The 57,671-nt window shown below is 42.0% G+C and carries 49 protein-coding genes (1 of these 49 running past the window's edge); 5 read left to right on the top strand and 44 right to left on the bottom strand.

Annotated features, from left to right (window positions below; all coding sequences use genetic code 11):
- Positions 1-330: 330 nt before the first annotated feature.
- From OCV60_RS11190 to OCV60_RS11135, 12 genes are all read right to left on the bottom strand, one after another.
- Positions 331-1,656 (bottom strand): phenylacetate--CoA ligase family protein, encoded by a 1,326-nt coding sequence (locus OCV60_RS11190; protein ID WP_262530177.1) that lies wholly within the window; start codon positions 1,654-1,656, stop codon positions 331-333.
- Positions 1,657-1,872: 216 nt separating this feature from the next.
- Positions 1,873-2,565, bottom strand: a complete 693-nt coding sequence (gene rplA, locus OCV60_RS11185) for a 50S ribosomal protein L1 (protein WP_021943593.1) — start codon at positions 2,563-2,565, stop codon at positions 1,873-1,875.
- Positions 2,566-2,625: 60 nt separating this feature from the next.
- On the bottom strand, positions 2,626-3,051 hold the full coding sequence (gene rplK / locus OCV60_RS11180; RefSeq protein ID WP_021943592.1) for a 50S ribosomal protein L11: 426 nt from the start codon (positions 3,049-3,051) through the stop codon (positions 2,626-2,628).
- A 57-nt stretch (positions 3,052-3,108) separates the two neighbouring features.
- Positions 3,109-3,633, bottom strand: coding sequence for a transcription termination/antitermination protein NusG (nusG, locus tag OCV60_RS11175; RefSeq protein ID WP_021943591.1), 525 nt, complete (start codon positions 3,631-3,633; stop codon positions 3,109-3,111).
- A gap of 22 nt (positions 3,634-3,655) precedes the next feature.
- Positions 3,656-3,859 carry a preprotein translocase subunit SecE gene (secE, locus tag OCV60_RS11170; protein ID WP_008401094.1) on the bottom strand — a complete coding sequence of 68 codons (204 nt, stop codon included), beginning with the start codon at positions 3,857-3,859 and terminating at the stop codon, positions 3,656-3,658.
- A 29-nt stretch (positions 3,860-3,888) separates the two neighbouring features.
- Entirely contained in the window at positions 3,889-4,038 is a 150-nt protein-coding gene (gene rpmG, locus OCV60_RS11165; protein ID WP_008401093.1) for a 50S ribosomal protein L33, read from the bottom strand.
- A 175-nt stretch (positions 4,039-4,213) separates the two neighbouring features.
- Complete coding sequence (locus OCV60_RS11160; RefSeq protein ID WP_021943590.1) at positions 4,214-4,444, bottom strand: hypothetical protein; 231 nt, start codon at positions 4,442-4,444, stop codon at positions 4,214-4,216.
- Positions 4,445-4,533: 89 nt separating this feature from the next.
- Entirely contained in the window at positions 4,534-5,010 is a 477-nt protein-coding gene (locus OCV60_RS11155; protein WP_021943589.1) for a COG2426 family protein, read from the bottom strand.
- Complete coding sequence (locus OCV60_RS11150; RefSeq protein ID WP_262530176.1) at positions 5,003-5,818, bottom strand: enhanced serine sensitivity protein SseB; 816 nt, start codon at positions 5,816-5,818, stop codon at positions 5,003-5,005. The genes OCV60_RS11155 and OCV60_RS11150 overlap by 8 nt, the downstream gene beginning before the upstream one ends.
- A gap of 2 nt (positions 5,819-5,820) precedes the next feature.
- Positions 5,821-6,642, bottom strand: coding sequence for a zinc ribbon domain-containing protein (locus OCV60_RS11145; protein WP_021943587.1), 822 nt, complete (start codon positions 6,640-6,642; stop codon positions 5,821-5,823).
- Between the two features lie 96 nt (positions 6,643-6,738).
- A complete protein-coding gene (locus OCV60_RS11140; protein WP_021943586.1) occupies positions 6,739-8,022 on the bottom strand; it encodes an O-acetylhomoserine aminocarboxypropyltransferase/cysteine synthase family protein in 1,284 nt (427 codons plus the stop codon).
- Positions 8,023-8,223: 201 nt separating this feature from the next.
- Positions 8,224-8,688: an HD domain-containing protein gene (locus OCV60_RS11135; RefSeq protein WP_117785384.1), complete on the bottom strand. Its 465-nt coding sequence runs from the start codon at positions 8,686-8,688 to the stop codon at positions 8,224-8,226.
- Positions 8,689-9,080: 392 nt separating this feature from the next.
- On the opposite strand from OCV60_RS11135, the gene murI reads away from it, so the two are divergent.
- Positions 9,081-9,860, top strand: a complete 780-nt coding sequence (gene murI, locus OCV60_RS11130) for a glutamate racemase (RefSeq protein WP_262530175.1) — start codon at positions 9,081-9,083, stop codon at positions 9,858-9,860.
- A gap of 281 nt (positions 9,861-10,141) precedes the next feature.
- Here murI and OCV60_RS11125 read toward each other — a convergent pair whose 3' ends face one another.
- The 11 genes from OCV60_RS11125 to OCV60_RS11075 all read right to left on the bottom strand — a co-directional run bounded on the left by OCV60_RS11125 (position 10,142) and on the right by OCV60_RS11075 (position 24,292).
- Positions 10,142-11,308, bottom strand: coding sequence for a DUF3810 domain-containing protein (locus tag OCV60_RS11125; RefSeq protein ID WP_262530174.1), 1,167 nt, complete (start codon positions 11,306-11,308; stop codon positions 10,142-10,144).
- 249 nt (positions 11,309-11,557) lie between these two features.
- Positions 11,558-11,779, bottom strand: coding sequence for a phosphopantetheine-binding protein (locus OCV60_RS11120; protein WP_008401081.1), 222 nt, complete (start codon positions 11,777-11,779; stop codon positions 11,558-11,560).
- Between the two features lie 4 nt (positions 11,780-11,783).
- A complete protein-coding gene (locus tag OCV60_RS11115) occupies positions 11,784-13,259 on the bottom strand; it encodes a class I adenylate-forming enzyme family protein (protein ID WP_118616020.1) in 1,476 nt (491 codons plus the stop codon).
- 10 nt (positions 13,260-13,269) lie between these two features.
- On the bottom strand, positions 13,270-14,376 hold the full coding sequence (locus tag OCV60_RS11110) for a hypothetical protein (protein ID WP_262530173.1): 1,107 nt from the start codon (positions 14,374-14,376) through the stop codon (positions 13,270-13,272).
- Positions 14,377-14,393: 17 nt separating this feature from the next.
- Complete coding sequence (locus tag OCV60_RS11105) at positions 14,394-15,983, bottom strand: MBOAT family O-acyltransferase (RefSeq protein WP_173789129.1); 1,590 nt, start codon at positions 15,981-15,983, stop codon at positions 14,394-14,396.
- Positions 15,984-16,037: 54 nt separating this feature from the next.
- The gene (locus tag OCV60_RS11100) at positions 16,038-17,459 is read right to left on the bottom strand and encodes an SLC13 family permease (RefSeq protein WP_021943579.1); all 1,422 of its coding nucleotides are present in this window, start codon (positions 17,457-17,459) and stop codon (positions 16,038-16,040) included.
- A gap of 126 nt (positions 17,460-17,585) precedes the next feature.
- Positions 17,586-18,974 (bottom strand): sensor histidine kinase, encoded by a 1,389-nt coding sequence (locus tag OCV60_RS11095; protein WP_262530172.1) that lies wholly within the window; start codon positions 18,972-18,974, stop codon positions 17,586-17,588.
- Positions 18,968-19,636 carry a response regulator transcription factor gene (locus OCV60_RS11090; RefSeq protein WP_117785291.1) on the bottom strand — a complete coding sequence of 223 codons (669 nt, stop codon included), beginning with the start codon at positions 19,634-19,636 and terminating at the stop codon, positions 18,968-18,970. The genes OCV60_RS11095 and OCV60_RS11090 overlap by 7 nt, the downstream gene beginning before the upstream one ends.
- A 148-nt stretch (positions 19,637-19,784) precedes the next feature.
- A complete protein-coding gene (gene clpB, locus OCV60_RS11085; RefSeq protein ID WP_021943576.1) occupies positions 19,785-22,361 on the bottom strand; it encodes an ATP-dependent chaperone ClpB in 2,577 nt (858 codons plus the stop codon).
- A 147-nt stretch (positions 22,362-22,508) separates the two neighbouring features.
- Complete coding sequence (locus tag OCV60_RS11080) at positions 22,509-23,657, bottom strand: HAMP domain-containing sensor histidine kinase (RefSeq protein WP_262530171.1); 1,149 nt, start codon at positions 23,655-23,657, stop codon at positions 22,509-22,511.
- Positions 23,654-24,292, bottom strand: a complete 639-nt coding sequence (locus OCV60_RS11075; protein ID WP_243863414.1) for a response regulator transcription factor — start codon at positions 24,290-24,292, stop codon at positions 23,654-23,656. The genes OCV60_RS11080 and OCV60_RS11075 overlap by 4 nt, the downstream gene beginning before the upstream one ends.
- Positions 24,293-24,432: 140 nt before the next feature.
- Here OCV60_RS11075 and OCV60_RS11070 point away from each other — a divergent pair, with 140 nt between their 5' ends.
- Genes OCV60_RS11070 through OCV60_RS11060 form a run of 3 tightly spaced genes read left to right on the top strand, consistent with a single transcriptional unit; the run spans position 24,433 to position 26,426 of the window.
- The gene (locus OCV60_RS11070) at positions 24,433-24,576 is read left to right on the top strand and encodes a CD1871A family CXXC motif-containing protein (RefSeq protein WP_117785383.1); all 144 of its coding nucleotides are present in this window, start codon (positions 24,433-24,435) and stop codon (positions 24,574-24,576) included.
- Complete coding sequence (locus OCV60_RS11065) at positions 24,569-25,474, top strand: 4Fe-4S binding protein (protein ID WP_262530170.1); 906 nt, start codon at positions 24,569-24,571, stop codon at positions 25,472-25,474. The genes OCV60_RS11070 and OCV60_RS11065 overlap by 8 nt, the downstream gene beginning before the upstream one ends.
- Before the next feature lie 52 nt (positions 25,475-25,526).
- Complete coding sequence (locus OCV60_RS11060) at positions 25,527-26,426, top strand: TlpA disulfide reductase family protein (RefSeq protein WP_262530169.1); 900 nt, start codon at positions 25,527-25,529, stop codon at positions 26,424-26,426.
- A gap of 90 nt (positions 26,427-26,516) precedes the next feature.
- On the opposite strand, the gene OCV60_RS11055 is transcribed toward OCV60_RS11060, so the two are convergent.
- The 10 genes from OCV60_RS11055 to OCV60_RS11010 all read right to left on the bottom strand — a co-directional run bounded on the left by OCV60_RS11055 (position 26,517) and on the right by OCV60_RS11010 (position 42,664).
- Positions 26,517-32,423, bottom strand: a complete 5,907-nt coding sequence (locus OCV60_RS11055; RefSeq protein WP_262530168.1) for a leucine-rich repeat protein — start codon at positions 32,421-32,423, stop codon at positions 26,517-26,519.
- Positions 32,424-32,482: 59 nt separating this feature from the next.
- Complete coding sequence (locus tag OCV60_RS11050; RefSeq protein WP_243000412.1) at positions 32,483-33,133, bottom strand: TetR/AcrR family transcriptional regulator; 651 nt, start codon at positions 33,131-33,133, stop codon at positions 32,483-32,485.
- Positions 33,134-33,319: 186 nt separating this feature from the next.
- Positions 33,320-33,802, bottom strand: a complete 483-nt coding sequence (locus OCV60_RS11045; protein WP_262530167.1) for a flavodoxin — start codon at positions 33,800-33,802, stop codon at positions 33,320-33,322.
- 138 nt (positions 33,803-33,940) lie between these two features.
- Entirely contained in the window at positions 33,941-36,358 is a 2,418-nt protein-coding gene (locus tag OCV60_RS11040; RefSeq protein WP_262530166.1) for an HAD-IC family P-type ATPase, read from the bottom strand.
- Positions 36,359-36,500: 142 nt separating this feature from the next.
- Complete coding sequence (locus OCV60_RS11035; protein WP_117785382.1) at positions 36,501-37,028, bottom strand: phosphatase PAP2 family protein; 528 nt, start codon at positions 37,026-37,028, stop codon at positions 36,501-36,503.
- A gap of 109 nt (positions 37,029-37,137) precedes the next feature.
- Positions 37,138-38,121 carry a hypothetical protein gene (locus OCV60_RS11030; protein WP_173789137.1) on the bottom strand — a complete coding sequence of 328 codons (984 nt, stop codon included), beginning with the start codon at positions 38,119-38,121 and terminating at the stop codon, positions 37,138-37,140.
- A gap of 218 nt (positions 38,122-38,339) precedes the next feature.
- Positions 38,340-38,465 (bottom strand): hypothetical protein, encoded by a 126-nt coding sequence (locus OCV60_RS11025; protein WP_021943566.1) that lies wholly within the window; start codon positions 38,463-38,465, stop codon positions 38,340-38,342.
- 83 nt (positions 38,466-38,548) lie between these two features.
- Positions 38,549-39,013, bottom strand: coding sequence for an Hsp20/alpha crystallin family protein (locus OCV60_RS11020; protein ID WP_021943565.1), 465 nt, complete (start codon positions 39,011-39,013; stop codon positions 38,549-38,551).
- Positions 39,014-39,360: 347 nt separating this feature from the next.
- Positions 39,361-41,154: an ammonium transporter gene (locus OCV60_RS11015; RefSeq protein ID WP_181985727.1), complete on the bottom strand. Its 1,794-nt coding sequence runs from the start codon at positions 41,152-41,154 to the stop codon at positions 39,361-39,363.
- Positions 41,155-41,491: 337 nt separating this feature from the next.
- A complete protein-coding gene (locus tag OCV60_RS11010; protein WP_262530165.1) occupies positions 41,492-42,664 on the bottom strand; it encodes a sugar transporter in 1,173 nt (390 codons plus the stop codon).
- Between the two features lie 441 nt (positions 42,665-43,105).
- Here OCV60_RS11010 and OCV60_RS11005 point away from each other — a divergent pair, with 441 nt between their 5' ends.
- On the top strand, positions 43,106-44,527 hold the full coding sequence (locus tag OCV60_RS11005; protein ID WP_262530164.1) for an alanine/glycine:cation symporter family protein: 1,422 nt from the start codon (positions 43,106-43,108) through the stop codon (positions 44,525-44,527).
- A 463-nt stretch (positions 44,528-44,990) separates the two neighbouring features.
- On the opposite strand, the gene OCV60_RS11000 is transcribed toward OCV60_RS11005, so the two are convergent.
- From OCV60_RS11000 to OCV60_RS10950, 11 genes are all read right to left on the bottom strand, one after another.
- Positions 44,991-45,929: a D-2-hydroxyacid dehydrogenase gene (locus OCV60_RS11000; protein WP_262530163.1), complete on the bottom strand. Its 939-nt coding sequence runs from the start codon at positions 45,927-45,929 to the stop codon at positions 44,991-44,993.
- A gap of 209 nt (positions 45,930-46,138) precedes the next feature.
- Positions 46,139-46,300, bottom strand: coding sequence for a hypothetical protein (locus OCV60_RS10995; protein WP_262530162.1), 162 nt, complete (start codon positions 46,298-46,300; stop codon positions 46,139-46,141).
- Between the two features lie 10 nt (positions 46,301-46,310).
- Positions 46,311-47,726, bottom strand: coding sequence for a glycerophosphodiester phosphodiesterase family protein (locus tag OCV60_RS10990; RefSeq protein ID WP_262530161.1), 1,416 nt, complete (start codon positions 47,724-47,726; stop codon positions 46,311-46,313).
- A gap of 17 nt (positions 47,727-47,743) precedes the next feature.
- A complete protein-coding gene (gene tagD, locus OCV60_RS10985; protein WP_021943559.1) occupies positions 47,744-48,133 on the bottom strand; it encodes a glycerol-3-phosphate cytidylyltransferase in 390 nt (129 codons plus the stop codon).
- Position 48,134: 1 nt separating this feature from the next.
- Positions 48,135-50,177 (bottom strand): CDP-glycerol glycerophosphotransferase family protein, encoded by a 2,043-nt coding sequence (locus tag OCV60_RS10980; RefSeq protein ID WP_262530160.1) that lies wholly within the window; start codon positions 50,175-50,177, stop codon positions 48,135-48,137.
- A gap of 120 nt (positions 50,178-50,297) precedes the next feature.
- Positions 50,298-52,538: a polyphosphate kinase 1 gene (ppk1, locus tag OCV60_RS10975; protein ID WP_243100739.1), complete on the bottom strand. Its 2,241-nt coding sequence runs from the start codon at positions 52,536-52,538 to the stop codon at positions 50,298-50,300.
- Positions 52,539-52,608: 70 nt separating this feature from the next.
- Entirely contained in the window at positions 52,609-53,268 is a 660-nt protein-coding gene (locus OCV60_RS10970; protein WP_117785277.1) for an HD domain-containing protein, read from the bottom strand.
- Positions 53,269-53,696: 428 nt separating this feature from the next.
- Positions 53,697-55,037, bottom strand: coding sequence for a citrate/2-methylcitrate synthase (locus OCV60_RS10965; protein ID WP_021943555.1), 1,341 nt, complete (start codon positions 55,035-55,037; stop codon positions 53,697-53,699).
- Positions 55,012-55,533, bottom strand: coding sequence for a MarR family winged helix-turn-helix transcriptional regulator (locus tag OCV60_RS10960; protein WP_117785276.1), 522 nt, complete (start codon positions 55,531-55,533; stop codon positions 55,012-55,014). Before OCV60_RS10960 ends, OCV60_RS10965 begins: the two co-directional genes overlap by 26 nt.
- Positions 55,534-56,454: 921 nt before the next feature.
- On the bottom strand, positions 56,455-57,393 hold the full coding sequence (locus OCV60_RS10955) for a transketolase family protein (RefSeq protein WP_117785275.1): 939 nt from the start codon (positions 57,391-57,393) through the stop codon (positions 56,455-56,457).
- Positions 57,381-57,671: the end of a transketolase gene (locus OCV60_RS10950; protein ID WP_173789145.1), read on the bottom strand. The gene runs 546 nt beyond the window's last position; 291 of the gene's 837 nt are visible here — the last part of the coding sequence; its start codon lies off the right edge, out of view; it ends in the stop codon at positions 57,381-57,383. The genes OCV60_RS10955 and OCV60_RS10950 overlap by 13 nt, the downstream gene beginning before the upstream one ends.

Here is a 57,671-nt window from a genome sequence, read left to right as displayed (position 1 = left end):
CCGAACACATCCGGCTTCTGACGATATATAAAAACCGGGGAAATGTTCTACACAATTAATCGTACTTACCGTAACGCACTATACAAAAAGGCACCCACAATAAATTTTAATATCTCAGGATATTATTTGCGCTATAACATGACATTCGCAAGGATTTCGTTATGAGTTGCACATTGTCAGTAAATACGGGTGCCTGTCTGAGCCAAAGGCGAGTTGGCACAGGAGTATTTACGAATCCGACATGTGCAGCGAATAGAAATCCCCGCGAGTCATTTATAGTGTAAATAATATTCAAGATATAAAATTTATCGTGGATGCCGCCACATTCGTTTAGAAGCCGGTGTTTCGGTTATCGGTAATACGCTTTGCCTTGCCCTCGGAACGAGCAATAGACTTCGGCGGAAGCATTTCTACCTTGGCACTGATCAGTAGAGTCTGCTTGATCTGTGTCTTGATATATGCAGCCAGCTTCTCAAGCTTATCCGCATCGTTTATATCAACATCATCCTTTAATTCCACCTGAACAGTAAGCTTATCCTGTGAATTCACACGATCAACTACCAGCATATAATGTGCAGATGCTTCTTTCACACCCATCAGTACAGCTTCAATCTGACTTGGGAATACATTGACGCCACGAACAACAAGCATATCATCGGTACGTCCTGTGATACGGCTCATCTTAACTGTTGTTCTTCCACAAGCACATGTTCCGTGATGTAAAGTACAGATATCATGTGTTCTGTAACGGATCATAGGCGCACCTGTCTTGGTCAGTGTAGTAAATACCAGTTCACCCGGTGTATCATCCGGAAGCGGTTCTTCTGTTACCGGATCGATGATCTCTGCAAGCACATGATCTTCATTGATATGCATACCATGCTTTTCCATGCATTCAAATGCAACACCGGGACCACCAATCTCCGTAAGTCCATAGATATCGAGTGCATCAAAATCAAGCAGATCTTCCAGATGCTGTCTCATTTCCTCTGTCCATGGCTCTGCACCAAAACAACCGGATTTCAGTTTTAATTCTTCCGGCTTGATTCCCATTTCATGGATGGTTTCTGCCAGATATGTTGCATAAGATGGTGTACAGCAGAGCATCGTAGCACCAAGCTCTTTCATCATTATAATCTGTCTCTGTGTATTACCGGATGACATTGGAATTACTGTAGCCCCAATCTCTGTTGCACCCTGATGTGCCCCCAGTCCGCCAGTAAATAAACCATAACCATAAGCAATCTGAATGATATCATCCTTTGTACCGCCTGCAGCAGTCAGTGCTCTGGCAACCATCTCTGTCCATACCTTAATATCATTTTCCGTATATCCTGATACGATCGGCTTTCCGGTTGTTCCTGAAGAACCCTGAATACGTACAATATCTTTAAGATCTGCAGCAAATAGTCCATATGGGAAATTATCTCTCAAATCGGTTTTCTGCGTAAATGGAAGCTTTACGATATCTTCAATTCCATTAATATCTTCCGGTTTTACTCCGGCTTCATCCATTCTCTTTCTGTAAGCCGGAACATTATTATATTCCAACTCTACGGTAGCTCTCAGTCTCTCTCCCTGAAGCTTTTTTCTTTCATCAAAATCCATACATTCCATTGCATCGTTATAGATGTAATGAATCTTCTTCTGTCTCATATGTGACTATCCTCCATGTCTGATCTTGGCTTTACTTTTTCGCTTTTATGTTTTTCCACACTAAAGCGTTTACCCATAAAAATTTTAGCTGAGCAGCCTGTATATGTCAAGGAAGTTTTTACCTTCCCTTAAAGATTTTCCATATAGTACAAAACGACCACCACACAGGCGCGTCCTGCATGATGGTCGTTCTGTCAATATATTGGTATATAAGATTTACGCAAATCTTGTTGTGTTAATCTTTACACCAGGACCCATTGTTGAAGCAATTACAACGCTCTTAAGGTACTGTCCCTTAGCAGCTGATGGCTTTGCTTTTACAATAGCATCCATTAAGGTCTGGAAGTTTTCGTCTAACTGTTCCTCTGTAAAGGAAGCTTTTCCCACTGGCACATGGATAATATTGGCTTTATCAAGTCTGTACTCTATCTTACCAGCTTTGATATCATTAACTGCTTTTGTTACGTCCATTGTAACTGTACCAGCCTTAGGGTTTGGCATTAAGCCCTTAGGTCCAAGTACACGACCAAGACGTCCAACAACACCCATCATATCAGGTGTAGCTACAACAACATCGAAATCTAACCATCCGTCTTTCTGGATCTTTGGAACTAATTCCTCACCACCTGCGTAATCAGCACCGGCAGCAAGAGCTTCGTCTACCTTATCTCCCTTAGCGAATACGAGAACCTTAACTGTCTTACCTGTTCCATGAGGTAATACAACTGCACCACGTACCTGCTGATCTGCATGACGTCCATCAACGCCCAGTCTTAAGTGAGCTTCGATTGTCTCGTCAAATTTAGCTGTAGCCATTTTCTTTACCAAAGCAACTGCCTCTTCAAATTCGTAAACGGCTGTTTTGTCATAGAGCTTGCTTGCATCTATATATTTCTTACTCTTCTTCATTATAAACCTCCTGTGGTCTTATCGGGAGCGACCCTCCCACCAAAATGTTTTTATTCTTAATTACTCTTCAACTGTAACGCCCATTGAACGAGCTGTTCCAGCGATCATGCTCATAGCAGATTCAAGGCTTGCAGCATTTAAATCTTTCATCTTAAGTTCGGCAATTTCCTGAACCTTAGCCTTTGAGATAGTTGCAACCTTTGTCTTCTTTGAGTTAGCTGAACCGGATTTGATATTACAAGCCTTCTTGATCAGAAGTGCTGCAGGAGGAGTCTTAGTGATAAAGCTAAAGCTCTTATCCTGGTAAACTGTAATAACAACAGGGATGATCATATCTCCCTCGTTAGCAGTTCTAGCATTGAATTCCTTTGTAAATGCAACGATATTAACACCATGCTGACCAAGAGCCGGTCCAACAGGTGGTGCAGGTGTTGCCTTTCCTGCAGGGATCTGTAATTTGATATATCCTTCTACTTTCTTCGCCATCTTAGCGCACCTCCAAAAATATTGTGGTAATAACGGGGGATACCCTTCCACTCACTCTTACAATTTCTTGATATCAGCGAATGCAATCTCTACAGATGTTGCACGGCCAAATATTTCTACATCGATGGTAATGGTCTGTTTACTTGGGTTAATTGCCTTAATACTACCCACGGTACCTTCCCAGGCACCTGCTGTAACCTCAACCATATCGCCTACTTCCGCATCGATCACGATTGTCTCCTTGTTGATTCCAAGGTACTTCATCTCATCATCTGATAACGGAACCGGTTTTGATCCCGGTCCTACGAATCCTGTAACACCTCTTGTATTACGAACTACATACCATGTAGCATCGTTCATAATCATATTGAGCAGGACATAGCCGGGAAACAGTTTTCTGGTAACAGCTTTCTGTACACCGTTCTTAACCTCAATGGATTCTTCTACGGGTACAGATACTTCTAATATCTGGTCCTGTAATTTTCTGTTTTCAATTGTTTTCTCAATATCAGCTTTAACCTTATTTTCATAACCTGAGTAGGTATGGACTACATACCATCTTGCGCTTTCTGCATCTGCCATATAATTCACCAACCTTTACTCATTATATTATGAAATTCAAGCCTATTTGTATAAGCCAGTCAACGACTGCAATAATAGCTCCGAGGATTACCGTTGAAACGATTACTACGGCTGACTGCTTAAACAGGGTTGTTCTGTCAAGCCATGTGATTTTCTTGAATTCACCCTTTAGTTCCTGGGTCCAGCTTTTCTTGAGAGCTGTTGATTTTTCTTCACTTTTTGCCATTAAACCAATCCTCCTTCACTGGTCCGGAACTATTTTGTTTCCTTGTGTACTGTATGCTTCTTGCAGAATCTGCAGTACTTCTTTGTTTCCATTCTGTCTGGATGCGTTTTCTTATCCTTTGTCATATTGTAATTACGCTGTTTACAATCCTGACATGCCAATGTTATTTTAACGCGCACTTCCATCTACCTCCATTACTTATTTTAAGGCATAAAAAAAAGACCTCTTTCATCGCACGTTTAACAATAACACAAGTATACAGTGCAAGTCAAGAAATCTTTTTCTGTTTTTAGACATATTCTCTATTTTTTAATTTTATAAAGAAATATGCCGCATTTATTGGATTGTCTGTATTTACCCCTTCAGATCCTTTAAGGTATGGAATAATTCCATATCCGATTCTGTCAGTTTTACATTTGTACAGATCTGTTTTCCCTCCGGATCCGTGATCTTTACTTCTATAATATAGTCTTCTTTGATCCCGCTTGCCATCGCAGCCTGTAAAAACATCGGAAACTTCGGATGATTGGATGCAAATTTCTCCCATGCGGATTTTATCTTAAAAATTGATGCCGGATTTACCATATCTATCTCCTTATACGCCTGCAAGTTTTGCAGCTTCTCTCGTCCTGCAGACATATCTCTTATTAAAATATTATTCCATATTTATGATATCAGAATAATGCTGCAATCGCGCCAAGCAGTCCGTAGCTTACAACTCCCACGATCAGTCCTGCAAGTACAACACCACCTATAACGGCAAGTGCACTCTTCTTCCAGTCAAGATCTAAGAAGCTGGCTGCCAGAGTACCCGTCCAGGCTCCTGTACCCGGAAGTGGGACCCCGACAAACAACATCAGTGCGATATAGACTCCGCCGCCTGTTTTCTCAAGCAGCTTCTGTCCGCCTTTTTCGCCCTTCTGAATACACCATGTAAAAAATTTCCCTATATATTTCTTATCTTTTCCCCACATCAGAACCCGTCTGGCGAACCAGTAGATCACCGGAACCGGAAGCATGTTGCCGATCATACAGATGATCAGTGCACGAAATGTCGGTATTCCGAATACCGCTGCATATGGAATCGCACCTCGCAGTTCCACGATCGGAACCATAGATATCAGAAACATGATCAGATATTTTTTAAACATTATTATCTCCTACAATTTCTTTTTTATAGAATGGCTCTGTATTCTCTGTAACCTTTTTTCCAAGTCCGTTATCTGTTCCTGTAAGTGCGATTGGAATACCAAACGCAAGCGGTTTTATCTTTGGGAGAAGGGAATCAAATAAATCTTCTTCATCACCTTCAAAATCAATTGTGATCAGATACTCTTCATCTGAATTTTCTTTTTCCATCATCTGGATATAAGCTGCCTTTACATTTGGACGTTCAGCCAGGAATTTCTTTGCTTCATCCAACATATCAACCGGCATATATTTCGGACTTCTTAAACGGATCTTTGTATTTGCCGGAATTGTATGCTTCTTGATATTCGTATTCTTATGCTCATCAAGCACACTCTTTCTGCTCTCATCCACTGTCTTTATAAGTGCATCCGGGACCTGCATACCAACTGTGTAGGGATCGATCACGATTCCCTGGATCTGACCATTGGAATTCAGAACCAGTGGGGCAACCTCTTTATAAGTAAGTGCCATCTTCTCAACTTCTACTTCCTTGATCGCATGCTCGAATTCTTCGTCATTTGTAAAACATGGGAAGAAGTTCTTTCCTGTATTATCTGTGATAACACGGAAATTTACTCTGAATTTTCCATCTCCCATGATCCTTCCCTGATCATCTTTTACCGGTTTTGGATCCAGTGTTGCAGGCAGGATAAATCTCGCCTGTAACAGCTTCTCGATAAAATTCTTTAGATTCTGCTGATTATTTTCGGCCTTAAAAACCTCAATTGCCTCCAACAATGCTTCATTCTTTATCTTGCCGCTTTCCATACTTAATTTTCACCTTTCTCTTTTATACTGTCCTTATAGGCTCTGTATTCAACTTCTGCCTTCTTGCCTTCTTCGCTTCTCTTGGATGCCACCATCTCAGGCATAATATCCACCATCGGCTCGTTAATATATTCTGTCAGCTTCTGAAGGAATTCCTTTCCACCTTTATAAGTAGCTACCGGAATGGTCACGACACCCTGATTGGTCATCATAACATACCCTCTTACCACATGGTAAAACGGCTTATGCAGCTTTGCCTGTTCCTTTATATCAGAAATATCATAACATTTCCATCTTCCGGGGATCTTACTGTAATACAGATGTTCTTTATCAAGCTTCGCAGCTGACCCTACGATACATCTGCACATCATACCGATCAAAAATCCAAGCGCCAGTGCCGCAAGAATCAGGATCCGTCCGGTTCCTTTAAATACACTGTCAAATCCCAGAAGTGCTACAACGATAAATAATACGATTGCTGTACCAACAATAAATGCCAGATACCCAACTGTAGTGTATGCCTGATACTGTCCATTCTTATTTTTTTTGCATTTCGAATAATAACTGAACGGTGAATCAATAAGACCAAGGTCAGCTCCGCACAACGGACAGTATTTCTGATTCAGTGTCGCATTTGCAGGAATTGACTTTCCACAGTGCGGGCAACGGAAAAATAACTGATTGATAATACCCGATAATAACAGCATGATAACAAACAGTCCCCATCCGTATATGATCTTTCCAACAAATGTAAATATAAACAGTCCCAGAGTACCGATCACGGGCATAATTACAATACAACCCTTGGCAATTCTTAACTTCATTTCTTCCTCCATCCACAGCAGGATATTTCCTTTGCTATTTTCTATAACAGTTCTGCTGTGGCTATCTTCTTTCTATATTTCAGACCGGTTCAGATCTTAGATCTGCGCAAATGCCTGTTCCAGATCTGCGATCAGATCTTCAGCATCTTCCAGTCCACATGAATAACGGACAAGATCAGGATATACACCGCATGCTGTCAATTCTTCATCATTCATCTGCCTGTGTGTTGCACTTGCCGGATGCAGACAACAGGTTCTCGCATCCGCTACATGTGTCTCAATCGAACCGAGTTTTAAGTGCTTCATGAATTCTTCCGCTGCTTTTCTTCCGCCCTTTACACCGAAGCTTACAACGCCACAGGAGCCGTTTGGCAGATATTTTTCTGCAAGTGCATGATATTTGTCATTTTCCAGCCCGCAGTAATTCACATAAGTAACCTTATCATTCTGTTCCAGATATTTTGCAACTGCGAGTGCATTCTCGCAGTGACGTTTTACTCTGACATGCAGACTTTCCAGTCCAAGATTCAGGATAAATGCACTCTGTGGAGACTGTACAGAACCAAAATCACGCATCAGCTGTGCAGTTGCCTTTGTGATAAATGCGCCTTCTTTTCCGAACTTCTCTGCATATGTAATTCCATGATAGCTGTCATCCGGTGTGGTAAGTCCCGGGAATTTGTCTGCATATTTCATCCAGTCAAACTTTCCGGCATCTACGATGCATCCACCGATAGCTGCTCCATGTCCGTCCATGTATTTGGTTGTGGAATGGGTTACGATATCTGCTCCCCATTCGATCGGACGACAGTTGATCGGAGTCGGGAATGTATTATCTACAATAAGCGGTACTCCCTGCTCATGCGCTACCTTTGCAAACTTCTCAATATCTAATACGGTCAGAGCCGGATTTGCAATGATCTCACCAAATAATGCCTTGGTATTCGGACGGAACGCTGCACGGATCTCATCTTCAGATGCGTCCGGATCAACAAATGTGAAATCGATTCCCATCTTCTTCATCGTTACCGCAAATAAGTTATAGGTTCCACCATAGATGGAATTTGATGCTACAACATGGTCACCACAATTTGCAATATTAAATACTGCATAGAAGTTTGCTGACTGACCGGAACCGGTAAGCATCGCCGCTGCACCGCCCTCTAACTGACAGATCTTCTTTGCAACCAGATCATTTGTCGGATTCTGAAGTCTGGAATAAAAATATCCATCTGCCTCCAGATCGAATAATTTACCCATATCTTCACTTGTTGCATATTTGAATGTTGTACTCTGATAGATCGGAACCTGACGTGGTTCTCCGTTTCCCGGTTCATAACCTCCCTGTACACATGTTGTATTAATCTTGTATTTACTCATTACATCCTCCTGATAACTATATCTTCTGTGTTTTATGATCTATTCCAAGTTTCTGTATTCATATCCATTATTATTTCCAGTATAAATACCTGTCTTTTCATGTACCATTTAGCACATCAATTCATTATATAAAATTTATCCCGTTCCTGCAAGCACATGTACTCCTACAAAAATTAAAAATCCGTTAAGATTTCCTTATTTTTACGAAAGTGCAAAAATCTCCTTACATAGCTTTCTTCCCGACTGTGTCCGGAAGATCTTCTCATAAGCAGACCGGACTGCTTTGATATGCTCTTTATCCTCATACAGGTTCACAAGGAAATCTGCCTCTACCAGTATCTGATAATCCATTCCGTCAATATTGGAATAGGTATGGTGATGTCCGACCAGATAACACACCCGCTCAATAAAGGCGGCATCATCTGTCAATGGAATAAGCAGTTTTTCTGCTTCCGGCGGGCCTTCCTTTTCCTGTGTCTTTCCTGTATTATATCCATATTTCTTTTCTGAGTTCTTTATGCCTATATCATGCACAAGTGCAGCGACTTCCAGAATCTCCAGTTCTTCTCCTGTGACTCCTTCCATCTCCCCGATCAGCTTGGCAAAAGAATGAACCTTCAGAAAATGATGGATCCGTCTGGCATCTCCCGCATAATATTCGATCATCTTCTCTTTTACCCGAGATTTCAGCTCCCGGCTTGCAGGAATCGTATCTTCTACATTCTGCTGCAATCTCTCACTCTGCTCTGCTTCTGTACTCTGTTTCTGCTCGGTTTCCATTTCTTTCCTCCTGACTGTCTGCCGACCGTTTTAGTATATTTATTTAACCTGATCTATTTCTGTCTTATTTTCTTTTGTTTTTATCTGTACTCACATCCCCGATTATATATGGTTGCTACAGAATACGCAACTTTTTTTCCTGTACGCCCTGTTTATCCAATATTTATGTCTTATCGTCTTCTGCAGATTGTTTTGTATTGTTTTCACTTATAGGTTGTCTTTTCTTTTCATATAGTAGTATAATTTTCAAGTGCAGGTTTTTTTAGGAGGTTTTACAAATGAAAGATAATTCCCGTCCAATCGGCGTATTTGATTCCGGCATTGGCGGTATCAGTGTTTTGAAAGAAATCGTTTCACTGATGCCGGAGGAAAATTATATATATTATGGTGATTCTGCGAATGCTCCATATGGCACACGCCAGGTCACTGACATTCAGCATCTAAGCCGGAACTGTGTGGAATTCCTGCTTGAACATGGCGCGAAAGCAATCGTGATCGCATGCAATACTGCAACCAGTGCTGCTGCTGCCATGCTTCGTGCAGACTATCCGGACATCCCTGTGATCGGCATTGAGCCGGCATTAAAACCAGCCGTTCTCTGGAAGGAACATGACCGGATCGCGGTTATGGCTACCCCTATGACTTTAAAACAGGATAAGTTTCTATCGCTTATGCATACATACGAAGACCGATCCGTAATCTACCGTGTACCATGTCCAAAGCTGGTTGGCTTTGTGGAAAACGGAGATCTGGACAGTCCGGAGCTTCATGATTATCTGCAAGAGGTTCTCTCGCCTTATCTGGAAAAGGGAATCGATGCGATCGTGCTTGGCTGTACGCACTATCCGTTTGTGGAAAAAATGATCCGAACCGTTGTCGGTCCGGATATCAAGATTTTTGTCGGGAGTCACGGAACTGCCGTAGAACTGCGTCGCCGCCTGATCACCGCAGGCCTAAAGTCAGAATCTGCTGGACAGGGTACAGTCGAGATCTATAACAGTTGTACGACCGATGGGAACGCACATGTTGCCCTCTGCAGGAAGCTGCTGGCATTATAATGTACCGTACGGAAGAAGCTGGAGGCTATCATTCATTTCGCAAATCACTCTCGTTCTATTTCGCAAAAAGATTAACAGGTATCCGGTCTTATATACCCTTTATTTCACAGAACGCTCGCGCTCTATTTTTCACGTAACGGTACTAACCTCACTGCCTTTAGCAGTTCGCTAAGGACCGACGTGAAAAAAGGTCTGTTACATAAAGGTATATAAAACCGGATACCTGTTAATCTTTTTCTATGATCCTGTTAGAGATTGCCGAATTCTTATGAACATACCATTTAATACAACTCTTCATCGTAGTATCGTAATAACAGTCCGGTCACGCGGTCATAGGCTGCGAAACCGTCTGAGACACCGTTCAGGTTCAGGCTTGTTTCAGTGAAGGTATTGGATGCCTGATTGACGGTATCCGTCGATAGAATGGCCTTATCCTCTACCTTTTCCCAAGTCTCCGGGAGCAGAAAGATATCGTCGGAAAGCACCTGTTCGGAAATCCTCTCATTTGCCAGATACTGTTCTGCATCCTCCCCGATAGCCTCATAATAGGCATTATCTACATAGGACAATACACTCAGATACCCGGAATAAATAAAGAATGGATCTTCGCTGCCGATACAGGCAAGATAAGATATAAAGTTTGCCTCATCCTCATAGATATACCCATGCAGATGCGCCAGCTCATGGCAATAGGTTGCCGGATAATTTGTGATATACATATTTGCATTACAGTTTGCTTCCATCGAAAACGGGAAATAATATCCCGCCATATAGCTCTGGCTCATCAGCCCGGAAAACATCATATGCTTGACATCCGGATAGTAGCCGGACAACCGTGGATACCGGCCGGACAGTTTCCGAAGAGCATTTCGCGCCTGTTCCTGCATATCTCCATCATATGTTATGTATCCGTTTTCATCCCGCTCTACTTTAGTGCTGTATTCGTTACACTGCTTTACAATATAATTGCGAAGTGCCTGCAATTCTTCTACCTTATACTGCCGTTCCTCTGTTTCCTCATTTACAGGAAGCGAGGAACAGTGATAATAGATCGTACAGTTTCCGGTCATAATAAGACAGATCGCAACCGTTATATATGCAATAACAAGGTCATAGATCCTGCAAAATCTCCGATATCCCTTATGCTTTCTTAAAAAGATCAACAGAATATTCAGGATCAGAAATGCAAGGATCAGCAGGATTGCCGTAACGATCATAAGTTCCCCGATTGAAAAGGAAAACAGATTGCCAAATCTTGCAAATACTGCAACGATAACCGGATTCACATGTTCCGCATACCAGTCGCACCAGTTTTCCCATCCCATCTTTCCACTGATCCATGGAGCAGCCCACGCTGCTGCATTTATCACTATGACCAGAATTATCCCTGTAAAAAGAAGGGGTCTGTGAATATGCCTTTTTTTCTTGTTCTTTTCTACCTTATTCATAATCTTATTCTTTCTGCCAGATAATATATTTTCTGATATGCATCCTGTCAGATTCTCATACATACAACATCCTTTTCTACCTGTTCAGTATATCATCCTGCTCTGCTTTTTACGACACACTTCACAGATTTATAACAAAAACGCCCTCAAAGTTTGACATCTTCTCTGTCTGACGGCAGACCTGTCATTCTTTGAGGGCATTCTATTTCCTGTTATACTTTTTACTATTGGCACATATTTACGATAAAATTATTTCAGGTCTTCTACCAGTTCGTACAAAGCTTCTGCGGAATTGAAATTATCAGATGTGATCTCATCACTTGGAATGATAACATCGTATTTGTCTGCAATCTCTGCAATGATCGTTATGATATCCAGAGATTCCAGTATTCCATCATCTACCAGTGCATCTTCATTTTCAAAATCAACATTCGGTTTGATCTTCTTTAACATTGCAATAAAATCATTCATAGTTTTATTCTCCTTTATTCTTTAATTCTGCTATCTTTTTTATTTCTTTTCGAAGAAGCGAGCCTTTAAATGTCTTCGGAACTTTCTCGATATAGAATATCTTCTGCGGTAACTTATAGCTTTCAACCTGTTGCTGCATATAGCTCTGGAATGCAGTTTCGTCAAATCCATCCTCTTGCACGATCAGCATAACCGGCAATTCTCCGGTGATCGGATCCTGAACGGAACTGTAAGCACAATCTGCCACACCCGGATACCGGATCGCAACAGTCTCTACCTCTGCCGGCGAGATCTTGCTTCCACCATAGTTGATAACATCATCTGCCCGTCCAACCAGAATAATACTGCCATCTTCATCCATATAGCCAAGATCATTTGTCATAACATATCCATCCACTACCGTTTTCGCAGTAAGCTCCGGATCATTGTAATAGCCCTCCATAACAATCGGACCACCCCAGGCCAGTAAAGCAGGCTGTTTCTCAGATCCATTCTCTATAATATTCCCTTCTTCATCTATAAACCGCACTAGAGAATTGACGGTCGGATATCCGATACAACCATTCTTATTCTGACGGCTGAATTCCAGAATACAGGAGCAGCCAGCTTCCGACGATCCATAAAAATTATAAAGTCTTGTACGTGGAAGATACCGGAGCAGCTTTTCCTTGTCCGTTTCCGGAAGCGGGGCTGATCCCACCTGTATATAATCGATCTGATCGGCATATCCTGCAATCCTGTCATCTGACAAATGAAAGATCATTCCAAGTGTTGCAGGAGAAATTGCCATCGATGTTGCATGGTACTGCTCAAGCATCTTCCAGAGATTGCCTATCATAGCCATACCATTCATCAGACAGACAGTTCCGCCACTTATCATATCCGACTGATACCGTCTTATACCAAAGGAATGATTGAGTGGCATCGGTATGATCTCCACATTTCCTGGTTTCATCTGTGTTCCCTTCATAACATTCCCAGCAATTGCCACATCATTCTTATGATGCATGACAACACCCTTTGAGCTGCCGGTCGTACCCGTTGTGAACAACAGCATCGAACGTGAATCTGCATTTGGAAGCGGAACATCCAGTTCTTCTGTATTCTCCATCTGTTCCATCAGCTTCTTCGGGGATAACCAGCGCAGTCCATCTGACTCTTTGTTTGAGATCAGCCATTCTGCATCCACCTTATCCCTGATTTCCTGCATGCGCTCAGGTGAAGTAGATCGCTCAACAGGAATCACAAGCGCCTGCATATACTGCAAGGCTGAAAACAAAACCATATATTCAATGTTCTGTGTGCATCGTAAAATAACATGTGCATTCTTTTTTATACCATTCTGAAGCAGGACATTTGCCATCTTTCTGATTGCCGTCCAATACTCCGCATATGTCAGATGTTTTTTTAACTCACAGACAGCCAGCGTATCCGGTTGTGTCTCTGCATATTTTTTTATATAATGAAGCACGGTTTCCATATCGATCCTGTTATTTCTCCTTTTTCTTTGTAATCTTTTTTACATTTTTCTTCCATTTTTTCATAAATTTCCGGTCTTCCTCATCCCATACCTTACAGGCATCTTCCCAGCTTACCTTCTGATCCTCAGTCAGAGTTTCCTGCAACTGATACTTTTCCTTCAGATATGCTCCAAGAAAGCTTGTCACCTTTTTTGCTCCTGCTATATTCGTATGCTTTGGATTATAGAAATTCGTTTTAAAATCAATATCCATCTCATCAACATACTGATTTAGATCCAGACAGTCATAGCCCTGTTTCTCACAATAGGCATCCACAGCCAGATGCTCCCGGATCTGACTCTCATCCGGTACATACGGTGTCGCTATAAACAGCACCTTTTTTCCCAGTTCATTTGCCTTTTTCTCGATTGCATCCAGAGTATCCTTAGATGCCTGTGACAGTTCAAGACTCTGATCCGTTGTATAATCCGGTTTCTTGTTTTTGAGATTCGTGATCGTTGATTTTGGTCTTGCAAATTTATCATCACTGGACGGATTGTTCAGACGATTGATCATAAATTCCCGGTCAAATTCCATCAGGTTATTATGATATTTTAATATCTGAAACATCATTTCTGCTTTCTTCACAAAGCTTCCACCATGTATAGACTGAATTGCCTGCAACCTTGTTATGGATGGATTCATGCCGGATATAAGCAATTCAAACCAATAGTCCCGTTCTTCCTGGCTGTGATCATCATTTGTATTTCTGGCGATCATGGTTCTGACCTCGATAACAAACACGTCCACGTTCTGACTTTTTACCGCTTCTTCCATAATATATGGTGCCATATTCAGATCCTGGATCGAGCTAGCCAGCATAGCCGAGGTAAAATCCTGTTCCTCATATGCCTGTGGCGGATTCCAATAACGGAATATCGCACTGGATCCGATCATCAATGCATTGACCGTATCCTTTTCTTCCGCGTAATACTCTGCCCATGCCTCTGCGTCACTCTCATCCGGTCTGGCAAACTGTCCGACCTTCGATATAGAATATAACAATATGACAAAAAACAGTAGGATTGAAATTACTTTTTTTATTATTGCCAAAACCTTTTTCTTTCCTGTTTTCATGTTTTGTTCTCCTACCCTTAAAACTGTTCATAGATGAATGCGATATGACTGCCGGAACCATATACACCAAACGTCAATACACATAAAATTCCAACGATCAGAACCAGCCAGCGCAGCCAGAGATTCTGACGTAGCAGCCAGCTTCTGATATCCTCTTTGATCCCCATCTGTTCCCGGATCTCCTGTGCAACTGATACACATAACAGGATCAGACAACCAATCAGGATCAGCCCCCATTCCCGCTGGGACAAAGCAAATGTATTTATAATGTCATAAAATGTACCACGGTCAACCACACAGGAAGCTATCATATGGAAGGACGCACGGATTCCACTTCCCATAAAAATGATACGTCCGATCACGCATAATAAAAATGTCCGAAGCATCCGGAATATATTCCAGCTTATACAGTTTGTCCGTATATTCAGTTTCTCTGTTAATTTAGCGACCGGCTGCTCAAATAATGTCGATAAGCAGATCAGGATTCCGTGAAACAGTCCCCAGCCGATATAATTCCACTTTGCCCCATGCCAGAGTCCGGTCAGGATCCATACGCACAGGATCGGTACACAAGAGGCAAATCCGGTTCCTATGGCATTTCCCAGATATTTCCGCACCTTGGTATTCCATTTCAACAGGATCTTTGAAGTCGATACCGGATAGAATACATATTCTCTGAAGAACGCTCCGAGTGAAATATGCCATCTTCTCCAGAACTCCGGCAACGTCTGGGAAAAATATGGCCGCCTGAAATTTTCTCCAAGCGTAATGCCAAAGCACTCCGACGCACCACGTACGATATCCATGCATCCGGAGAAATCACAGTAAATCTGGATGGAATACATAACCGCCGCCAGAAAGAAGATCATACCTTCATACTGATCAGAATGTTTAAATACTTCTGTTACAAATGGACTGATACGGTCTGCCATCACCATTTTCTTAAGTGCTCCCCACAGAATCAACCATGTACCTTTTATCACCGTATCATAATCAAACTTATGCTTTTCCCATAGTTGATGCGCAACCAGTTCATATCGCGCAATCGGTCCCTGCGTAATATGTGGAAAATATAATACATACGACAGATATTTCAGAAAATTCTTCTGTGCATGGATCCTTCCGTTATAGACATCAACCAGATAAGAGATCATCATAAAGGAATAAAAAGAAACTCCAAGCGGTGCAGGGAAATGCCAGTCCGGAATCCGCTGTATCGCTTCGTATGGAAGAAAACGTTTGATGTTCTCGATGGCAAATCCTGTCACCTTGAATACAATAAGCGCACCTATTACGATCAGCAATGCCAGCACCAGATATTTCTTTCGTTTCTTTTTCTGTGCTGTTTTTATCTTTCTTGCAGCTCTCTTATCTGCATCCAGGAGCAGCCGGTCCTGTTCCTCCAGATTTTTCTCCATCAACATTGTCAACGGATATACCAGAAATGCAGTTCCAACTACAATCAGCAGATCATCAATCCCACTATAAGCATAGAAGACCGCACTTGCGGCAAGGAGCACCCACCACTGGATTTTCTTTGGTACTATATAATATATCAAAACTGTAACTGCAAAGAATACTATAAATATGTATGATACGACAGACATGCCTTCTCTCCATTTCTTTCTCTTCGTTTCACGCCCGTTTCTGTATGGTTTTTTTTACACCGTACTGAATGTGCTCCAGTATTTTAACAGCAATGTGCATATGATCGACATTACAAGAATAATGATAAGGGAAATCTTCCAGCCTTCCCGGAACATATACTTTGGTTCCAGTCCATATCCCACCGGAATCGCACGGATCGACGTTGGCAGCATATAAGACAGGTTCACACCAATGGATGCTACATATATATACGGAATCGGATTCAGCCCACATCCCTGTGTGATTGAGATCACAAGTGGAATCGCAACCGCTGCCGTAGCTGTATTTGAGGTCACATCCGACAACAGTAGTGTTGCAGTCAAAATGATCAGGATCGTTACAAAACCACCCTTCATATCAAGGGAAGAAATCACTTCTCCAAGTGCTTTTGCAACACCTGTTGCATTGATCAGGCTTCCAAGTGCCAGACCTCCGGCAAATATATACATCAGATCCCAGACGATCTTTCCCTGCACCTGTTTCCAGACCATGATCCGTTTTCCCTCTTTATTTGTAAAAAGAAAGGCGATGATCGCACAGATGATAAATACATATGCAGGCTTTAATCCCGGCAATATATCCTGATAAAGCTGTCTGGTAAATGCCAGACCTGTTGCCACTACAAACAGCACAAGTGCGGATTTTTCTTCAAAGCTCATCTTTGGAAGCTTCCGGTACTGTTCCGCAAAATATTCACTGGAACCACCTAACAGATCTGTCTTCTTTACATCACGAAGAATAAATACTACATTGATCAGCATTAGGATCAGCATAACCGGAAGGAACCGGATAACCCAAGAGGAATACATATATTCTTTTCCGGTCAACTGCTGGATATATTCCACCGTTACCAGATTCATAGCACCACCAAGTGGAGATGCCAGACCACCAAGTCCTGTCGCATAGGCGATCGTCAGCAGGATCTTCGATGCCGTCTTGCTGTTTTTCACGTCATCCATTCCAATATATTTCAGCATAGAAACTGCGATCGGCGTGATCGTTGCGCATACTACTGCATTCGGAAGCACCGCAGATAATACCATTGACAACGCAAACCAGAACACAAGCTGCATTCTAAGACTGTTTCCGATCAGACGCAGAAACGTGATTGCAATTCGTTTGTCCAGTCCTGTATTTTCCCATAATACTGTTATGATCGAAGCTCCAAGCAGCAGCAGAATCGTTTCGTCCGCATAATTCGATATTATGACCTTCATCTCCGCCATAGGAACTACTGCATTGATCGCAATCGGCAAAAACGCCGTTACTGCATAATCTACCGGACCTGTTACCCACCAGTATGCCATCCAGAATACCGTTCCAACTGCTGCCCGTTCTGCAAATGTCGGCAAAACTGCATGCGGTAAAAGAAAGCATGCCAACAGGAATAGAACCGGTCCAAGTAACAAATGAATCAATCGTTTATAATTTCTCATATAATCCTCCAAGCAAGTCCTACTCGATATATTGTTCTTTCTACATAAAAAAAAGAACCCTAATATCGGATTATAAAAATCCAATATTAAAGCTCTATTAAAAATTCGACATTCTTCTATTTATTTTTAAGGTTTTGGAATAAAAAATGTGAAAATACTTCCTTTATTCTTTGTACTTTCAACATAAATCCCTCCCCCATATAACTCAGCAATCTTCATTGCCTGTGAAAGTCCCAGACCAAAGCCTTCCGCATTACGATCTTTTTTTTCTCGATAAAAGCTTTCAAATATTTTGGATATATTTTCTTTCTCTATTCCACAGCCTTCATCCTGAATACGAATATACGACTTTCCGTCTTTCTCTCCACAGGACACATAGATTTTAGCTCCTTCATTGCTATACTTTACAGCATTTGAAAGCAGGTTATTTATAACAATATAGATAAGATTCATATTTGCCTGTATGATAGTCGGCTGAAGGGAATATTCAAATGTAATGTGTTTCGTATCAATATATGCTATATCATCACATGCAGATTCAATTACATCCCGAACATCAATATCTTCTATACTGAATGTTGTCCCCTTTCTATCTATTGCAGTCATCTGAAGCAAATGATCAACCAGATTCTTCATACGGTTTGTCTGTCGCTCAAATACCTCTATACTTTTTATTGCTTCTTTATCCTGCTTCTTTTCTGCCACCTCTCTCGACACCTGGCATTGTGCATGCATAACAGCAATAGGCGTACGAAGTTCATGGAATACATTCGCATTAAATTCTTCCTGACGTTCCAACTCCTGCTGCACTCTCTGGTACAAATGATTATTTGCATCTGTTAACATCTGAAGTTCTTTAAAACATCCTTTATATTCCAGACTATCCGTAAAATCCAGATTCTCTCCGCTCTTTTTTATCGATTCATTCAACTGTCTCATTGGTACAGCGATCAGATATCTTAATAAAAGGGCAAACAAAATAAAAAATGCGCCAACAACTCCTATCACCAAATATGACTGATGCCACAGTCCGCGATAATTGTCTTTCACCGCCTGTTCCGATATCATAGCACATACCAGATAAAAACTGTCATCCTCCGTTCCATTCTTCATTTTTCCACGTCTGGTTGCTACGTAATAACGCTCTCCCTGAAAGGTTACTTTTGTAAGACTCTGTAATCCGATATCAAGCCCGGTTCTGAAATCATCCGGCATTCTGCCATCAAGAAAACTTCCGTCTCTTGACTGTAAAAACACATATACATTTTCGTTATAAGTATCTTTCTCTTCCAGATCGTAAAAATCGCTTTTTATATACGGATTCTCATTCTCATCAAATCCTATATTTTTTTTTGCACGTTTCACTTCCTGCGCCAGTTCTGTATAAGCCAGATATTTAGTATCCTCTTTGATCAGATTCTTCTGCATCAATAAAAGACATATCGTTCCTGCTGCAATGATAAGTCCACAAACAATAACAGTAAAATTAATAAATGAAATTTTCCTTTTTAACATTCCAGTCTATAACCTACTCCCCGGATCGTATGTATCAGTTTTTCTTCAAAAGGATCATCGATTTTTCTGCGAAGATATCGAATATATACATCAACTACATTTGAATTGATATCATCATCAATGCTCCATATATTTGCACGGATCTGCTCTCTTGTGACAACAATGTTCCTGTTACGCACCAGATATTCCAGGATTGCATATTCCCGGACTGTAAGATCGACAGTCACACCATCCCGGACAACCCGGTGATTATTTGTATCAATCTGTAATGACCCATAATTCAAAATGCTGTCATTACTTATATGTACAGTACGAAGCATTACCCTTAACCTTGCGAGCAATTCCGAAAACTCAAACGGTTTTGTCATATAGTCACTGGCTCCTGCATCCAGTCCCCTGACAATATCCTGCGTTTCGGACTTTGCAGTCAAAAAAAGCACCGGAACCTGTATTCCTTCTGCCCGGATTGTTTTTAAAACCGACATACCATCTTTCTTCGGAATCATAATATCCATTATAACTCCATCGTAACTTGCCGTCTCCAGATAATCAAGTGCTGCCTGCCCGTCAAAACAGGCATCTACATTGTATCCTTCTTTTGTCAGTTTATTACATATTATATGATTTAGATCCAATTCATCTTCAACAACCAAAATGCGCATGGACACAACCTCCCTATCTTAATATACAATGGCATACCATCATTAAAATAAGATTAAAGGGACTGACACCGAAAAATATTTTCAATGCCAATCCCTTTTATCATGCTTATTTTAGTTGTCACCAGGCATTTACTACCTGTTTATATTACTACTTCTCATTTCCGGCTGTCAATTTCTGACCGTCATAGTCAATGATGATCGCTGACTGGGTGGATACTTCACCTGCAAGGATCATACGGGCAACCAGTGTCTCAACATTCTTCTGAATAAAACGCTTCAATGGTCTTGCACCATAGACCGGATCATAGCCCTGATCGATGATCGCACTCTTAGCCTCATCCGTAAGCTTGATCGTGATCTCCTGTCCAGCCAGACGTTTGTTCAGATCCTTGACCATAAGATCAACGATACTGCCAATGTTCTCTTTGCTTAATGACTTGAAGATGATGGTCTCATCGATACGGTTCAGGAACTCCGGACGGAAGTGCTGTTTCAGTTTGTTCATAACTGTCTCCCGTATCTCATCCGTGATCTCGCCACCGCCTTCTGCGATATCCACACCACCGATATTCGATGTCATGATGATGATCGTATTCTTAAAGTCTACCGTTCTGCCCTGTGAGTCCGTGATACGTCCATCATCTAATACCTGTAATAATACATTGAATACATCCGGGTGTGCCTTCTCTACTTCGTCGAACAAGACAACCGAATATGGTTTCCTACGGACTGCCTCGGTAAGCTGTCCGCCTTCATCGTAGCCTACATATCCAGGAGGCGCTCCGATCAGTCTGGATACACTGTATTTCTCCATATATTCACTCATATCGATACGAACCATGTTCTGTTCATTATCAAATAAAGCTTCTGCCAGTGTCTTTGCAAGCTCTGTCTTACCTACACCGGTTGGTCCAAGGAACAGGAATGAGCCGATCGGCTTGCTTGGATCCTTGATTCCTGCTTTGGAACGGATGATCGCATCGCTGACATATTCAACAGCTTCATCCTGACCGACAACCCTCTTATGAAGTTCATCTGCAAGATTCAGTGTCTTACTCTTTTCACTCGCCGTCAGTTTGGCTACCGGAATACCGGTCCACTTGGATACAATCTCCGAAATTTCTTCTTCTGATACGACCTCATGTACCAGCTTTCGTTCTTTCTCCGATGCAGACTGCTCTGCCAGTTCCAGCTCTTTCTGAGCTGCCGGGAGTTTGCCATACTGCAATTCGGCTGCTTTGTTCAGATCGTAATTTCTCTGGGCAACCTGAATATCATTCTTGATCTTCTCGATCTCCTCTTTCAGGTTACGAATCTTCTCAACGCCTGCCTTTTCATTCTCCCATTTGGCTTTCAGATTATTTGCTTTATCCTTTAACTCTGCAAGCTCTGACTGTATATCCGCCAGTCTCTGCTTGCTCAGGTGGTCTTCCTCTTTCTTCAGTGCGGCTTCCTCGATCTCAAGCTGCATGATCTTTCTTGTGATCTCATCAACTTCGGCCGGCATGGAATCCAACTCCGTCTTGATCATCGCACAGGCTTCATCGACAAGGTCGATCGCTTTATCCGGAAGGAAACGATCTGTAATGTACCGGTTGGAAAGTACCGCTGCACTTACCAATGCACCATCCGAGATCTTAACTCCATGGAACACCTCATATCTTTCCTTGATACCACGAAGAATGGAGATCGTATCTTCTACCGTCGGCTCATCAATCTGTACCGGTTGGAAACGACGTTCCAGAGCGGCATCCTTTTCAATGTACTGTCTGTATTCGTCAAGTGTCGTTGCACCGATACAATGCAGTTCGCCACGGGCAAGCATAGGCTTTAACATATTGCCTGCATCCATTGCGCCATCTGTCTTACCGGCTCCAACGATCGTATGCAGCTCATCAATAAAGAGGATTATCTCGCCTTCTGATTTCTTTACTTCATCCAGAACTGTCTTCAGACGTTCCTCAAATTCACCACGATACTTGGCACCGGCAACCAGCGCACCCATATCCAGTGCGAATATCTTCTTATTCTTCAAGCCTTCCGGCACATCACCTCTGACAATACGCTGTGCCAGACCTTCTGCAACCGCTGTCTTACCTACACCAGGTTCACCGATCAGAACCGGGTTATTCTTGGTCTTACGGGAAAGGATCCGGATCACGTTTCGTATCTCAGCATCTCGTCCGATAACCGGATCGATCTTCTGCTCTCTTGCCCGTTCCACCAGATCGTATCCGAACTTCTCCATTGCTTCATAGGAATCTTCCGGATTCTCACTGTCTACCTTTTTATTTCCTCTGATATCTGCCAGAGCCTTTAAAAATGTGTTTCGATCGATCGCCCATGTTTTAAGCAATGGCTTCACATCGGAATCGGCTTTTTCGATCAGTCCAAGGAACAGATGCTCAACCGATACAAAGCTGTCTCCCATCTGCTTTGCTTCCTTTTCAGCCTGAATGAGCGCCTTTGAAAAATTATTTCCGGCATACAGATTTCCGCCACTTACTTTTGGCAGTGATGCAAGCTTATCTTCCACCCTATTTACCGCTGCTGTTACATCTATATCGAGTTTTTCAAAAATCTTCGAAATAAGGCTTTCGTCTATCTCAAGCAATCCTGCAAGTAAATGAATCTGTGCAAGCTCCTGATTATCATATTCCAGGGCTTTATCTTTCGCTTTTTCTATTACTTCAAGCGACTTTCTTGTGTATTTGTCCATATCCATAATCATTTACCTCCTGACATATAAAAACTACTGTAATTCAAGATACACTTTCATTACAGTAGTTAACATAACACTTTTTGTTAGCACTGTCAATAGGTGAGTGCTAATTATTTTTATTTTATTTTTTCACACACATTTCAAGAATGATCACTGGGTAAAACTCACATCAAAAATCGTACCTCCGGATGGATTAGACCGGACTGTAATTGTCCCATCATGCGCACTTACGATTTCATGAACAAGCGCAAGTCCAAGTCCGACACCACCAAGTTCCCGGCTTCTGGATTTATCCACACGAAAGAACGGTTCAAACACACGCTGCCTGAGTTCCTCCGGGATTCCATTTCCGGTATCCTCTATTGACAAGTAAATATGTTTTTCCTTTTGATATGCGGTCACTGTAACCCGTCCCCCAGAATGATTATATTTTATAGCATTCTCAACAAGATTGTATACCATCCTGTAAATAAGGATATCACTTCCGATCATCCTTATATCCGTGCATTTTCCAATAAGTTTTATATTTTTTTCCTGTGCAAGCGGTTCCAGATCCGCCAATACTTCATCAACAAGAGCATTGACCATTATTACATCGTCTCTCCCCACAGTTTGAAGCTCGCTCATATCCAGAAGGGTTTTTACCATTTTACCGAGTCTGTCATTCTGTTCCGTAACCATCTTTATCGTTTGCTCAGTATCTGTATCATTGCCCGGATGCGGATTGGAATTATATGAATCAAGCTGTATCTGCATTAAAGATAATGGGGTTCGAAGCTCATGTGCCGCATTTGCGGTAAATTGTCTCTGTATATCAAATGCATCCGAGAGACGTTCAAGCATCTTGTTATACGAAACACTCAGTTGGTTCAGTTCTTTAACATTGTTTTCTTCTATTCGCGAATCTGCCAGATTTTGTGCCTGTACCTCTTCAATCTTATCAGAAAACTTACCAATCGGCTTTAGAGCATGTCCACTGATAAAATACGTGGCCACACCACCCAGAAGTGCCAGCAAGGCTGAAATTATCAGGCTGTTTTTTTTGTAGTCTGCCTTGTTATTGTACACCTGAACGGAAAAATCATTTGCAAAATCATCCCAGTTATCCTCCGGAATGCTGATGTATATTTCATCCGAAGAGCTTCCGTTATCATCTCCCCTGGCATCAACAGTCTCTTGCAGAGAATCAATATAGTACACACCGTTTTTATAAATAAGCATAGTCAGACATCCACATATAAGCGCAATATATAATGTAATTATACATGTAAGCCTCCACTGTAGCGACATTCTTTTCATCTATCGGCCTCCTCCCGTATTTTATACCCTTCTCCTACCTTGTTCAAAATCGGATCATATCCGAGCACTGCCTTAAGCTTTCTTCTAAGCGAAGACATATGTACTCTGATTGCTCCACTAAAGCTGTCCACGGATGCATCCCAGACATGCTCCATCAATTCTTCCTGACTTACCGGTCTTCCCAGATTGAGAAGCAGATATTCTAAAATACCATTTTCTTTTCTTGTAAGGGAAACCTTTTTCCCTTTTGCATATGCCTCACGTTTTATCGTATCAAAGCTTATCTCGCCGCTTTCCAGACATACATCCTTCTGCACAAATTTTCTTCTTGTCAGACTTCTGATACGTGCTTCAAGTTCCTTTATATGAAATGGTTTTTCCATATAATCATTTGCACCTGCATCCAGTCCCTCAACCTTATCCGCGATCTGTCCTCTTGCAGATAATATAATAACCTTTGTCTCCTCATTTTTCCGTCTGAGTTCTCTTAAGATTTCCATTCCATCCATACCGGGCAGATTCAGATCCAAAACGATCAGATCATAATCCTCCGTAAGGATACATTCAAGAGCTTCTTCCCCATCATAACAGGTATCCACTTCATACCCAACACCATACAGGCTTTTCGCAACCATATCACATATTTGTTTCTCATCTTCAACTATTAATAATCTCAAAAATCTTTCACCTGTTTCTTAACAAAAATTTTACATCAGCTATTGTATAATACCCAGGTCAGTTGGTCAACAAACACAATCAAGAAAGGAGCTGCAATATCTTGAAGTACAGGAAAATATCTCAGATCGTTTTACTCATCACAGGTATAGCAATGATCAGCTATGGTGTAGTCAGAGGTGAAGCGGCTGCCGTGCTCAGCAAAGCAATAAAATTATGTCTGGAGTGTGTAGGAATTGGATAAGAACAAATCAATATCAAAAAAAACAGCCAGAATACGCGGATGGATACAGGCAGCTGCCACGCTGCTTACCAATATTCACATCCCCAATTTATTTAAAGGCAAGATCTATCAGGGCAAAGCGAAAACAATATGCGTACCGGGATTAAACTGTTACTCCTGTCCCGCTGCAACCGGAGCCTGTCCGATCGGGGCATTCCAAGCGGTTGTCGGCTCATTCAAATTTAAGTTTTCGTACTACATAACTGGTTTTTTCATTTTACTCGGTGTGATCCTCGGAAGATTTATATGTGGTTTTTTGTGCCCATTTGGATGGTTTCAGGATCTGCTTCATAAAATACCGGGGAAAAAATTTTCCACAGCCAGACTGAAACCGTTAAGATACCTGAAATATATCATCCTGATCGTTTTCGTTATACTTCTGCCGATGCTTGTAACGAACTCCATAGGAATGGGCGATCCGTTCTTCTGTAAGTATATTTGCCCACAGGGCGTTTTAGAGGGAGCTATACCACTTTCACTTGGAAATACCGCTATACGGTCTGCTCTCGGAAAGCTTTTTTCTTTTAAGTGCCTTATTTTAATTACGGTTATTATACTGAGTATTTTGTTCTACAGACCTTTCTGCAAATGGATTTGTCCTCTTGGAGCAATCTATTCATTATTTAACAAGGTCAGCCTTATAAATATCAAGGTTGAAAGCAGCAAATGTGTCGGATGTAACCAATGTTCAAAGGTATGCAAAATGGACGTCGATGTCTGTAAGACTCCGAATCATCCGGAATGCATACGATGCGGAGCATGTATAAAGGCCTGTCCAAAAGACGCGATCTGCTATCAGTTTATGGGAAGACCATGTTCCCAAAAGGGACATAAGCAATCTTCCAAAACCAACGTGTAACAATCAGCCACACTAATATTATCTAAATTATTATTTAAAGGAGCAATTATCTATGAAGACAAAAAAAACATTACTATCTATTATCACTCTCTGTGCAGCATTATCTCTCACAGCATGTAGCGGATCAGGATCTGCCACAACTGAGAGTTCACAAAAAACCCAGACAGAAGCCACCACTGAAGCTGCGGACAATTCCAACACGAAGCTGGATGATTTATATCAGCAGGAGAACCAGATCTTTGCAAATCACCAGGATGTATGGAACAAGGTATTTGGCATGATGAATAAAAGCAGCGCTGATCCAAGCGGAGATTATGCCGATTATCTGGCCGGCACCGTGGAATCAAACAAGGAATCCTTTACAGATGATGAACTGAAAACACTTAACGATGATATTGAAACCATCAGACAGATTGAAAAGCAGATATCCGAAATCGAAAATAATAATACAGGATCAGAAAGCACCGACCAGAACGACAGTTCCGAAGAAATCACACCTTTCAAAAGTTTCTCCGGCAAGGATTTTGATGGTAATTCTGTTGACGAAAGCCTGTTTTCCAATAATGCAGTAACTGTCGTTAATTTCTGGTTTACTGGCTGCAAACCTTGTGTCGCAGAATTATCCAAGCTTAATGAATTAAACGATGCCATCAAATCGATGGGAGGCGAAGTAGTAGGTATCAACACAGAGACCTTTGACGGAAACGAAGATGCTATCAAAGAAGCTGCAGCCATTCTTGACAGTCAGGGTGCCAAATACCGCAATATTTCCATTGACTCTGATTCAAACGCAGGTAAATATGCCTCCGACATCATGGCATTTCCTACAACCATACTTGTCGACAGAAATGGTAATATTGTCGGCGATCCTATGCTCGGCGGTATCGATGACCAGAATAACTATGACACTCTTATGAAACAGATTCAAACAGTAATCGATGCTGACAAATAGAATGAATAATCAGATTCAGGGGCAGGATAAAAAGCAAACTTTTTATCCTGCCCCTGATTGCATTCTTAATCATGCTCCTTTGTCTTGATCTTATTTTGTTATCTTGACCTTCATTACTTTACTGTATTTACCATATACTTTCCTGCCTGTGGAATCCTTCTTATATGCACGGACCCGTACATAATAGGTCTTTCCTTTTTTCAGCTTCTTTATGGTCTTCGTTCTCTTCGTTGTATTGACGACCTTCTTACTCTTGGTGAACTTAGAATTGGTCGCGTATGTGATCTGATATCCCTTTGCCCCGGATACCTTGGAATACTTCACAACCAGATTCTTTCCCTTTGTGTTCGTAACCTTAAGTCCGGTTGCCTTCTTCACCTTTACCTTCGACCACTTCGCATATAAGGTGTAATTCTTCTTTGAACCTTTCTTGATCGAGGTTATCTTCTTCGTATAATTACTATTTGTATACCATCCCTTGAATGCATATCCTTTCCGGGTCGGCTTTTTCAGTACAACTTTCTTCGCTGATGTATAAGTCTTCGGATTCTTCTTGTTATTCTTACCCTTATTTAACTTATAAGTGATCTTATATTTTTTCTGGCTCAACTTGCTGACCTGACGTTTCTCAGCCTTCTTACATACAGAACAGATTCTGCTTTCTTCCCCTGCCTTTGAGGTAGTCGGCTTCACTGTCACTGTCCATGCACTCCAGGTATGACCCTTTGCTGCTATACTGACATTTGTCTGCACTGTCTTTCCACATGTATCACAAACATAATGTCCGCTTCCTGCCGCCGTACAGGTTGCTTTCTTATCTGTTACCAGACGCTTTGATACATGCTTGCAGATAAGCTGTGCCAGCGCTCTTGTCTCCACTGCTCCACATACAGAACAGGTTCTTGCTTCTTCTCCTGCCGCATCATAAGTAGCAGGTGTAACGGTCTTCCATTCTTCCCAGGTATGTTCATCTGCAAATTCTACCGTGATCTCCTGTGGCTTTGTCACATTCTTGATCGTATACTTTCCATCTGCAAATTCTATCCTTGTGCCATTTGCAGATACAAGAACACATCGGCCGTCTGTAACCTTAACTGTAAAGGAATAATCCTCGCCATAACTGATCGTTTCTCCCTCTTTCTCCGGAAGGATCGTATAATCATCTCCACCGGATGGGATCGTAACCTCATACCGGTTCGGGATCACATCTTCTGCCTTCACATCTATGATGTAGTCTTTTCCAATGTTCTTAATGGTATAGCATCTGCCATCCGTCTTAAGTGCCTCTGCCACTTCATCAGACAGTTTATAATAGTTACCATCAAATCCCCTCACCGCTTCATATACATAGACAACCGCATGGGCATTGCTGTATCGATCTCTTGCCGATAATGTATAGTCTGAGTCTTCAACTACGTCGCCACCTGTCTCTTCCAGATAGTCCCGCGCATTCTCTGTAAGAGTAACTCTGTAATACTCGATGATTCCTTCAGGTTTCGTATTTGTCGCTCTGTTCATCGAAAGCTTAAGATCCCGACCGGTTACATCCGATTCCTCTAATCTGACACCGACTGTTTCACTCTCTGCCTTCCAGTTATTCTCATAGTACTTTATAGCTGCTAACTGATATTCTGCCTCTTCTAATTTCTCGAACCGATAAGAGCCATCTTCTGCTGATGTCGTCTTTTTTGTATCATCGTTTCCTTTTAATTTAACTGTTACACCCGGTACAGGATTGCCTTCCGGATCGCGAACAGTTCCGGAGATCGCGTAGGTCTCTATATTCTTTTCAAAGATTGCTGTGTAGGTCTCACCCTCAAAAACACCGTTTACCGCAGTTGGATAGAGTCCGGTTATGGAATAGGACGGACGACCCTCCTTGCTGTCAACCCACTTCACGAAATGCCAGCCAAGATCTGCTACTGGAAGAACTCCCTTTGGCGTTCCACTTACTGCCTTGATCGTCTCTGTCAGTTCACCGGAACCGGTCTTATCACCTACCCATTTTACTGTTCCATGTTCACCGGCTTTGTAGGTAAATGTAACTTCCGTTTCCTTGGTCGTGATCTCTACTATATGATTTGTCTTAATACCTGAGATCGTGTAATTGCCATCCTCATCCGGCTCCAACGTCTCTCCGTCTAAGGTTACGCTTTCTAATATGTAGCCTGCATCCGGTGTGACTGTAAATACAACAGTCTCATCCGTCTCCGTGATAATCTCTGTTACCTTCTTCTTATCGATACTTGCTGCCGCATGACTGCCTTCTGCCAGCTTGAATTCCAGAGTATACAGATCATATGTCTTTGAATATACATCTTCATCTGTCGTTAATACATGTGCAAAATCATATAAGGTCGTAAGTTCCTTATCTTCATACCAGTCAAATGTATGAACCGCATCATTCTTTCCTGCTACAGTCGGTGCCTGATCCTCGGTAACCGCATGGTTATAATTTGTATATCCATATCCTGCAAGATCTTTACCACCGGTCGTGTAATGGAAAGTCATCTGCATAACAGTTCTGTCTGTTTCTTTCTCTGTCAACTTAAGATTCGGATATTTACTAAATGCCGCTCCGGTTATTATCTGTTCCCATACAAATAACTGCTTTCCTCCGGCAGCCTTCAAATCTTCATTGACCGCATTCTGCAGCTTCCAGGCAGCCTTACCGGATTCAAACTCTTCCACTGTCATAGCTTCATTATCTGTAAATGTCACCTTATGTCCCTTCAAATCCATGGAATATCCGTAAGCTTCCGCATCACTGTCTCCCACATAGTAGCAGTTAGATACCACTGCATTTCCCAAATAAGATGAAACACAACCTGCAATAGGCGCTGCAAATGCATGCGGTTCATTATTCTGGAAGCTGGTTGCAACATCTGTTGTCCTTATATCGGTTGAATAATTATAGCAGTCCCTTATCAACACATTCTCTGCACTTCCTACAATGCCTCCGGTATGGGAACCACCCTCAACATCCCCTGTATTATAACATCCGTAGATCGTACCCTTACTGCCTATTGCATCGGCAGCAATACCGCCTGCACAACTATTCGATGCTGTAACAGATCCTGTATTATAACAATAATAGATTCCATACTGTGACAGAGAAACCGGAATTAGTTTCTCCTCTTCTCCTGTAGAACCGCTTCCTGAATCAGATGAAGATCCTCCCGTTGTATCATCCCATCCGCCAATGGATGGATTTACGATTATTACATCACCGCCTTCTGCCGCACCGGTTCCTGCTGCAATGCCTCCGACATATGTTCCTGTAAGTGCTCCTGTATTAACGCAGTTAGCAACGTATCCTCTGTTATTTCTTACAATACCGGATGCATGACCTGTTGATGTAATTGATGCTTCATTGGAGCAGTTCAGGATCTTACCCTGATTCCAGGCGCAGATTCCTCCCACATCTCCGGCATAGGATCCTCCTTCATTATTGATTTTCCCCTTGTTTATACAATTTTTTACAACGCCGTTATTCGACATTACAATACCATAGCAATGTTCACGCTGTGTATCGATCCAATCTACAGCTGCTGTATTCACACAGGCATCCATAACTCCGTAATTTCTGTATACAAAGATTGCTCCACCATGTCCACAATACCTTGTGCGCATGGCTCCCGCTGTACAGTTTGTTACTGATCCGTTATTTAATCCGACAAATACGGAACTTCCCATTACAAAAGATTTCTCTATCGTCAGATCTTTTAATGCTCCCGATTTACCAATATAGCCGATCAGACCAGCCTCATTATTCTCACCTCGATTTCTCCGGTACAATCCCCGGATCGTCTTATGATTTCCGTCAAAGGTTCCCTGATATACAATGTTATAATTATCAAAATTTACATTAAATGCTCCAATCGCCGGCCAGTTGATCACATCTGTCGTATCAATCGTCCATGAATCCAACTTGCTTGTATCATTCATCTCGATATCCTCACAGAGAACGACGCTCTCTGACAGATGCGGTGTAGCATCATCTCCATCACCATTTACATAATCAGCAAACCAGTATAACTGTCCGGCATTGCTTACTGCATAGTATCCTATATAATTTTCGTCTAATCCAAACGCCTTACAATTCTCCGCCGTGACCTGCTCAGCCGGCTGATAGGAACCATCCACCGTTGCAAATCCATTTTCATCATAGGTCAAGCTCTTGCTGACTTCTCCACATGTACTACATTCTGCCGTATAGGTATATATGCCATCCTTTACACCGGTCAACTTCCAGCCCACCTTTTCCTCATGGAAAGTGATGTGATCTCTTGGCACACCAAAGGTCTCCGTCAGGCATCTGTAAACCTCAAATGAATGTACTGTATAATACATCATCTTTAAGCTTTTCCCTATCGTCTCTTTCGATGTAGTTCCATAATCTGTTAAAGTTAACTGCAAAGAATCCTTATCTGTGTGCGGAATCTCCACTATCGTTCTGTTCCACGAACCACAAAATACATTCATATTTAACTCTTTTAAAGAAAGAGGAAGCTTAATCTCACGTTGTTCTTTCAGATTTGTATTATTTTCTTTATATGTAGAAAATAAGCCTTCCGGCAAGGTATTCAAGGCACATCCGTCTTCAAATGTTATGTACCTGATTTTTGCATTTCCGCCACCATCCAATGAAGTCGCTGTAAAATCCGTCAAGCATTTTGGATATTCAAGGCTTCGCAGATTACTACTGATGCTAAATGCCCGGGTTCCAATGGTAGTCACGTTCTGCATATACGGCAGCTCGGTTATATATATATAACGGAACGCTTCATTTTTAATTGTCTTAACACTGTCCGGAATCCGGAGTGATGTTACCATTGAGCATCCCATGAAAGCCTGCTCTTCAATCGTCTCTAACCGATTAGGAAGTTTTATATCGGTAACATTCCTGCAATATGCAAATGCTGCTTTTCCAATTGATGTCACGGAATCCGGAATTGCGATCTCCTGTAATCCGTCACAGTCATAAAATGCACATATACCAATCGTTGTGACTGTACCAGGAATCACAAGCTTCTCTATCTGATCCAGATTTCGAAATGCTGATTCTCCGATCGTTGTAAGTCCTTCCGCTAATTCAACATCTTTCAAAGCGCAACAGGCATAAAAAGCTTCCTTTCCTATGCTTTCAACCTTTGAGCCTTTTTCGAACCGGATCGTCTCAAGATACTGTGAATTATAAAAGCACCTCTCCGGTATCGTTTCAATGGAAGCCGGAACCGTAAATTCTTTTAAAGACTTACAACCGTAAAGTAAATTTTGAACATTCTTTCCAAATGAAGTAAGCTTGCATCCTTCCTCAAATGTAATCTTCTCCAGTGACTCATCCATATAGAACATGCCATGATTGAACGAACCTGAATTGAATTCTGTAACAGATGCCGGAATCGTGATCTCCTTCAGCTTCTTCTGTTGCTGCACCAGTGCTGTTGTTAATTTCTGCATCGTACTTGGAAGATAGATATATTCATACTGGAGATTTTCTGGTGGACTATATACATTAAAATATGTCAGTCCTTCTCCAACTTCTACCTGCACGATATTGTACTTGGCAAATACGTCTGCATAACCTGAGAATACACTAAACTCACCAGCCCTGCTGCTGTTTGTATCTACGCCTCCATATGTGATCGTAGCAATATATTTTTTCACTGATGTATCTTCTGTATCCACTGCAGCTGCTGTGTCTGCCGTAGCTTCCGTATCTGCTGTATTTTCTGCAGCTGCATAGATCCGCCATATATTTCCGTTGTTATCTTTTTCCTCCACCAATGGTTCACCAGTCTTCTGATAGTGATATCCGGTTTCTTCATTGGTTACTTCACCAGCATCTTCACCAGATTCTGCCCCGGCCGCGTCATCCGTCTGTGCATACGTTGTCACAGACCCATAAAGCGTTATCGGCGTCGCAACCGCAAGCATAGCAAGCACGGCGGCTGCCAGATAATGCTTTTTTCTCTTTGTTTTTAATTTACTCATATTTACCTCCCTTTCATTCATGCACGTATCCCTTATATCCCTAGCACCCCTACATTCTGTTATACGGATGCTGTCGCATAGTTTATGATCATTTCCTTTAAACGTATCAACTCCGGCATATAATCCCTGTTATCCTCTGCGCCCCATATAAAGCCTCCCGCGTAGTAGGTACATGCTGCCATCATCGTATGTACGGTCACACGGATAAATTCATCCTCCGGTATATCCGTGCGAAGGGTATGATCTTCCTTTGCTTTCTCATACATCATATGCAATCGGGTATCAGCCGAATACACCGACGCATGAAGCTTCTCAAGCTGTTCCGGATCTACGCCCTCATGTGTGACGTAGTGATTAAAGTTATCATTGTACTGAAGCAGTTCCTTATGGTTCAGATACATTTCAATATAACTGTCCAGCGTGAATATGAATCGTCCGACTGCCGGAATATCCTGAACCGATGAGATTGGTCTGTTCTGATCCAGCTCGTCCAGATATGCTTTCCACTGTGCCGCACAGACTGCAATTACAAGCTCTGTCTTATTCGAATAGCACCGGAATAAGGTCGCCCTGCCGATACCGACCGCCTCAGCGATCTCGCCCATACTTACCGCTTCAATCTTCTTTTCTACAAAGATTCGAAATGCAGTATCCAGGATCCGCTGTCGACGTTCATTTTCTTTTGCTTTTTGTTTCTCTGATTTGTTCATTACCGTGTTCCTTTTTGATACGTACTGTATCATTAATTTTATAAGAAATAAAATGAGATGTCAATACGCACAAACACATCTGATTATTTCTTCTCATCCAGCAGCACTACGCCGGGTTTTGGATTCTCTTTGATCGCGCCAACGATCGGATGTGGTACATATAATTCTTCCAGATATGCAACACCCCTACTCTGCAATCTCTTTCGCCCAGACACGAAGCTCCGCTTCTGAGATACTGCCATTTAACAGTTTGCCTTCCTTGATAACAGTATCTGCTGCCACACTGCCTTTCAGGTTCTCAACTGTCTTACCGAATCCGCTTCCGCCGGAGGTTGCAAATAACACGATCTTCTTACCGGACAGATCATACTGCTCCAAGAATGTGTTAATGATCGTTGGTGCTACATACCACCAGATTGGGAAGCCTACAAAGATCACGTCATAGTCTGCCATATTAGAAACCTTTTCTGCGATTTCCGGTCTGGAAGATTTATCTGCCATCTCTATGCTGCTTCTGCTCTTTTTATTCATCCAGTCCAGATCTGCTCTTGTATATGGCTGTACCGGTTTGATCTCAAAAAGATCTGCATCTGCTGCCTTTGCCAGTTTCTCTGCTGCCTTTGCAGTAACTCCGCTTGCTGAAAAATATGCTACTAATTTCTTACTCATAATGATGATCTCCTTTTCTTTTATTTTTCTTCTATTATAACTTACTTTCTCACTATAGGCCTTTGACTTCACTCCAAGTCAAGGATTTTTTCTGACCTCAAAAAAATTAGGCAGCCCTGCTTTGTAGGCTGCCTGTCTCTATTTAAGCTCCAGATATTTCTTAAGCTTTGGCTTTTTCTTTTTATAGTATTCCTGCAGCTTCTCCACCAACAGGGTGAGGTAGCGGAACAAAGATTCTGCCGCAAATCCGAATACCACCATAAGCAGTACGCAGATATTTGACAGATCGGTCAATGCAAATAACTTCTTCAGGAAAAATCCCGAGAATATAAATCCAACGATGTTCAGTCCGATCACACCATATTTCATCTTGTTTAACGGCTCACTGATCTTAAACAGGATCATGAAGCCTACAACGCAAAGCACCATTGTTGCAATCGTACCGATGCTTTCTCCCGGCAGGGCAAATACCTCACCGCAGATTACCAACGCACCAACCGCAATTACATCAGTAAGGCCACCCGGAAATGCTTTGAACATAACATTTGTAAGGAAATGTCCTTTGATCCGGTCTCTGTTCGGTTCGAGTGCCAGCAGAAATCCGGGAGCACCGATCGTAAACATACTGACCAATGAGATCTGTGCCGGTTCCAGCGGATAGGTGATCATAAAGATAACCGAGAACAGCGACATCAACAGTGAGAATATATTCTTAACAAGGAACAGACTGGCGGAACGCTGTACATTATTTACAACCCGTCGTCCTTCGAATACCACATCCGGCATATGTGCAAAATCTGAATCCAGCAAAACGACCTGTGCTGCCTGTGTTGCAGCTTCACTACCAGACGCCATCGCCACACTGCAATCCGCATCCTTCATTGCAAGGATATCATTGACACCATCCCCTGTCATCGCCACGGTATGCCCCTGCTTTTTAAGTGCCTGCACAAGCTTTTGCTTCTGCTTCGGCGTCACACGGCCAAATACCGTATATTCCCGTACGGCTTTCTTAATCTTCGTATCCGTATCAAGTGTCGTTGCATCCACATAACTTTCTGCGTTGTCAATACCCGCCTGAACTGCGATCTGTGATACCGTCTTTGGATTATCACCGGATATAACCTTGATCGCTACATCCTGACTCTTAAAGTATGCAAAGGTCTTTACCGCATTTTCACGGATCGGATTTGCCAGTGCCACAAAGCCAAGCGGTGTTACTCTGTCAGATAATCCGTTTGCAATACTGCTTCCTTCATATCTTCCAAATAACAGCACACGATCTCCCTTTTCGGCATAAGGAAGGATCTCTTTCTCGATTGACGCATAATCATCCCGCATGATGAATTCCGGTGCGCCAAGCAGATAGATGCCATCCGAAAATGTAATACTGCCGTATTTCAAACTGGATGAAAATGCCAGACGGTCAAGCGGTACTCTGTGTTTTCCGACACTACCGTCTGCCTCATCGGCATATTTCTTCAATGCCTCCATCGTAGCGTTATTATCCTGTGACGCTGCTGTATAATCAATCAGCAGCCCTTTTAATTCGTCCGTCGTCTTTAACGGATTCCGGCTATCCTTACTTAAGAATACATCCTTGATACTCATAACAGGCTCTGTGATCGTTCCGGTCTTATCCACGCACAGCACATCGACACGCGCCAACGTCTCGATACTTTTCATATCGTGCAGCAGGACTTTTCGTTTTGCCAGATTCATCGTACTGAGTGCCAGTGCGATCGTAGTAAGAAGATATAACCCCTCCGGGATCATACCAAGGATAGCTGCAACTGTCGAGGTTACACTCTTCCGGATCGAGTCATCATTTACGAAATGGCTCTGCCAGAACAGAATAATACCGATCGGTATAATGATGATACCAACCCATTTTACGATCAGGTTGATCGACCGGATCATCTCGGACTGTTCACCGCTTCCCATGGTCTTTGCTTCCATGCTGAGTTTTGAGATATAGGATTCATTTCCGACCTTTTCCAGTCTGGCATAACATTCACCGGACACCACAAAGCTGCCGGATAACAGAGAACTGCCGCTCGTCTTTTCTACCTCGTCCGCTTCACCGGTAAGGAGGGATTCATTTACCTGAATGCTGCCATCGATAACAACCGCATCTGCACAGATCTGCTTTCCGGTTGTCAGTAAAATGACATCATCCTTTACCAGTTCTTCCGAACGGATCTGCTGTAAAACCCCATCTCTGACTACATCTGCATGAGGTGCATTTAAGAAATTCATTTTTTCCAGTGTCTTCTTCGCACGCAGCTCCTGTATGATACCGATCAATGTATTACCTATGATGATCGGCAGAAAGGTCAGGTTCCGAAAAGAACCAACTAGGATCAATAATACTGTGATAATAAGAAATATTAAGTTAAAGTATGTAAGTGTATTCGACAGAATGATCTCTTTCGTCGTTTTATCCGTCGATATATCGGTCTGATTCGTCAGCCCTTTTTCGATTCGTTTCTTTACTTCGTTTTCTGTCAGTCCCCGGATCGAAGGATTGATCTGATTTGCATTTGTATCGTCCATAAGATTTCCTCTCTGGTCTGTGTTCTTAAAACTTTTACACCATTCTACTACATTCTTATGGAAAGAAAACGAAAATAATTGTTAAATTTTGTTAATTCTTTATTCGCCTTTATTCAGGTGATAACCAGCCCCCATTTTCTTTCTATCCGTTCATTGAACCAAACTTCAGTTTCTTTCTTGTAATCAGATATGCTATTACTCCACACAGAATTCCAACCAGAATGCCACCTAAGATATCGGTCGGGTAATGCACATACAGGTATAGTCTGGAAAATGCGATCAGCACCGCAAGCACCAGTGCCGGATACCGGTATTTCTCTTTTGCAAAAAACAATGCAGTTACTGCTGCAAAGGACGCTGCCGTATGACCGGATGGGAATGAATAATCTGTCGGCTTCTTCACTAACAGAGAAATCGCTGTATTTACATCAAAGGGTCTTGTCCTTGCTACCGCATTCTTCAATATGCCATTACAAAATATAACATCAAATACCAGTGCAAGTGCCATCAGGATTCCTGTCTTTCTGTGTTTCTTACTGATCAACAGCACGATCGTAAGTGCGATCCAGATGAACCCTGCATTTCCAAGTGTCGATACAAATGGCATCACTACATCAAGAAATGCATTTCTCATATGCTCCTGTATAAAATCCAAAATCGTTAATTCCATCTGATTCACCTTTTGTCCTCCTGTCTGTATGTAAATCGCAAACTATTTCTACCGGTCTGCTCTGTCGCTCCACTTATGCAAGTGATTTTGTATGTCTTTCAGATAAGTATCACTTATTTATTTTTCCCTGGAGGATCTTTACACCACGAACAATCATGAATACACCTACGATCAACAATGCCGCTGACATTACCGTTGGAAACAAAGAACCCATAACAATCGTGAGGCTGGCCGTCTGAATGAGCATAAAAATAAAGCTAAGCACACTAATGCCATTTACTAATATAAAGCCGGCTCCAACTACAATACATATGACTCCGGCATAAATATTCGCGCCTTTCCGAACTGCGGAACCAACCTTTCTTGCCTGCTCCCGCTGTGCAGGATCCATATCCATGCCGTTCATCATCCGATCAAATTCCGGTGACAGTCCACTCCCATATCCTACAGCATCATCATTTACCTGACTGGTATAGACCTTCTTTCCAGCATCTCCTGAAAATGGTGTACCCGGAGTTCCCTGCTGCCATTGTGAATCCTGCCCGGTATCTGTAGCCCATGGTGATGTTCTCTCGCTATTTTCTATTATTATGTCTGCGGGTTGGCTGCCATACACACCATATGGGCCGTTGTATCCGGACTGACTGTTGTATCCGGACTGACTATTATATTCGCCATATTGACTGTTATATCCGGAAGTCTGAACGACATCATCGCTGTCTCCTTTTATAAAGTTACGAATTCCCTGGATCAGAAGTAGCACTCCTATGCCCCCGAAAAACAGAAGGAAAAGTCTCATGACACCTAGTCCTTTTGCAAAAAGACCTACAAAGCCAAAACTCATGAATACCAAAGTTCCCAGAATGCAACCCAGTAATTGTTTGACCCGATTGGATACACTTTCCATCGAATTAATAAACAATACGATTCCTGTCAATGCAAATATCAATCCGAATCCAAGTACGATCCCCCATGTTAAGATTCCTCCCTGATCATACAGGTTTGTTATGCCCCAGACTCCGAGGGCAAGCATCATCACACCAAAGCAAAAGAAAACAAATGCTCCTATTTTTGCTCCTTTTTGTTCCTGCATAAAACCACCTCCGTTTATAGAGTATCACAGAACTGTGTTTTTTTGCACTCCTCCATGTATATTTTTTCGATTTTGTCACCAAATGCCTTCGATGAAAATGCTTCCGATGATACTTCTGTTCCTATAAAGCAAAAAAATCCCCCGCACTTGTCTCCTGTAGTTCTTCGGGCTACAGGCAAATGCGGGGAACCTTTTCTTTATTTGTTGATTTATTCACTCTAATAAGTATGTTTCTTTGACTTTGGTGCTGCAGCTTCAACCTCCTGTGCATTATGATTAGCTGTTGCACATACCTTCTGAACTGCTTTCTTTTTCTTCAATGGATGCTTTGGATTCTTATCCATGATCTACACTCCCTTTCTTATATCTGTATACATATACATAAGGGGTCATGTTTTTTATTCGCACGGCTCGATATCAACACATTTTATTCGATGGCAATGAAGTTCTCCTTTTCGATTGCTTCCGGTGCTTTCTTTGGAAGGGTCAGACGAAGAATACCACTTTCATATTTTGCATGTATATCCTTCTGACTGATACCGTCACCAACATAGAAACTTCTGCTCATGCTGCCGGCATAACGTTCACGTCTGATATACTTACCGTTCTTCTTATCTTTCTCATCCTTATCCAGACCTTTTGCAGCGGAAATGGTGATGTAGCCATCTTCCAGTTTGACATTTACTTCATCCTTCTTAAATCCAGGAAGATCAATGTCTACTTCATAGCTGTCATCTGTTTCACGGACATCCGTCTTCATCATGTTCTTAGCATGTTTGCCATACAACGGGCTTTTCTCCGGAAACATTTCCTTTTCAAATTCCTTACCGAATGGGAAATCATCCATCCAATCATCAAATAAACTTTCTCCAAAAATACTAGGTCTTAACATAAGTCATTACTCCTTTCAATTTCAAACCAGTGTCGGAAATCTCAGCTCCTTATGGAACCTTGAGGCACTTAGACTTTTGTATGTTTAGCACTGTCAGAGAAACCTGAGGTGTCGAATTTGTATGTTATAAGTTCCGGGATTCTTTCTTTTATCTTCTTTCTTAATCCCTTTCCTTATCTTTAGTTATGTTATAGCACCGTTTATTAGCACTGTCAATAGTCGAGTGCTAATTTTGTGTGAAGATTTTGTGAACTATCTGATTTCCATTTCTACACTTAAAAGAAAAAGCCAGACCGGCACTCACCGGTCTGGCTCTTTCTTCTATATAATTATAGGTTATTTGTAATTTACTCTACATCCTGTAAAGCTGCAAAGTCTTCCTCACCGGTACGAACCTTAACAACCTTATCAACACTGTATACGAAGATCTTACCATCACCGATATGTCCGGTATACAGAGCCTTCTTAGCAGCTTCAATAACTGCACTGACAGGAATCTTGCTGACTACGACTTCTACCTTAACCTTTGGAAGAAGGGTTGCATCTAATTCAACACCACGGTACATCTCGCCGGCACCCTTCTGGATACCACAGCCCATAACCTGATTCATTGTCATACCTGTAACACCGAGGTCATTTAAAGCTTTCTTTAAGATCTCAAACCGTGCAAGCTTTGCAATGATAACTACCTTGTAGATACCGCTTGGAGATGCTGTAACAGGAGCTTCCGCAACCTTGACTGCTACATTCTTTAATGTGTCAGAAGCCTTATCATAATCAGCTACACCAAGATCTGTATTTTCATTTACATCCATTGTCATTGTATTTGATACATCAACGATACTGAAGCCGGCATATGCAGATGGAAGACCATGCTCGCATGAATCCAGACCAACAATTTCCTCTTCCTCTGATACACGAAGGCCGAAGATCTTTTTAATAAGAAGGAATGCAATTGTAATCGTAACTGCTGTCCAGAGGATGGTCGCGCCCATACCTACGAACTGAATACCGAGCTGCTTGAAACCACCGCCATAGAATAAACCTTTGGCTGCAATCTGGTTTGCACCATATGTTACGCCATCACCGATACCTCTTGCAAATGCAGGAGCTGTATCTGTAGCGAAAAGACCAACTGCGATTGTTCCCCAGATACCATTTAAGCAGTGAACTGCAACAGCACCTACAGGATCATCAATATGTAATTTGTAATCTAAGAGCCATACACCGAATACAACCAATACACCGGCAACAGCACCGATCACGATAGCACCGAAAGCATCACAGACATCACAAGGAGCTGTAATTGCTACCAGACCTGCAAGAGATGCATTCAGACACATTGAAACATCAGGCTTACCATATTTTACCCAGGTAATGATCATTGCTACAACTGTTGCAACAGCAGGAGCAATTGTTGTTGTTACGAATATGGAACCAAGTTCTGAAACGGTTGTTGCTGCTGCACCATTGAATCCATACCAGCCAAGCCAGAGAATAAATACACCGAGACAACCGATCGGAAGGTTATGTCCAGGGAATGCATTTACTTTTTCAACCTTACCATCCTTGCCCTTTACAAACTTACCGATACGAGGTCCAAGGATTGCTGCACCGATCAATGCACAGATACCACCAACCATATGAATACAGTTAGAACCGGCAAAATCATGGAAGCCCATCTGAGCCAACCAGCCGCCGCCCCATGTCCAGTGTGCCTCAATCGGATAAATAACTGCTGAGATAATTGCTGAATATACACAATAAGAAATGAATTTTGTACGTTCTGCCATCGCACCGGATACGATTGTCGCTGTTGTTGCACAGAACACTAAGTTAAATACGAAGTTGGACCAGTCAAAATTTGCATAATCAGTAAATATGTCAAATCCCGGTTTACCGATCAAACCAACCATGTCTTCACCAAGTAAGAGTCCAAAACCAAGAAGGATAAATACAACTGTACCAATACAGAAGTCCATCAGGTTTTTCATCAGAATGTTTCCGGCATTCTTTGCTCTGGTAAATCCTGTCTCTACCATCGCAAATCCTGCCTGCATCCAGAATACCAATGCCGCTCCGATCAGGAACCAGACACCGTACACTTCACCAGAAATTGCATCTAAAATTTCACTTGTCATAGTTCTTACCTCCTAAAACTCAAAAATGCGATACATGGAGACTTATCCTTAACAGACGCCCCATTGCATCGCATTTTACTTCATTTTTCCTCTCATCCGGTCCGCGCGTATAGCCGGATATCAGGTTTTTCTTTGTCCTGTACCGGGGAACTTATACCTCCCGATAAAAGAAAAAGGCACTACGAATATTTCGTAGCGCCTTTGCTATGTCCATGAGTATAGCACCGGGGATTACTCATGTCAACGATAAATTTATATTTTTTTTAGAGATTATTAACCATGCCTTTTCCAACTGATCATCACAGTTTATAGTTTCGCATTCTATACAAGTATTTATCTACTTTCTCTTCATCTGTGGGATCAGTATAAAGCTGCAATACAGGATTGCTATAACTGCCATGATCCCCCCTGCAAATCCGATATACCCCATCGATGCATGTGTACATACCAGACCACCGATCCAGGTTCCGCATCCGATTCCCAGATTATAGATTCCTGAGAACATCGACATGGCCACAGCGGAGGCTTCCTCCGGAACCGCTTTGATCGTCTCTGACTGGAAAGTAACGCTAAATGCCGTTACAGCCATACCCCACAGCATACAGATCAATATCATTGTCCATGTAAATTTCGATGCCGGTTTCAGGCAAAGCATGACAACAGCGATCAATGTGATCGATGCACGGATAAAATGATATCTGTGTTTGTCATATACACAGGAGAACAGAAAACTTCCAAGAATTCCGGCAGCTCCAAACAACATTAAAGTTATAGTAACAAGATTATCCTTAAACATTGCTACCTGCTTCAAAAACGGCTCAATATAGCTGTAGCCTGTATAGTATGCACCCGCAACTAAGAACGACATTAATATGATCCCAAGCATAACCGGGTTCTTCAATATCATCGGCAGTTCTTTCATTTTAAAGGATGTACCGCCTTCAACCTTCGGAAATACAAATGCCATATAGATAAGGGCAAGAAATGCAACAACTGCAACACAGAAAAATGTCATTCTCCATCCTACATATAATCCAACGATCCTTCCAAGCGGAAGTCCAAATATCATCGCAATGGATGTACCGGTTACTACCATACTCATCGCAAACGACCTGAACTTCTCCGGCACGATCTTAACTGCTGCCGGTGATGCGATCGACCAGAAGACCGCATGTGCACAGGCAACTATGATCCTTGCCGCCATCAGCATCGCATATCCGGTTGCAACCGCTGATAATATCTGACCGATTCCAAATAATGCAATCGTTCCCAGCAGCAGCTTTCGGAAGCTGATCCTTGATGCAAGCAGCATGAGTGGCAGTGATAACAGCATAACCGCCCATGAATATGCTGAGATCAGCATCCCCGCTTTTGCCTCCGTGATCCGAAAATCATCTGCTATATCAGTCAGAAGACCGATTGGCATGAATTCCGATGTATTAAATATAAATGCCGCTACCATCATTCCGATGAGTGGCAGCCATTCTCTGATAGTTAATTTCTGATTCATTCTGTAATTTTATCCTTTCCTGTAAATTCCTGTATTTTTCTATTTAAACATTTACCGTTTTGCAACGCAGTCTGTTAATATGTATCCATATCATGTAGCGCATTTTATATGAAACCTATCTTATATTACACGGCATTTTTCCTATGAACCGTATCTAATATTATCCGGCATTTTTATTTCTATAGTAATTTTATTATCGGCTCCCCAACTCCGCAAGTCAAAAAAATAGTCTTCTTCTTGTAATTTTTGCTGTTTTTACCGCTATTTTTTCACAAAATTAAGCAAATTCTGTTGCATTAGCGTAGAAAAGTATGTATTATATTAAAATATTGTGTTATTTTTATAAATATTTGATTTTTTCATAATATAATTCTTTATTTTATTCATATAATTTATCAGAATAACACATCACCACAATACAAAAATGAAAAGGAGAAAATCATGTGGGCAACTGTAAATGAAATCTTAACAAAAATCGATGATTTTGTGTGGGGACCTCCACTTATGGTCCTTATTATGGTCGGTGGAATTCTTCTCACAATCCGGATGGGCGTTCTTCAGATCCGCAAACTGCCACTAGCACTCAAATGGATGATCAAAAACGAAGAAGAAGGCGAAGGCGAAGTTACTTCCTTTGGTGCACTGTGTACTGCTCTTTCCGCTACGATCGGAACCGGCAATATCGTTGGTGTAGCAACTGCGATCGGAGCCGGTGGACCGGGAGCATTATTCTGGATGGTACTTGCTGCATTCTTCGGAATGGCAACCAAATACGCAGAAGGTCTTCTGGCTGTCAAATATCGTGTCGTTGACAAGGACAACCATGCACTTGGCGGACCATTCTACTATATCGAAAGAGGTATGGGCTCAAAATGGAAATGGCTTGCAAAAATATTTGCTTTCTTTGGTATCTGTGTAGGTCTGTTCGGTATCGGAACCTTCTCTCAGGTAAATGGTATCTCTTCCGCTGTTAATTCATTCTTTGATCCTGACATGCAGTGGACGATTAATATTCCAGGGATTGGTACTTATTCATGGACCGTTGTTATCGCTTCCCTGATCTTAAGTGTATGTGTTGCACTCGTTCTGATCGGCGGACTGAAGCGTATCGCAAGCGTATCCCAGATCATCGTTCCATTTATGGCTGTTATCTATATTGTTATATGTGTGATGTTACTGATCTGTAACATCACTAAGATTCCTGAGGCTGTTGTTATCATTGTAAAGAGCGCATTCAAGCCTTCTGCTGTTGCAGGTGGTGTCGCCGGTTCATTTATCGTTGCTATGCAGAAAGGTGTAGCACGTGGTATCTTCTCAAATGAAGCAGGTCTTGGTTCTGCTCCTATCGCAGCAGCCGCTGCCCAGACAAAGGAACCGGTTCGTCAGGGTCTTGTATCCATGACAGGTACTTTCATCGATACCATCATTATCTGTACAATGACAGGTCTTTCCATCGTTCTTACCGGTGCATGGAAAGTAGAAGGTTTACAGGGTGTTCAGGTTACCACATATGCTTTTAACGAGGGACTTCCGATTCCTGCAACGATATCAAGCTTCCTGTTAATGCTCTGTCTGGTATTCTTTGCATTTACAACTATCCTTGGATGGGATTATTATTCTGAGCGTTGTCTGGAATACTTATCCGGCGGCAAAAAGAAATCCATCATGATCTACAGATGGTTATACATCCTTGCCGTATTTATCGGACCTTACATGACAGTTTCTGCTGTATGGACGATCGCCGATATCTTCAATGGACTGATGGCTATTCCTAATATGATCGCAATCTTTGCTTTAAGCGGTGTGGTTGCAAAGGAAACGCGTGATTTCTTCAGCCGTCATAATAAGCAGCCTTTTGAATAAATTGTTAAAATAAAATAGAGGACCCTGAGATCTAATTCACATATTATTACGCAAGACACTTTCGTTCTATCTTCATGTAGCGGTACTAGGCTCCTGCTTTCGCAGATCGCTAAGGACCGACATTCAGATAGGCTTGCTTCATAATAGTGAATATATATCTCAGGGTCCTCTATTTTATTTTTCTGCACTATACTAATTCTTTCCCCCCGCTTCATATAGTTAATGGGTATCAAGTCACTTTGCAACACTTCATACCACATCTTATTTTATTTTTTGGGTATCTGCTTTCATTTTAATAATCTATACCCTTATCTCTACCTTACTTTCGGGTATTATAGCCCATAGTAAGCATCCATACCCTGAAATCATTTTATTTTACACTATACCCATCTTCTTAATAATTTCCGGGTATCAGGTTGATTTCATAACATTTATACCCATATATGCGTTTTTTGTATTAATGCTATCTCTTCTCAGCAAAACCCTTTACATGGTCAAGGACGATCTGCATCAGGCGGGTACGGGCTTCGGTACTTGCCCATGCGATATGTGGCGTGATGAGCAGCTTATGACTGTCCTTTATAGCAAGTAGCGGATTGTCCGGCTGTATCGGCTCTGTCCGAAGGACATCTAAACCTGCGGCTGCGATCGTGCCCTGCTTCAAGGCTTCTGCAAGATCTTCTTCTACTACGATCGGTCCACGTCCAAGGTTCAGGAAGATTGCATCTTTTTTCATCTTTGCAAATGCCGCTTTATCCATCAGATTCTCGGTATATTCATTTAATGGCGCATGAACCGATATAACATCAGAAGTCCGAAGAAGTGTATCCAGATCTACCTGCTCATAACCCTCCTGTGACGGTCTGCCGGATGCTGAATAATAGATCACATGGACACCAAATGCCTTCGCTATATCTGCTACCTTTCTTCCGATCGCACCAAGTCCGATGATACCCCATGTCTTTCCGGCAAGCTCTGTAAACGGCTCGCCAAACCAGGTAAATACATCATTTTTCTGGTAAGAGCCATTCTTTACATAATCATCATAATACCGAAGCTTTTCAAGCAGATAAAAAAGCATGGCGAATGTATGCTGTGCAACGATCGTAGTGGAATATCCGGCTGCATTTCTCCATTCAATTCCCCGTTTATCCAGATAGTTCTTATCCAGATTGTTTGTTCCGGTTGCCGCTACACAAACCAGCTTCAGATTCTGAGCCGTTCCAACCGTCTGCTCATTTACCGGAACTTTATTCACAATGATAACTTCTGCATCCTTCACCCGATCCGGAACTTCTTCCGGCTGTGACATCTCATATGTTACAACTTCTCCCAAAGCCTCAAAGCCCGTCAAGTCAATGTCTTCTCCTATCGTCTTACGATCTAAAAATACTATCTTCATATTTATTTTTAATCCTTTCATCTATTTTTGTTATCCGACATTCCATTCGCCTGCGTCTGCTGTCAGGGTGGATAGAAAACATAAAGTATAATTTCCGTTATGATGCCTGCACTAGCTACCGGCACAAAGCCCTTGTCTGAACCCGTAAGGGTAAGTTAGGGCGGCTGACGGCAAATAGAACATCGGAAAACCTAGAAAATATGGGAGGATCAATCAAGATTCTCCCATACTGCTGCCATAATTACTTTCATATTCTTCCTGACATCGAAATCCGGGAGCACATCTCCATCCTTGAAAATACATGCCTGAATACTCTTTCTGACCGTATAGTCCTTCGCTGCATGGAATAATCCATCCGTCGAATACCACAAATTTTTTCCTTCAATGGATATGCGCAGTTTCCATCCTGCAAATCGTTTTCCCGGTACTTCGTATCCGCATGCCCACAGTTGTCTGCCCTTCGGTATGTTCCCAGATCGTCTTATCCCTGTATTCCAGATTTCCACTCTTCAACCGGGTAAGCGTTCCCGCATTCTCATCTCCATCGGAAGTCTCCGGGTAATGACTGACTGCTTCCTTATGGTTGCTGTTGTACCACACCATAAACGGATATCTGCCAAATGTTTCCTTCGTTGCTTCCAGTGCTTTTTCCGTTACAAAATCTGTACAGATCATATCCACACCAAGCTGGAACAGATAATTGGCATAAACAGCATCATCTGAAACCGTATAACAAAATGCATACAGACCGGCATCATGTACCTTCCGGACATTTTCCTTTGTTACAAAATTCGTCCGCATTGCAACACTGCATATTCCATGATCCAGACAATAAGTAAGGATCGCATCCAGCTTATCGATATTTAATCCAACCAGATACATGTAATTTGCAAAATGATATACGGAGTCGATCTGTTCATACATCGGCTGGCTGTATACCTGCATCAGCAGACGATCGAGCAGACCTTCATCCTGCCGGAAATCCTCCAGCATAGCGGCAACCCGTTTCTCGTTCCCTTTTTTTATATTATGGAAATCAATTTCAAATGTATAGGCAGGTTCATTCTTTGCTTTTTCATAGAACTGTCTCGCATCCATGATCGAATGTCCATGGATCGGTATCTGCATTGCCTGTTCATATGTCATATGTGCAAATTCCGGCTTATACGAAACCCCGGTGCACTTACAATTATTCTCTGTCCAGCCATGACACAATACCAGACGGTCATCCTCCGTATAGGAAAGATCGATCTCAAATGACTGATAGCCTTCCTTTTTCCCATGCTCAAATGCCTCTGCCGTATTATGATAGGTTGTACCATCCATACCGCCAAATGCATGCGCCATCAGTTTTTTCGAGAATATCTCATATCCACAGTTTCTGCGGATTCCATGTTCATCCTCCCACTGTGCAACCAGATAGATCTCGTCATCCACAGCTTCATACAAAGGCTCTACCGATGCCGCGATCGGTATCAACTGCTTGCAAACCGTGCTGTCATAAAAGGAATCGTGCCAGTTATGATCTGTTCCATACCATATCCAGCCTTCTTCTGTGCGCTTTCTGGCATAGTAACCGACGCACTTCAGATCCGAATTGGAAAATACTGTTTCAACAGTCAAATTCCCACCATCAGTATTTGAAACAAACTTTTTTTCTTTCCCGAAGTCCCCGTCCGGAAGCCAAAATGAACGGCGGACAAAACGTTCACCGTTCTGTCTGCCGCCATTTCCATCATAGATCAATGTATATTCTTTCTTTTCCTGTTCCCGTTTCCAAGGCAGATGAAATTTCATTTTCCGCTACCATCCTTTTATTTTCCAAGATCATCTTTGATCTGGGTAGTTGAAATGTCTGGTGTTCTTGGAAGATACACGACATCACAATAGTCTTTCAGAAAATCAAACTTTCCTTCCCAATCATTTCCCATAACAAAGGTATCGATCTTAAATTCTTTGATATCTTCTGATTTCTGTTCCCAGCATTCCTCCGGAATGACAAGGTCAACATAACGGATCGCCTCTAATAACTGCTTTCTTTCCTCATAAGAAAAATAACATTTCTTATGCTTCTGATTCCAGTTAAATTCATCTGTTGAAAGTGCAACGATCAGATAGTCTCCTAATTCCTTTGCTCTCCGTAACAGATTAATATGTCCGTAATGCAGCAAATCAAAGGTTCCATATGTTATTACCTTTTTCATATTATTCTCCTTCTCTTATCACAGCAGCGTTGATCGCCTGTGTCAGATCTTTTGCATCCTTCATATAACAAACCGGACATGCATCCCCGATCATCTGACTGATATATGCATACTGCTCTTCATTCTTCACAAATACTGCCCTCATATAAGATGCACTTACCTGTAAGGCATCCTTCAGGAATGTATTATTATTTTCTGTGATCTCTTTGTACATAAGGTCACTGATAATCATTATTTTATTTGGCTGATCCATAAATGTCAATGACAGAAGTTTTTCCGGATCTGTCACATCAAGCAATACAGCCAGATCAAAGGCAGCACGTCCCAGAAAACGCCTGACTGCTGCTGCATAATCATATTTCCATATGGACATTGCCTGTCCTATCGTAATCTTCCCACTTTCGTAGAGCTTCTTCGCTGTACGTCCCATCGCACTTGGGAAATAATCAGCGGTTGTTCCGATAACCGGAACTTTATTCAGCAACGGATATGCTGAATCCTTATTCTCATTGACCATATCCTGATTGCAGGAAATAAATAATTCCATCGTATCACTTCCGGCACAGTTTTCCGCTGTTTTTCTAAGCCACTGTGTCTCCGTACACTCGGATAGCGCATCTGAATAGATCATTACTTTCTTTTTCTTATTTTTCGGAATCGCTTCTACTACAACTTCATCCTCTGTTCCCAGGAATAAACTGCAGAGCTTGTGCGCATTCTCAACAGAATCGTAAGCACAGAACTCCTGATATGCTGCTTCATCATCATAGGTCTTACCACGGTTGATCGCCGCAAGTACCTCTTCCGGTGTTACTGCCTTATCAAAAGGAAGCTCCATCAGATCCATATAAGTGCCACGTTTCTTACGATACAGCTCATAGTCAGCGCAATATAAAACAATCTGCCGGCGAAGTGCCAGATAATCATAGAATACACTGGAGTAATCCGTGATCAGTGCATCCGTCAATGCCAACAGCTTATAGCTGTCCACTGTCGGAGGAAACTGGCGGATCCTCTTAAACTGACTGTAATCCAGCGAATCGCTGACTCTGTGATGCAGATTTACATAGAGGATCTGATCCTCTCGGAGATTTGCATCCAGATAATCCAGAAGCTCCTTTGATTCCGCAACAACCTGATCGACCTTAAGATAATCCTTCCAGGTTGGCATGTAGGCATAAATGTGCTCCCCGTTCGGTGCAAGCATCTTGCGCAATTCTGTCTGGTCACTCTGCGCAGCCTCTAACATACCACCGGTTCTTGGATAACCGAGCTTTAAGACCTTACCCGGCATCAGGTCTGCAACCTTATAGGATTCCAGCATATGTTTTTTTGTATAATCATTTGGATATAACAGATAGTCTGCATCAATGAAATTGCTCTGCTGAATGCCATTCTTATGCTTTCCTTTTGCATTCTTTGCAAGTCCCAGCTTTTTAAGCGGGGTTCCATGCCAGATATTAATGTACATCTGACCTTCTTTCTTCACCCATGCAGCCGTTAAATACACCTCAGTCAGAAGAAACTGTGCCGTTTCGATCAACTCCATATAGACAGAATCCGGAGTCACCGCTTCTGTACGGCTCCATCCGTTCTGTCTGATATAGGTCTTTACAATCTCTTCTGTATCTTTGGCTGTTTTGACATAGATATGAAAATCTTTAAATGCATCGTTATAATTTAATTCATTTAAAATATACTGCATACTGCCACGGACATTTTTTCCGAGTCCCATCAGTACAACCCGTCCCGGTACGATCTTACTGTCATAGTAATAATCGGTCACCGTACGCTTGCCGACCGGAATCTGGTTCTCTTTCGCCCATGCCTCCATCTGCTGTAAACTGTTTTGCCGTTCCTGATACTCCGGTGTTCCTTCTCCGGTTACAGCATGATAATCCACCAGTCCATCTGATGATGGCTTCTTCCATGTATCTGTCTGAATTATGGAAGCCGGTTTCTTTTCCTGACCTGCATCTATATTCTGCGGCTTTTTTTCTTCCTTTACATGCCGCTTAAATAATCCTGTTATCGAAAGCTTCATATCGTGTTAAAACTCCTTATCTTTTTAACCTGTTTTACCACTTATAGTATATCTATTTACAGGTAAACTTTCAATAACATTTTCCCCTGTGTCAGGTTCTATTTTCTGACTTTGTCGGAATTACACCGTCTGTTTCTTCTCCGTATCCATATCCTGCTTTCTTAAAAGCTGATGAAAAGCATCTCCGGCTTCCATATATGCTTCCTCGTAAAAATATTCCTGTGAATTTAAGACAGGTCCCACCATTGACAGTTTCTGATAACTGCCATCCGGCTGCTGCTCTCTGGCTTTCACATTATCGCGAAGCATCGTTGCAAACATCTTCCTGACTTTATTCTTCACCGTCTCATCATAAAGCGGCGCTGCGACCTCCACACGACGAAGTGTATTTCTCGTCATAAAATCAGCCGATGCGATATATACCTTATCCCTGTCATGCGTTCCGAAAATATAGATTCTGGAGTGTTCCAGGAAACGTCCTACAATACTTACAATATGAATATTACCGGTATCTCCCGGTATTCCACTTCTTAAGCAGTTAATGCCACGGATCACCATGTCGATCTTTACTCCGGCTCTGGATGCATCGATCAGCTTATCTATGATCTTCTTATCCGTCAGTGAATTGATCTTGATTCCGATATAGGCGGGCTTTCCTTCCTTTGCGATCTGAATCTCATTCTCGATCATGGCAAGGACCTTATTCTGGAGACATTTTGGTGCAACCAGCAGATGTTCCATATCTTCTACTACAGAACCAAGCAGAATCGCCTGAAATACCTTTGCTGCTTCTTCTCCAATTCTCTTATCTGCTGTGATCAACGACAGATCCGTATATAATCTGGAAGTCTTTTCGTTATAATTTCCGGTTCCGACCTGCGTAATATACTGAATCTCATCTCCAACCTTTCTGGTGATCAGACACAGCTTTGAATGAACCTTTAAGCCATCAATTCCATATACGACATGGCAGCCTGCATCCTCTAACGTACGGCTCCACTCAATATTATTTGCCTCGTCAAATCTCGCCTTTAATTCAACCAGTACATCGACCTGTTTGCCATTTTCAGCAGCTTCGGTCAGTGCCTCTACCACCTTGCTATTTCTTGCCAGACGGTAAAGTGTCATACGAATAGAGATAACCTCCGGATCACGGGCAGCCTCCTGAAGCATCTGCAGAAATGGTTTAATGCTCTCATACGGATAGGATAATAAAACATCATGATCCAAAATCTGTGGTATGATATGTTCATTGCTCTTTAACATCGGAGATGGCTGCGGTACACGTCTCTGATAGACCAGATTTGCATCTTTTCTCAGAATATCCTCGATCTGGAACAGGAATGAAAGATCAAGCGGAGCCTGATTTAAGAATACATGTGGCTCTTCCATCTCTGCATACTCACATACCTGTTTTATCATATCTTCATTGATATCACGGGATAATTCCAGCCGTACCGGTGCAAGCTTCTTTCTGAGCTTTACGATCTGTGCCATCTTATCTCTGTAATCAAGATCTTCATCATAGACGGCATTAAAATCAATATCCGCATTTCTCGTTACGCGGATCACAGATTTTTCCAGAACCTTATAGCCCTTATACACCTTTGGCAAGAAATGCAGGATCAGTTCCTCGACCAGCATATAGGTATCATCCTTTGTCGGAATCCGGATCAGCCTTGGGAATACAGAACTGCTGCATGGAATGATCCCGATTTTTTTCTTACCATTTCTTGTGCCAAGAACAGCAAGCGCGTAAATCTCCTGTCCCTTCAAAAACGGAAATGGCTGCTTTCTTCCAACGATCATAACCGATAACAACGGTACGATCTCTTTCATGAAATATTCTTCCAGATATTTGCTCTCTGATTTTGCAAGTGCTTTAAAATCTGTCAGATGAACGCCCTTCTCACCAACCTCCTTCATAATGGAAGCATAGATGGCATCCTTTCTTTCGTTTAGTTCTGCAACTCGTTTTAAGATTGCCTCGATCTGCTCTCCCGCTGTCATATTTGTCTTGTTCTCCCGGAGTTTCTGGCTTAACAGCTTCTGATCCTCCAACGAACCGACACGCACCATAAAGAATTCATCCAGATTGCTCTGAAAGATAGACAAAAATGTCATCCGCTCGCACAATGGAACACTGGTGTCCTCGGCTTCTTCCAGCACACGTTCATTGAATTTCAGCCATGATAATTCACGATTTTCATACAATCCGATATGATTCACCTTTTTTACCGTTTTTTCTTCCTGTGTTTTCTCTCCCTCTGCTTTCTGTTTATTTTTTCTTCCAAATCGAGTATTTTTTTCTGTTTCATTTGCCACTTCTACATTTTTCAGATCCTTTTCTTCGTTATTCATTCTTTTTATCGCTCCTGTTATTTTCTCTTTTATGTAATGAAATATTCTTTGAATCGCCATACACCCCCTGTCAGATTACCCGTTGTTTATTGATCATAAGCCAGAATTCCAGCCCAAGCACCTCGGCTGATTTCCTACACAGGATCATACGTTGTAAAAAGATCTCAAAATAATCCATAACGGCACACATAGATTTATCGATCTTTAATTTCAGCTCGATATGTGAATCCTTGGTAATCTTCAGTTTGTTTTCTTTTACGGCATAGTTCACTCTGTCATGAATATCAAAGGATGAAATATCCGTATTTCTGACTCTTGAATTTCTCACATCACTTTTATCCGCGATCAGCAATGCTGCTGCGATCGGATTTACCGGAAATGCCGCCGACTCATCGTGATTGCCTATTGCTGTTATGATCGTCGCTGTATCCTCCGGATCTGCACCCATATCGTCCAATATCCGAAACGCCATGACCGCACCGGACTGCGCATGTCCTTCCCGGTTCACAACATTTCCGATATCATGCAGATACCCTGCAATACTCGCAAGCTCCGCTTCGCGCTCGGAATAGCCAAGTGTCAGCAGTATCTCCCTTGCTGTCTCTGCTACACGTTCCACATGTGCAAATCCATGCTCTGTATATCCCATTGCATGTAAGGATTCGTCTGCCATCCTTATATATGTCTGAACCGCTTTGTTCTTTTTTACATCTTCAAATGTTACTCTCATACGTCATCTATCTCTCTTCTGCTTCACTGTTTTTCAATTTACACCATCCCGTTTTTTGCTGCTATCAATCACTTGAAAATTTTTTGTAAAATTGTAGTAAAATCATTCATTTTCGATGCATTACCAGCATCCTCCAAATGATTCCCCATATTTCCGGCACTTTCGGTCCCCTCTGAAAAGCATCTAAAAATTTTACATTTCTTTCTAAGTATATGTGATCTGTTGCATTTCTATTTATGTAAAATGTATGTTTACGCAGATTCCTTCTGTATATTTCCTTCTGTAAATTTTCTTCTGTATTATCTGATTTATTTTATAACTGATACAACAATCCATACATAAAAACAGACAGTTTATAAGAACCTCAATGGGCCCTTATAAACTGTCTGTTTTCATGTTATAAACTATGCTTTGTTTTTGGCTATTGTTTATATCTGGGGATTTTTCTCCATGATACTCATATATGCCGGACGCATGATCCGGTTATTCGTGATCAGCTCCTCGATCCTGTGTGCGCTCCATCCAACGATACGTGCAACTGCAAACATCGCTGTATAAAGCTCCATCGGGATTCCCAGCATGTCATATACAAATCCGCTGTAGAAATCCACATTTGGACTTACCCCCTTGAAGATCTTGCGCTGCTTTGCGATCAGCTCCGGGGCAAGCTCCTCTATGTTCTCATACAACCTGAGATCTTTTTCCCTGCCCTTTTCATGAGCCAGCTTAACGACATAATCCTTGAACACCCGCTCTCTCGGATCTGACAGGGAATATACGGCATGTCCCATACCATAGATCAGTCCCTTATTGTCAAATGCTTCCTTGTTCAGGATCTTGCTTAAGTATGCTTCTATCTCATCTTTATCTTCATAGTCTTTTATATGTTCGCGAATATTATCCATCATTTCCATAACCTTGATATTGGCACCACCATGCTTTGGTCCCTTTAAGGATGACATGGCAGCCGCCATCGTGGAATAGGTATCAGAACCGGAGGATGTAACAACTCTTGTTGTAAAGGTTGAATTATTACCGCCACCATGCTCCATATGAAGGATCAGTGCCGTATCAAGTACCTTTGCCTCTACCTTGGAATATTTCTTATCCGGACGAAGCAGCATGAGAATATTCTCAGCCGTTGACAGATTCTTTGCCGGACGATGGATGAACATACTGTCATTCTTTACATAATGATTATATGCATTATATCCATATACAGCTAGCATCGGAAATTCACTGATCAGCTGGATACACTGACGCAGAGAATTATTCACACCGGTATCCTTTGCATTCTTATCATAGGATGCAAGTGTCAGGATACTACGTGTCATGGAATTCATGATATCCTCTGTCGGTGCCTTCATGATAACATCTCTTGTAAAATTCGATGGCAGTGTACGAAGCCCACCGATGATCCTTTCAAATTCATGCTGTTCTTCTGCATTTGGCAGCTCACCCATCAACAGGAGATATGCCACCTTTTCAAATCCCAGTTCATCTTCTCCCAGACTTCCGATCAGATTCTCCACCCGATAACCCCTGTACCAGAGTTCTCCATCACAAGGTACTTTCTTGCCATCCTGCACCTTAGAGGATACAATCTTTGAAATGTTCGTCAGACCAGTCAATACACCAACTCCGCGGTCATCGCGAAGTCCGCGGTTTACCCCATATTCATCATATAATCTTGGTGCGATATAATCATTTTTCTCGCATATCTTTTCCTGTGTTGCCACATACTCATTCATTTTCATCAGACTCATCATCGTTCTTCACCACCTGCATTTCTTCAATCTCACTCTCCATGACCGTATCCAGCTCCTTCATCAGGATCAACAGATTGATCATATTCTCTTTGCCGAATTTGTTAATTACATTTCCGTAAAAGTCCTTAATGATCGTTTCCTGAGCATGAAGCTGTTTCGCACCGGCATCCGTGATCGTTACATAAGTGCCGTCCGTACCATTTCCATCATGTGACCATTTGACATAGCCGCGATCTCTGAGATCCCGGACTGCCTTTGATGTCTTACGGATACTCATCTGCATACGCACCGACAAATCGGTCAGATATGCCTTTCCTCCATAAATAGCGGAATCTCCGCTGATCGCCTCTATACTTTGCAGCGCAACATATTCTGCAACACTTAATTTAGAAAATAAATGCCGTACGGAGTCCCTGCTCATCATGTATTTTCTGTAGGTAAATTCATTCGATAATTTCGTAATATCAATTTCCTGTTCGACTTTCTGTTCCTGCATAAACAACCTCCCTTTCCGGTACACATATAAAAGCCCCTGTTATCGCCCAACGTATATTATTTCACTGGATTGTACACAACAACAAGTATAAGTGTCCCTTTGATCTGTCAATTCTCTGTCCCTATGTAGTTTTATTTCTTGATCTTTTTATAGATTTTTCGTATCTGTTCCAAACATGAACGGAACAATGAATGAAAAGATTTTATTGAAATAATAGATTTAGATATACTCTACTTGATATGATAAATGAAACTTCCGGCTTCTGTCAACCGACTTTATCCTTATTTAAGAACTGCGCCGAAAATTTTAGAATTATGATAGAGGAACATTATCCTTATGGAGCAAGACACGTTCGTATGTCTTTGAAACAAAATGGGAAATACATCACATATTATTACGCAAGTCGTTTGCACTCTATTCCAACGCAACGGTACTAAGTTCCTCGCCTATGGCGACTCACTAAGGACCGGCGTTGGAACAGGCTTGCTGCATAATAGTAATGCTATTTCCCATTTTTTGCCCTAGACATTGATGCTCGAAAGTTCTTGCTCCATAACGATAATGTACCGTGCATTTTTATGTCATAGTCAGCAACTTCTAAACAGGTTGTTTCACAATAGAAAAAGCAGCGTTACAATATATATACAGGAATCTAAAATAAGACACACATATGCAAAGTATTGCGCATCGAGCTGTCCATTAATGAATAAAATGGATGAGGAATATACTATTATGAAGTAAGCTTTATCCGAGGCCGGTACTTAAGTTGCGTCTTTTGCAACTTTATGTACCGCTGCACGAGGATACGAGCGGAAGCGTCTTACGGAATAATACGTATATTCTCATCCATTTATAATTCATTAATGACAGACTATTGAAAACAAAACTACATATGTGTGTCTTATTTAGATTCCGTCTTTTTTATAATGCTGCTTTGATCTGCTTATAGATGCCCTCTGCGTCGAGTTCATACTTATGAAGCAGGTCTTTTGCCGGGCCGGACTCACCGAAGGTATCGCGAACACCGATCCTTGTTACCTTAACCGGATTCTTCTCTGCCAAACATTCCATAACCGCTGAGCCAAGTCCACCGATGATCGAATGCTCCTCTACCGTGAACACTCTGCCGGTTGCCTGTGCTGCCTTTACGACAAGCTCCTCATCAAGCGGTTTGATCGTGTGGATATTGATCACCTGTGCATCGATCCCGTCCTCTGCCAAAAACTTCGCAGCTTCTAAGCTCTCAGATACCGGAAGTCCGGTTGCTATGATCGTAATATCCTTTCCAGAACGTAATTCTACGCCCTTGCCGATCTCAAACTTGTAGGTTGACTCATCATTAATGACCGGTACTGCCAGTCTTCCAAATCTCATATAGACAGGTCCTACATATTCATATGCTGCCTTTACGGCTGCTCTTGCTTCTACATCATCACATGGATTGATAACCACCATGCCAGGGATCTCTCTCATCAGTGCAAGATCTTCATTACACTGGTGGGTTGCTCCGTCTTCTCCTACGGAGATACCTGCGTGAGTTGCTCCGATCTTTACATTCAGATGTGGGTATCCGATACTGTTTCTTACCTGCTCAAAAGCTCTGCCTGCCGCAAACATTGCAAAGGAGCTCATAAACGGCACATAACCACAGGTTGACATTCCGGCTGCAATGCCTGCCATGTTACATTCTGCAATACCACAGTCTACATGGCGTTCCGGAAATGCTTTCTTGAAGATTCCGGTCTTTGTTGCTGCTGCAAGATCTGCATCCAGTACGATCAGGTTCTCATGTTCTTTTCCAAGCTCAACCAATGCATTACCATAGCTGTCTCTTGTTGCGATCTTCTTTACTTCTGACATAACACGTCACCTGCCTTTTCCAGTTCTTCCATTGCAATCGCATACTCCTCATCATTCGGAGCTTTGCCATGCCATCCCACATTGTTCTCCATGAAGGATACTCCCTTACCCTTTACGGTATGGGCGATGATCGCTGTCGGCATTCCCTTGGTTGCCTTTGCTTCCTTGAATGCTGCATCGATCTGATCAAAATCATTTCCGTCGATATTAATTACATGGAAATTAAATGCTTCAAACTTCTTGTCGATCGGATATGGGGAACATACGTCCTCAACGGT

The sequence above is a fragment of the Coprococcus ammoniilyticus genome (genome assembly GCF_025567345.1).
Classification (GTDB): domain Bacteria; phylum Bacillota; class Clostridia; order Lachnospirales; family Lachnospiraceae; genus Coprococcus; species Coprococcus ammoniilyticus.
Note: the sequence above shows the minus strand (reverse complement) of the source record. Positions and strands in the feature narration are given on the sequence as shown.

What these genes read in the sequence shown, in the direction of transcription:
- OCV60_RS11160 (WP_021943590.1), bottom strand. Translation starts at nt 4,444, where the DNA reads ATGGTAAATCCGGCATCAATTTTTAAGATAAAATCCGCATGGGAGAAA.
- nusG (WP_021943591.1), bottom strand. Translation starts at nt 3,633, where the DNA reads ATGGCAGATGCAGAAAGCGCAAGATGGTATGTAGTCCATACCTACTCA.
- OCV60_RS11040 (WP_262530166.1), bottom strand. Translation starts at nt 36,358, where the DNA reads ATGGACGATACAAATGCAAATCAGATCAATCCTTCGATCCGGGGACTG.
- OCV60_RS11020 (WP_021943565.1), bottom strand. Translation starts at nt 39,013, where the DNA reads ATGTTAAGACCTAGTATTTTTGGAGAAAGTTTATTTGATGATTGGATG.
- OCV60_RS11015 (WP_181985727.1), bottom strand. Translation starts at nt 41,154, where the DNA reads ATGACAAGTGAAATTTTAGATGCAATTTCTGGTGAAGTGTACGGTGTC.
- OCV60_RS10960 (WP_117785276.1), bottom strand. Translation starts at nt 55,533, where the DNA reads ATGCAGGAACAGAAAGTCGAACAGGAAATTGATATTACGAAATTATCG.
- OCV60_RS10970 (WP_117785277.1), bottom strand. Translation starts at nt 53,268, where the DNA reads ATGAGAGTAACATTTGAAGATGTAAAAAAGAACAAAGCGGTTCAGACA.
- OCV60_RS11100 (WP_021943579.1), bottom strand. Translation starts at nt 17,459, where the DNA reads ATGAGAAATTATAAACGATTGATTCATTTGTTACTTGGACCGGTTCTA.
- OCV60_RS11050 (WP_243000412.1), bottom strand. Translation starts at nt 33,133, where the DNA reads ATGAACAAATCAGAGAAACAAAAAGCAAAAGAAAATGAACGTCGACAG.
- ppk1 (WP_243100739.1), bottom strand. Translation starts at nt 52,538, where the DNA reads ATGAATAACGAAGAAAAGGATCTGAAAAATGTAGAAGTGGCAAATGAA.
- OCV60_RS11075 (WP_243863414.1), bottom strand. Translation starts at nt 24,292, where the DNA reads ATGGTTGCGAAAAGCCTGTATGGTGTTGGGTATGAAGTGGATACCTGT.
- clpB (WP_021943576.1), bottom strand. Translation starts at nt 22,361, where the DNA reads ATGGATATGGACAAATACACAAGAAAGTCGCTTGAAGTAATAGAAAAA.
- OCV60_RS11055 (WP_262530168.1), bottom strand. Translation starts at nt 32,423, where the DNA reads ATGAGTAAATTAAAAACAAAGAGAAAAAAGCATTATCTGGCAGCCGCC.
- OCV60_RS11005 (WP_262530164.1), top strand. Translation starts at nt 43,106, where the DNA reads ATGTGGGCAACTGTAAATGAAATCTTAACAAAAATCGATGATTTTGTG.
- OCV60_RS11115 (WP_118616020.1), bottom strand. Translation starts at nt 13,259, where the DNA reads ATGGAAACCGTGCTTCATTATATAAAAAAATATGCAGAGACACAACCG.
- OCV60_RS11190 (WP_262530177.1), bottom strand. Translation starts at nt 1,656, where the DNA reads ATGAGACAGAAGAAGATTCATTACATCTATAACGATGCAATGGAATGT.
- OCV60_RS11125 (WP_262530174.1), bottom strand. Translation starts at nt 11,308, where the DNA reads ATGAATAAGGTAGAAAAGAACAAGAAAAAAAGGCATATTCACAGACCC.
- OCV60_RS11095 (WP_262530172.1), bottom strand. Translation starts at nt 18,974, where the DNA reads ATGTTAAAAAGGAAAATTTCATTTATTAATTTTACTGTTATTGTTTGT.
- OCV60_RS11045 (WP_262530167.1), bottom strand. Translation starts at nt 33,802, where the DNA reads ATGAGTAAGAAATTAGTAGCATATTTTTCAGCAAGCGGAGTTACTGCA.
- murI (WP_262530175.1), top strand. Translation starts at nt 9,081, where the DNA reads ATGAAAGATAATTCCCGTCCAATCGGCGTATTTGATTCCGGCATTGGC.
- OCV60_RS11030 (WP_173789137.1), bottom strand. Translation starts at nt 38,121, where the DNA reads ATGCAGGAACAAAAAGGAGCAAAAATAGGAGCATTTGTTTTCTTTTGC.
- OCV60_RS11035 (WP_117785382.1), bottom strand. Translation starts at nt 37,028, where the DNA reads ATGGAATTAACGATTTTGGATTTTATACAGGAGCATATGAGAAATGCA.
- OCV60_RS10990 (WP_262530161.1), bottom strand. Translation starts at nt 47,726, where the DNA reads ATGAAATTTCATCTGCCTTGGAAACGGGAACAGGAAAAGAAAGAATAT.
- tagD (WP_021943559.1), bottom strand. Translation starts at nt 48,133, where the DNA reads ATGAAAAAGGTAATAACATATGGAACCTTTGATTTGCTGCATTACGGA.
- OCV60_RS10965 (WP_021943555.1), bottom strand. Translation starts at nt 55,037, where the DNA reads ATGATGAGTCTGATGAAAATGAATGAGTATGTGGCAACACAGGAAAAG.
- OCV60_RS11150 (WP_262530176.1), bottom strand. Translation starts at nt 5,818, where the DNA reads ATGGAAAGCGGCAAGATAAAGAATGAAGCATTGTTGGAGGCAATTGAG.
- OCV60_RS11060 (WP_262530169.1), top strand. Translation starts at nt 25,527, where the DNA reads ATGAAGACAAAAAAAACATTACTATCTATTATCACTCTCTGTGCAGCA.
- OCV60_RS10955 (WP_117785275.1), bottom strand. Translation starts at nt 57,393, where the DNA reads ATGTCAGAAGTAAAGAAGATCGCAACAAGAGACAGCTATGGTAATGCA.
- OCV60_RS11000 (WP_262530163.1), bottom strand. Translation starts at nt 45,929, where the DNA reads ATGAAGATAGTATTTTTAGATCGTAAGACGATAGGAGAAGACATTGAC.
- OCV60_RS11140 (WP_021943586.1), bottom strand. Translation starts at nt 8,022, where the DNA reads ATGAGTAAATACAAGATTAATACAACATGTGTACAGGGAGGTTATGAA.
- OCV60_RS11135 (WP_117785384.1), bottom strand. Translation starts at nt 8,688, where the DNA reads ATGATCGAATATTATGCGGGAGATGCCAGACGGATCCATCATTTTCTG.
- OCV60_RS10980 (WP_262530160.1), bottom strand. Translation starts at nt 50,177, where the DNA reads ATGAAGCTTTCGATAACAGGATTATTTAAGCGGCATGTAAAGGAAGAA.
- OCV60_RS11090 (WP_117785291.1), bottom strand. Translation starts at nt 19,636, where the DNA reads ATGCGCATTTTGGTTGTTGAAGATGAATTGGATCTAAATCATATAATA.
- OCV60_RS11025 (WP_021943566.1), bottom strand. Translation starts at nt 38,465, where the DNA reads ATGGATAAGAATCCAAAGCATCCATTGAAGAAAAAGAAAGCAGTTCAG.
- OCV60_RS11110 (WP_262530173.1), bottom strand. Translation starts at nt 14,376, where the DNA reads ATGAAAACAGGAAAGAAAAAGGTTTTGGCAATAATAAAAAAAGTAATT.
- OCV60_RS11120 (WP_008401081.1), bottom strand. Translation starts at nt 11,779, where the DNA reads ATGAATGATTTTATTGCAATGTTAAAGAAGATCAAACCGAATGTTGAT.
- OCV60_RS11145 (WP_021943587.1), bottom strand. Translation starts at nt 6,642, where the DNA reads ATGAAGTTAAGAATTGCCAAGGGTTGTATTGTAATTATGCCCGTGATC.
- secE (WP_008401094.1), bottom strand. Translation starts at nt 3,859, where the DNA reads ATGGCAAAAAGTGAAGAAAAATCAACAGCTCTCAAGAAAAGCTGGACC.
- OCV60_RS11155 (WP_021943589.1), bottom strand. Translation starts at nt 5,010, where the DNA reads ATGTTTAAAAAATATCTGATCATGTTTCTGATATCTATGGTTCCGATC.
- OCV60_RS11010 (WP_262530165.1), bottom strand. Translation starts at nt 42,664, where the DNA reads ATGAATCAGAAATTAACTATCAGAGAATGGCTGCCACTCATCGGAATG.
- rplK (WP_021943592.1), bottom strand. Translation starts at nt 3,051, where the DNA reads ATGGCGAAGAAAGTAGAAGGATATATCAAATTACAGATCCCTGCAGGA.
- OCV60_RS11080 (WP_262530171.1), bottom strand. Translation starts at nt 23,657, where the DNA reads ATGAAAAGAATGTCGCTACAGTGGAGGCTTACATGTATAATTACATTA.
- rplA (WP_021943593.1), bottom strand. Translation starts at nt 2,565, where the DNA reads ATGAAGAAGAGTAAGAAATATATAGATGCAAGCAAGCTCTATGACAAA.
- OCV60_RS11105 (WP_173789129.1), bottom strand. Translation starts at nt 15,983, where the DNA reads ATGTCTGTCGTATCATACATATTTATAGTATTCTTTGCAGTTACAGTT.